Genomic DNA, 47,778 nt, shown 5'->3' with positions numbered 1-47,778 from the left:
GACGGCCGGGCAGCAACAGGCCGCGCGCGCGGCCACGCCGCAGCAAGGCATCGCGGGGTGGCGTGCGAAGGTCGGCGAGGCGCTGCGCGGCATCAGCGATCGCGGCGGCCTGGACGAAGTGCGTACGCTGCTGCTCGTGATGGTGGCGGTGGTCGTGATGCTCGCGCTGCTGGCCAGCGCGAGCGGCGGTTGGGTGGCGTTCTTCGCGGCGCTGCTTGGCGGCCTGGTGTTGATCGTGTTGTGGGTGGTGCGGCGGATTTCGGTACGCCGCCTGAAGATCGTGCGACAACTGCCGTCGTTTCTCGACGGCATGGTGCGTCTCGTCACGCTCGGCAACAGCGTACCGGCCGCGTTTCAGGGTGCGCTCGGCACTACCGAAATGCCGCTGCGGCTCTGTCTCGACCAGGTGTCGCGCATGTTGCGCACGGGCGTCGAGGTCGATCGCGCGATGGTGCATATCGCGAAGCAATACCGGATACGCGAATTCGAACTGGTCGGCTCGGTGCTGCGCCTGTCGGTGAAATACGGCGGCCGTGCCGATGTGATGCTGGAGCGCATGGCGACGTTCATGCGCGACTTCGAGGCGGCCGAGCGCGAGCTGCGCGCGATGTCGGCGGAAACGCGGCTGTCCACCTGGGTGTTGGGCTCGCTGCCGATCGCCGTCGGCAGCTTCGTGATTGCGACCAACCCGAAATACTTCACCTCGATGTGGATGAACGATACGGGGCGCCTTGTGTTGTACGTGGCCTTCGCGCTGCAGGCGTTGGGGGTGTTCCTGCTGTATCGAATGGCGCGGCTCAGGTAGGGGGCGACATGGATGCAAATCGTCTGGGGGCCTTGGCGCTGTTGCTCGGCGCGTTCGGGGTGCTACTGCTCGCCGGGGTGGCGATCGTGCGCATGCTGCTCGCGCAGCGCAGCGACCGCGTATTGGCGAAGGCGCTCGATCAGCGCGTGGCCGCCGGCCGCGCCGCGGCCGAGCGCGCGAGCGGTTCACCCGATCCGAAGCTGGCCGCCGCGCCTTCGCTGACGGGGTTCGTGGCGTGGCGCGCGCATATCGAACGGGTCGGCATTCGCTGGCTCGACACCGGTCTTGGCAAGCAACTGGTGGCCGACGAAGATCGCGCGATGCTCGATCAATGCGGCTATGCCGATGTGCGCTCGCGCGGCCTGTTCCTGATGGCGCGGATCGTCGGCGTGGTGGTGCTGGTGCTGGTGTCGCTGCCGTTCGTTTTTCATAAGTCGGCGTCGACCTGGATGGGCGTGATGTTCTTCGCGGTGGCCGCCGGCTACATGCTGCCGAAGATCTACGTGCGCCGCCGCGCCGGCGCGCGCCGCGAAAGCGTGGGCGAGGAAATGCCGCTGTTCGTCGACATGCTGCGCCTGTTGCAAGGCGTGGGCCTGTCGCTCGACCAGAGCATGCAGGTCATTTCGAACGATTTCCGGACCATGCTGCCGGTGCTGTCGTGGGAGTTGAGCGTGGCCCAGCGCCAATTCGCGGCCGGCCGCACCCGTGAGCAATCGCTGGCGCGCCTGACGCACAGCTTCGACAACGAGGACTTGCGGTCCATCGTGCAGTTGCTGATTCAGGTGGACAAGCATGGCGGCGCGGTGCAGGAGCCGTTGCGGCTGTTCGGCGACCGGCTGCGCGAAGGCCGGCGCGCCACGCTGCGCGAGCGGATCGGCCGGTTGACGGTGAAAATGACGGGCGTGATGGTCGTGACGCTGCTGCCCGCGCTGCTGATCGTGACGGCCGGCCCCGGCATCATGACGGTCGTCAGCGCGTTGGCGAGCATGCGGCATTGAGCGCCATACGGCCAAGGAGCCAAGCACAATGAAACGAACCCAAGGGCGCATCGCGCTGGCGGGCCTGCTGGTGGCGCTGCTGACCAGCGGCTGCTCGCTGTTCAAGGATTCCAACTACGGCGTCGGCGCGCAGGCCGAGCGGGCCGCGATGATGCAGGCCGCCGCCGACAAGACCGATCCGCCGGACACGCCGGGCATGTATCTGGGCCTGATCGACCGGATGCAGCAGCAGGGGCTGTATTACGCGTCGCTGGCGCATATCGACCAGTACGAGAAGCAGTACGGCTCGACGCCCGACACCAAGCTGCTGCGCGCCGATGCGTTGCGCGCGACCTCGCAGTACGAAGCGAGCGAGCAGGTCTATACGCAATTGCTGAACACGCCGGCCGCGTCCCGGGCCTATCGTGGCCTCGGCCTGATCGCCGGCGCGCGCGGTGATTTCCCGCGCGCTGCCGGGCTGCTGACGCAGGCGAGCGAGCTGGCGCCGACCGATGCCTCGATGCTGTCCGATCTTGCCTACGCGCGCATGCGCGCGGGCGATCTGGCCGCGGCGCGCGTGCCGCTGATGAAGGCCGCCGAACTCGACCAGAAGAACCCGAAGACGTTCGGCAACGTCGCGCTGTTCCTCGTCGCCACCGGGCATCTGGACGAGGCGAGCGGGCTGATGGACCAGCAGAAGATGACGCCGCAGGTGCGCGCCGAGATCCGCGACGACGCGGCGCGCGTGACGGCCGCGCAGCGCACGCGCCAACTGACGGTGGTGCCGCCCGGGCCGACGCTCGCGCAGAACGCCGTGCGCCGCGATACCGGCCAGCCGATCGCCAGCAACGACGGCTTCGATCTGGCCGCGCCGCTGCTGCAACGATTCTCACAAAAATGACGACGATAGCTACGGAGCCGACGATGCGACAGATCCTCACCCGCCCCCAGGCGGACGCATGGCGGGCTGCTCCCGTGCTCGCCGCGCTGGCGGTGGCATGCGCCGCCGCGTTCGGCGCGCCGGCCGCGCTGGCGCAACAGCCTGCCGACCCGGCCTTGGCCCAGTTGCAGCAGCAATTGCTGCCGATGCCCGATTCGCAACTGCAAGTGCCGGCGGCCCAGCCTGCCGTGCAACAGGTGCAGGCCGCGCCGCAGGCGCTGCCGGCGGTCGCGCCGCAACAACCGCCGCCGCAAGCCACGTTGCAGCCGCCGCCGCAACCTGTGATCGCGCCGACACCGCCGCCGCCTGCACCGGTTGTGGCAGCCGAGCCGCCCGCCAAGCCACCGCGCACCTCGACCCGCGCCTCGGATATCGGTTCGAGCACGGAGGCCTGGCTCGAACTGCAGCGCAGCAATCGCGCCGCGTCCGATAACCCGCACCCGTTCGAAGGGGCGGCGGCGTCCTACGCGTATCAGCGCTACCTGAATTCGTTCGGTACACCGATTCCGGCCTGGTTCGGTTCGTCGCAGGCTGCTCAGGGAAGCAGTGGCGGCGGTTCGTCGTTCGGCAGCGGGCAGTCGCAATAATCGTCGAGGTCGCCATGAGATCCACTCAATCCCGTCGTCCCGGCCGCCAGGCCGGATCCGGCACGATGGACGGCGCGCTCGCCGGCCGGCGCCGGGAACGTGGCGCGTTCGCGACGATGACGCTCATCTTCATGACGGCGGCCATTGCGATCCTCGGCATGCTCGATATCGGCAACGTGTTCTTCCAGCGCCGCGACATGCAGCGGATCGCCGACATGGCCGCCATGGCGGGCGTGCAGCGGGTGGACAACACCTGCTCGATGTCGCCGGGCGTGGCCACGCTGAGCGCCACCAACAACGGCCTGAATGCCGGCAAGGGCGACACCATCACGGTCAACTGCGGGCGTTGGGACCCGACCTCCTATGCCGGCCCGAGCTATTACTCGGCCGGCGCGAACGCCGGCTCGTCCGGCGACGTCAACGCGCGCCAATGGAATGCCGTGCAGGTGAAGGTGACGCGCACGGTGCCGTACTTCTTTCTCGGGCCGTCCCGTCTCGTGCAGGCCAGCTCCACGGCGCGTGCCACGGCGATCGACGTGTTCTCGGTCGGCGCGACGCTTGCGCAGCTCGGCGGCACCAGTTGCTCGGGCACGCCGGCTTCGTCGAGCGCGAATCCGGGGCTCGTCAACGGCTTGTTGAGCGGGCTGCTCGGATCGGCGTCGGGGCTGAACCTGAGCCTCGTGTCGTATCAGGCGCTGGCCTGTACCAACGTGCGGCTCGCCGACCTGGCCGCCGCGGCCGGCGTCGGCACCATCAGCCAGTTGCTGGCGCTGAAGTTGTCGCTGTCGCAGTTCCTGAGCCTCGTGGCCAATGCGGCCCAGCAGACCAGCGTCGCCAACGCGAACCTGCAGGCCAGCCTCGGCGCGCTCCAGGCGCTGGTCAAGGCGAACGTGAACGGCGGCAATGTCAACCTCGGCGGCGCGAACGGCCTGCTGAACGTCGCGCTGGCCGACACGCAATCGGCTGCCTCTGCCACCGTCAACCTGCTCGACCTGATCATGGTGGGTGCCGAGGTCGCCAATTCGAACAACGCGGTGGCTGTCAACGTGCCGTCGGTGAACCTGGGCGGCTTGACCGGCACGCAGTTGCAGGTGCAGATCATCAGCCCGCCGTCGATCGGCATCGGCGAGGGCGGCATCAATCCGGCTACCGGCACGTGGCGCACGCAGGCCTCGACGGCGGCGGTCGGCCTGTACATGGTGGTCAATCTCGCGTCGATCAATATTCTCGGCATCGGCGTCAACGTGGGCTTGCCGCTCTATCTGCAGGTGGGCACCGGCAAGGCCGTGCTGAACTCGACACAGTGCGGTTCGACGCTCGCCACCAGTACTGCGACGATCACCGCCACGCCGGGCATTGCCAATCTTTGCATCGGCACGCCGCCGCTCAATAGCAAGGGGCTGATCAGCCTGTCGTCCGCGTATAGCTGCAGCGTGCCCGCGTCGCTGATCGACGTCAATATCGCACCGCTCGGCATCGGCGTGGTGCACGTGAACGCGAGTCTGGCGAATGTCTCCGTGCAGGCGAACGGCGCGGCGCAACAGCATGTGTTCCCCGGCAACGTCGGCACGGATGCCGATTACTGGACCTCGAACTCGAATGCGCTCGGCTCCCTCCTGGCCAGCGCGCTGTCGCAGCTGTCAGCGTCCAAGATCAACGTTACCCTCACGCTGCTCGGGCTGCCGCTGGCGATCCCGACCGGCCTCGTTTCGCAGTTGCTGGGCCTTGTCACGTCGTTGCTCGGTCCGATCCTGCAATCGCTCGACGCCATTATTGTTCCGCTGCTGAACCTGCTGGGTGTGCAGGTGGGCGCGGCCACCGTCCACCATATGTCGCTGACCTGCGGCGTGTCGCAAACGGTCTACTGAACGCATTGACTGGTATCCGATGAGAAATTCACCTGCAATCGAGGGGCTCGACCTCTACGTCTGGGAGGGCAAGGCGGACATCGTCGACCGTGTCGCGCGTTGCATGGCCAGCTTCGACGTGGAGGTGATCCGCGCCGACAACGTGGTGCTGTCGTCCGAACGCGCGGCGGCGCGCCCGTCGCTGGCGATCATCAGCGTCAGCATGATCGAGAGCGGCGCGGCCTTTCTCAGCGAATGGCAGGCCAATATCGGCATGCCGGTGGTCTGGGTGGGCGCAGCGCGCGGCGGCGGTACCGACGCGGCCTCGTATCCGCCCGAGTATTCCCACATCCTGCCGCTCGACTTCACCTGCGCCGAGCTGCGCGGGCTGGTGTCGAAGCTGGTCGCGCAGCTACGCGCGCATGCGGCGCAAACCTCTGCACCGGCCATGCTGGTCGCGCATTCCGAGCCGATGCATGCGCTGCTGCAGGAGGTCGACACCTTTGCCGATTGCGACACCAACGTGTTGTTGCACGGCGAAACCGGCGTCGGCAAGGAGCGCATCGCCCAGTTGCTGCACGAAAAGCATTCGCGCTACCGCCACGGCGAATTCGTGCCCGTCAACTGCGGCGCGATTCCGGACGGGCTGTTCGAATCGCTGTTCTTCGGCCATGCAAAAGGGTCGTTCACGGGCGCGGTGGTGGCGCACAAGGGCTATTTCGAGCAGGCGGCGGGCGGCACGCTGTTCCTCGACGAAGTCGGCGACTTGCCGCTCTATCAGCAGGTCAAGCTGCTGCGCGTGCTGGAAGACGGCACGGTGCTGCGGGTCGGCGCGGTGGCGCCGCTGAAGGTCGATTTCCGGCTCGTCGCGGCCAGCAACAAGAAGCTGCCGCAACTCGTGAAAGAGGGCGCGTTCCGCGCCGACTTGTATTACCGGCTCGCCGTGATCGAGATCAGCATTCCGTCGCTGGAGGAGCGCGGCGCGGTCGACAAGATCGCGCTGTTCAAGTCGTTCGTGGCCGAAGTGGTGGGCGAGAGCCGCCTCGCCGCGTTGCCCGATCTGCCTTACTGGCTGGCCGACGCGGTGGCCGATACTTATTTCCCTGGGAATGTGCGCGAGTTGCGCAACCTGGCCGAACGGGTGGGCGTAACCGTGCGCCAGACCGGTGCCTGGGATGCGGCGCGACTGCAGCGCCTGGTGGCCCACGCGCGTGCGGCGCAGCCGGTGCCGGCCGAGAGTGCGGCTGAGGTATACGTCGACCGCAGCAAGTGGGATATGAGCGAGCGCAACAGAGTGATTGCTGCGCTTGACGCGAACGGCTGGCGCCGCCAGGATACCGCCCAACACCTCGGGATCAGCCGAAAAGTGTTGTGGGAAAAGATGCGGAAATACCAGATTTTCGACGAAGAGCCCGAAGCGCGTGAAAGTGAGGGATAATGCGAAAATTGTGGTTAGAAATACAACTAATCTGTGCAGGATTCTCTACATGAGCCATAAACGGGTTTTGGGGCGCGCATTTGTTGCTGGGTTGTGGGTAGTAGGGGGGCTTCAGGTCGTACAGGCGCAGGGCTTGGCGGGCAGTGACGACGCCGCCCCCGTTGCGTCGTCGCGCGGCGGCGTGGTGAACTCGGCGCCGGCCGCGTCGAGCGCATTGCCGCCTACCTCGGCTGGCGCGCAACAAGCTTCGCCCGCCACCGACGGCACCACGCAAAGCACGGTTGACGAGCTGCAACAGCAGATCCAGGCCCATTCGCTGACCGAAATGCGTACGGCGTACAACGGCAGTTACGGCGCCAGCCTGCTGTTCAGCATCAAGGATTCGACGTACTACGTTGCCTTGTTCCAGCAAAAGGCGTTTTGGCGCGTGCTCAAGACGACGAACGAGGCACGTGCCGAAGCCGTGTTTCGCGATTTTTCAAAGCAGGCCGAATCGCTGTCCGCCACGGAATTGCAGGCCGCTCGCCTCGAAGCGCAGAAGTCGCAAACGGACAAGCAGATCGCCGTGGTGCAGGATCGAGCGAACCGCCTGCAGGCCGATTTGACGATCGCTCGCGAGCAGCAGGTAGCGGTCAACAATCGCCAGAAGGCGACGCGCAGCGAAGCGGCATCCTTGCAGTCGCAACGTGATGCATTGCAAGCTCAACTGCGCCAGTTGCAGACGCAGGTGCGTGCCTTGCAGCGTCAGGCCGACGCCGGATTGCCGGGCAACCAGTAAGGTTTTTGCGGGCTGGATGAGAAACGGGCAAGCCGAGAGGCTTGCCCGTTTTGCGTTTACTCGCCGCTGCCGCTACTGCCGCCGCCCGTGGGGCCAAGCGGGCGCCGACGGCGCGTGACGATGACGGTTGGGCTGCTGCTGCGCTCGGTCGGCGTGGACACGCCTTCATGCGATTCGCGCGGGTAATCGCCGCGGGGGGCGCTGTATTCGCGCGGGGCGTTGTAATCGCGAGGCTCGCGCGGTTCGCGGTGTTCGCGCGGCGGGTAGCCTTCGCGGCCTTCGCCACGCGATTCGCGCTGGCCGCCGTGCGAGCCGTAGGGGCTATGACCACCGCCTTCGCGGGGCGGTCGGCCGCCACCGTGACCGCCACCACCGGTGCGGGGGCCGCTGCGACCGCCGCCGCCAGGGCGCGAACCGCCCATGTCGAGCTGGATCGTCGAGATCGCGCGTTTGTAGATGCCTTGCAAACCGACGGGCGTGCGCAGCATCACCAGGTACTGGTCGAACGACTCGATACAGCCCGTCAGCCGAATGCCGTTGACGAGATAAATTTCTACGCGCTTGCGCTCTTTGCGCGCTGCGTTGATGAAGTCGTTTTGCGGATGGGATTCTGCAGGATTGGCCATTGAGAAGCGGCTTGAGCCGGCGTCAGATGAGGGTTTTGCTTGGATGCACCGCGCTATCTGGCGAAGCGCTTGAGCGGGATTCTACCCTGTTCAATTGAGATACGTGCGGGCGCGTTTGTGTCTAACCGTTACCCACTATAGACCTTGCAGCGGTCGAGGGCGATTTGGCTGGATGGCCGAGGCAGGTTGCCTGGACAGGATAACGACGGGGCTTTGCGATCGCGGAACCGGCTTGCGATGAGGTCGCGGCGGCGGCGAGGCAGGATTGGCGCGACGGGCGCGGCCAACGGTCGCGCCTTGCGACCGGGACGCCGGCGCTCAGTATTGGTAATCCGGGTTCTTCGGGTCGAACGTGCTGTCGTCGAAGCTTTTCGGCGCGATCTTCTCGAATACGATTCGTTCGAAGAGGGTACCGTCGTTGTCGTAGGATTCGACGGTCCGAAAGTAGGGATGGCGCAGATCGAGGCCGAGCGTCTCTTTTTTCGCGTAGAACTGAGGCCGGCCGGTCGGCGTTTCGTAAGTCAGCGCGACCACGCGCACGCCATCGATCGTCTTTGCCTCCACGTGGGTCGGGCGACTTACGCCGGCCGCCTCGTATTTCCTGCCCTCGCTCAGATACAGCCCCGTGATGTATTCGGTGCCGAGATCGCGGATCGTGTGGTTCGACTGCGCGCGTGCCAGCACGCCCGTCAGCGACGTCCACAACGGGATCTTGCCGAGCAGCCCGCCCAGATGGCCGTACATCTCGTCCTTGCGCTTGGTCTCGTCGTAGATCGCTTCCTGGCCCGAATGCGGGCCGTCGGGCAGCCACTTCGCATAGACCCGCAGCGGCTCGCGCGTGATCCTGACGAGCATGTGATCGGGGCGGCTGGCCCACGAAGTGCCGATCCGCTCCTGGCGCGTCATCGTGAATTCGTAAGACGGATACCCGTTCGGGCCGGCCGCGATATACGCCGGCACCGTCATCGGGTCGAGCGCCGTGAACAGGGCGGTGAGCGTCGCATCGTCGAGCTTGTCTAGCGCGCCGTCGCGCGCGGCCGTTTTCAGCCACGCCGCCTGCTGCGCCATCGGCTGTTGGACGACCCGCGCCAGTTCGGGCGGCAGCGCCGCCGCAGTGGCGGCCGTGTTCGACGCGTTTTGCGCACTGGCAGGAACGGCGAGTACCACCATGGCGGCGGCAAGGGCAACCGACAGGGCGCAAGGCAGTGCGACGCCACGGATGCGGCGCAGGGGCAGGCTCGACGGCATGCAGATCTCCTTTCGTGGATGCGGGTGCCGGATCAGTGCGGCGCGGCTGGCTTGAGCTTCGCGAGCTCCTCGTCGCGCAATGCGCGGCGCAGGATCTTGCCGACGTTGGTCTGCGGCAGCGCGTCGCGGAACTCGATCGCCTTCGGCATCTTGTAGCCGGTCAGGTTCTTGCGGCAGTGCGCGAGCACCTCGTCCACGGTCAGCGACGCATCGCGCCGCACCACGAACGCCTTGATCCGTTCGCCGTGCGTGGCGTCGGGTATGCCGATCGCGGCGGCCTCGCTGATGCCCGGGTGCATCACCAGCACTTCCTCGATCTCGTTCGGATAGACGTTGAAGCCGGACACCAGAATCATGTCCTTCTTGCGATCGATGAGCCGCACGAAGCCGCGCTCGTCCATCACGCCGATGTCCCCGGTCGCGAGCCAGCCGTCGTCGTCGAGCACCTTGGCCGTTTCGTCGGGGCGCAGCCAGTAGCCGCGCATCACCTGCGGGCCGCGCACGCACAGCTCGCCGGCTTCGCCGATGCCGGCCCAGGTGCCGTCCTCGAGTCGCATGCGCACCAGCGTCGATGGCGCCGGAATGCCGATCGAGCCGCTGAAATCGTGCATGTCGTGGAGGTCGACCGGGTTCATCGTCACGATCGGCGAGCATTCGGTCAGCCCGTAGCCTTCGACGATCGGGCAGCCCGTCACCTCCTTGAAACGATCGGCCACGGCGCGCTGCATCGCCATGCCGCCAGCCATCGCGAGCTTGAGCTGCGAGAAATCGCGCGCGCGGAATTCTGCGTTGTCGAGAAACGCGTTGTAAAGCGTGTTGATGCCGGTGATGCCGGTGAAGGTTTCCTTGCGCAGGATCTTCATCATCATGGTGGTGTCGCGCGGGTTGGCGATCAGGATGTTGCGGCCGCCGAGGCCCATGAAGATCAACGCGTTTACCGTCAGCGAATAGATGTGATACAGCGGCAGCGGCGTCAGCACCGTTTCGATGTCGCCCGACACCTGGTCGGCGATCCAGGCCTTTGCCTGCAGCAGGTTGGCGATCAGGTTGCCGTGCGTGAGCATCGCGCCCTTCGCGACGCCGGTGGTGCCGCCCGTGTATTGCAGGAAGGCGAGATCGTCGCGCGTGAGCGGCACCGGCTTCGCCGGCGCGGCGGCTCCTTTCGCGAGCGCCGCGCGCAGCCGTACCGCCTGAGGCAGGCGATAGGCCGGCACCAGCTTCTTGACGCGCTTCAGCACGAAATTGACGAGCCGGCCCTTGGCGTTGAAGCCCTCGCCGAGCAGGTCGCCGAGCGCCGTGACCACCACGTTGCGCACGCGGGTTTCGGGCAGCGCCTCTTCGAGCGTGTGCGCGAAATTCTCGAATACGACGATGGTTTCCGCGCCGCTGTCCTTGAGCTGATGCGCGAGTTCGCGCGCCGTGTAGAGCGGATTGACGTTGACGACGATCGCGCCAGCCTTCAGTACCCCGAACAATGTGACGGGATACTGGAACGAGTTCGGCAGCATGATCGCGACGCGGTCGCCGGGCTTCACGCCGAGGTCGCGTTGCAGGTACGCGGCGAAGGCATTGGCCTTGCGCGCGAGCGCGGCGTAGGTCAGGCGTGAACCGGCGCTGATGTAGGCGACCCGATCGGCGAAGCGGGTGGTGCACTCGTCGAAGTAGTCGTCGAGCGAGGCGTATTGCGTGAGGTCGATCTCGTGCGGCACACCGCGCGGATACGACGGAAACCAGATGCCGTCGGTGTTCGGCGCCGGCGCGCCGAGTTGGGCCGCAAGGGCGTTCATCGCATGTCTCCAGAGTCGTTGTAATCGGTATCGGCCGGGAAGCCGCCGGCCCACGCGGGTTCGCGCGTGTTGCTGATGAAGCGGGGCAATGCGCCGCGCGGCGCGTCAGCGCGGGTGTCGCGCGTGAAGCTGGGTGCCGGCCGAAGCGCCGAACGGCCCGACGGACAACTCGCCGCCGCCCGGCCCGAGGCTCATGCCGCGTTGTGCGTCGTCGAGCACCGCTGCGAAAATCGACATCTGCGACGCATCGGGCATCGGCGCCTTCAGTGCGGCGACGATCAGCGACGACAGCCGCGCGATCATCTGCACGTCGTTCATCGTGCGGCCCTGTGAGAAGTCGTCGAGCAGGCTGTCGGTTTCGGCGCCGGCGAGCGCGCCGGACAGTGCGCCGATCGCGTAGTGCAGCCGCCAGCCGAGTTCGTTGCGCGGCAGTTGCGGCAGCGCGCGCTGGAACGCATCGAAGAAGCGGCCCGCGACGCTGGCGTAATGCGCGGCCAGAAAGCTGCGCACGAACGTGGAGGGATCGGTGTAGGCACGGCCGATCAGCCGCAGGAACGCGCGGCCGCCGCGCTGCGGGTCGCGCGACGCCTGCAAGGCCGGGATGAACATCGCGCCGAGCACGTGCTCACAGGTGATCGAGTTGCCGAGCTGGGCCTCGAAGCGATCGAGGATGCGCAGCCGTTCGTCGTTGAGCTGATCGAGGCGACGCGACAGCATCGCGTGGATCAGGGCTTCCTTGCTGCCGAAGTGATAGTTGACCGCAGCGAGATTGACCGCGGCGCGCGACGTGATCTGACGCATCGACATCGCTTCGAAACCATGTTCGACGAACAGATCTTCTGCCGCGTCGAGTATGCGCGCCTTCGTGCCGCCGGGTTGCCGGCTGGCCTGACGAACCGCCATGTACGCCTCCGTTGATCGCTGTTTCGCATTACGAACGAACGATTCAAATCTCCAATTGAAACGAGCGTTTTTTCGTAACGATAAAAAGTGCGGAGGGAGGCGGCAAGCGTTGTGTGTGGGCAGATTCCTCTAGAGGCGATGTGCGAATGCAGCATCGCCGGGCGGGAAGCGCGATGCGTCGCGCTTCCCGCCATGATGCACTGCGGGCGAGGCTTAGTGGCTCGCCGCGACTTGCGCGGCGCTTTGCGTCATGTCGATGCCGCGCCGTTCGCGGCTGAACAGGATCAGCACGGCGATCACCACCGCGACGGTGCCGCCGACCAGGGCGAGCGCGTGGCCGTAGTTGTTGCCGTTGTCGATCGCGATCTGCGCCTGCATCGCGGCGTTGCCCGATGCGAGCAGGTTGCCGAGCTGATAGATGAAGCCGGGGAACGTCGCGCGAATTTCGTCGGGCGAGATCTCGTTCAAATGCACGGGGATCACGCCCCACGCACCCTGTACCGAAATCTGCATCAGGAACGCGCCGGCCGCGAGGGCGATCGGGCCGCTCGAGAAGGCCCACAGCGGCAGCACCGGCAGCGCGATCAGCGAGGCGATGAAGATCGCGCGGCGGCGGCCGATCTTTTCGGAGATCGAACCGAAGGCAAGGCCGCCGACGATCGCGCCGATGTTGAGCACGATCGTGATCCACGACACCGTGTGCGGATCGAAGTGATGCTGTTCGCGCAGGAACGTCGGGTAGAGATCCTGCGTGCCGTGCGAAAAGAAGTTGAACGCCGTCATCAGCACCACGGCGTAGACCGACAGCTTCCAGTTCTGCTTGAGCGTGGCGACGAGGCTCGGGCGCGGACGTTTCTCCATCTGCTTCCAGGCCGGCGATTCCGGCACCTGCGCGCGGACGTAGACCACCAGCAGCGCGGGCAGCACGCCGATCATGAACATGCCGCGCCAGCCGATGTACTGGTAGAACAGGCCGAACACGATCGAGGCCAGCAGATAGCCGCTCGGGTAACCGGCCTGCAGCAGCCCGGACACGATGCCGCGTGATTTCGCCGGCACGGTTTCCATCGTCAGCGCAGAGCCGACGCCCCATTCGCCGCCCATCGCCACGCCAAACAGCGCGCGCAGCACGATCAGGGCCATCAGGCTCGGCGCGAAGCCGGAGGCCAGTTCGAGAATCGAATAACAGGCGATATTGATCATCAGCGTCGGACGACGGCCGAAACGATCGGCAATCCGGCCGAAAATCAACGCGCCGAGCGGGCGCATGGCGAGCGTAAGCGTGATGGCGAAAGCGACAGCCGGGATTTTTGTATTGAATTCCGCCGCGATATCTTTCAGTACGAATACCATCAAGAAGAAATCGAACGCATCAAGCGTCCAGCCGAGATAGGCGGCGATCGTTACGTTTCTTTGTTCCCGGGTCCAGCTCATGAGGCAGGCCTCCTTGGTCGTCTGCGCCACGGCTGTCGCGGTCGCCCGGCTGGCGCGGGGCGCGGACGGCAATTCAGTGTACGCCGGGGAATTGCGATCGCGTTCCGTTTTGTTCCGGGCTCCGGATTAATCCCTAGATGAATTAACGTTCGAAATCCGAATATTGCGGAATCAGAATGCTGAATGAAAGGAATGTATTGAAATCGAATGCCTCGGATTTCGATATTTACAATATTGATTCGTGAATCGGCGTCGACCGATTCATGATTGCTCACAATGTCGTGCGCACAGGCGTCGCGCGCGACGGTATCGTGGCGGTGATTCGTTATTGGAGACCGATCATGGCGCTGGGCACCGATGTCCATCTGATTCCCGCCAAACTCGATGCGCTGAAGCCGACCCAGATGACCGTCGGGTTTCGCGAGGTCGAGGCGAAGCGCAAACACTGGCAGTCGCTCGGCAAGAAGGCGCGGCGCGATTCGATTGAACTGCACTGGTTTCCGGCCGTGCTCGGGCCGGGCAATGCGCTGTATATCGTCGATCACCATCATCTGGGCCGGGCGTTGCTGGAAGAGGGCGTGCGCGACGTGAAGGCGATGTTGTTGAAGGATCTGTCCTGGCTCGAAGACACGATCTTCTGGCGGATGATGGAGCACAACCAGTGGGTGCATCCGTTCGGCCCGGACGGGGCGCGTCACGGCTACGACCGCCTGCCGGGCGCGCTGACCGGCCTCAGCGACGATCCGTATCGCAGCCTCGCCGGCGAATTGCGCACGTCGGGCGGCTACGCGAAGGACACCACGCCGTTCAGCGAATTCTTGTGGGCCGACTATCTGCGCACGAAAATCCCGGCGCAGCGGATCCGCAAGCATTTCGCGAAGGCGCTCGACGAGGCGCTCGCGCATGCGCATGCCCCCGACGCGCGCTATCTGCCGGGTTGGTCCGGCGTGTACACGCCGAGGCCGTGAGATGAGCGAGGAGCGTCAAGCGCCGCCGGCCCGGCCCGAGGCCGCCGCTAACCTCGCGGCGAGCACGCCGTCGCCTGCGCAGCCGGTGCCGGAAGCGGCGCCGGGCGGCGCGGCCCACTTCGCTTCGCTGGGCGCGCCGGCCATGCCGCGCGGCGAGCGAAGCTGGCGCGACGCGCTGGCCGGGCTGTCGATCGCCGGCTTGCTGATTCCGGAGGCGGTGGCGTATGCGGGGCTCGCGAATCTGCCGCCGCAGGCCGGGTTGATCGCGTTGCTGGTGGGGCTGGTGGTGTATGCGGCGCTCGGCAGCAGCCGGTTCGCGATCGTGTCGTCCACATCGTCGTCGGCTGCGGTGCTGGCGGCTACCGTGTTGTCCGAAACCGGCGCATCGCCGGCCGCGCAACTGGCGCTGGCCGCCGCGATGGTCGCAACCACCGGCGTGCTGTTCCTGATCGCGGGCGCGGCCCGGCTCGGCGGCATGTCGGATTTCATCGCGCGGCCCGTGCTGCGCGGTTTCACGTTCGGGCTGGCGCTGACGATCGTCATCAAGCAACTGCCGAAGATCCTGGTCGTGCCGGTGCATCACAGCGATACGCCGCATGTCTTCGTCGATCTGCTGCGCGGTTTGCCGCATGCGAATCCCGCCAGCGTGACGCTCGGCGCCGTTGCGCTGGCCTTGCTGTTTGCACTTGGCAGCCGCTCGCGCGCGCCGGCCACGCTGATCGTGATCGTGCTCGGTATTGCGGCCGGCTACGGCATCGATTGGTCGGCCTATGGCATTGCCGTGGTCGGGCGGATCGACTTGGCGCATGTGACGTTCGGCCTGCCCGCGCTTGATCGGGCCGCCTGGAGCCAGACGGTCGAGTTGGGCGTTGCGCTGATGTTGATCCTTTACGCCGAATCGTATGGCTCGATCCGCAGCTTCGCGCTCAAGCATGGCGACGCCGTGTCGCCGAATCGCGATCTGATGGCGCTCGGCTGCGCGAACCTGATCTCGGGGCTGCTGCACGGGATGCCGGTCGGCGCCGGCTATTCGGCCAGTTCGGCCAACGAGGCGGCCGGCGCGCAAAGCCGGCTGGCGGGGGCGTGCGCGGCCGTCGTGATCGGGCTGATCGTCTGGCTGCTGCTGCCGCAACTGGCGCGCACGCCCGAGCCGGTGTTGGCCGCGATCGTGATCTTCGCGGTCAGTCATTCGCTGCATCCGGCCGTGTTCCGGCCGTATTGGCGCTGGCACCGCGACCGGCTGCTGGTGATCGCCGCGATTCTCGCGGTGCTCGTGCTCGGCGTGTTGAACGGGCTGCTCGCGTCGATTGCCGCGAGCCTGCTGCTGACGGTGCGCCGCTTGTCCGAGCCGAAGCTCAGTGAACTGGGGCGTTTGCGCGACAGCCGCGATTTTGTCGATGTGGCGATTCATCGCGATGCCACGCGAGTGGCGGGGATGCTGATCGTGCGGCCGGAAGGGCCGTTGTTTTTCGCGAATGCCGAGCGCGTGCTGGGGCGCGTCCGTCAGCTTGCCGCGGCCGGAAGTGCGAAGGTGGTGGTATTGAGCCTGGAGGAATCGCCGAATCTGGACGGCACGGCCGTCGAGTCGCTGAAGACGTTCGCGGCCGAATGCGAGGCGCGTGGCTGGCGGCTCATGCTGGTGAGATTGAAACCGGACGTGCTGACGGTGTTGCGGCGAGCGTGTGATGACGACTTGCGGGAAGAGGCGCTGTCGGAGTTGAGCGTGGATGATGCGGTGGCCCGGCTCGGATGAGCGGGGCGCGGCCCGGACTGGCCCGGAAATGAAAAAAGCCGGCACGAGGCCGGCTTTTCAAAACTTGTGGTGCCCAGGAGAGGACTCGAACCTCCACGATGTTGCCACCGCTAGGACCTGAACCTAGTGCGTCTACCAATTCCGCCACCTGGGCACAAGTTGCTGCTGCATCAAGCAAGACCGTAATTATAAAGGGCGCGGCCACCCTGTCAACTCTTTTTTCGGGACAGAACTCATTTCTGTCATCGACGCATGGGTCATGCTCGCACCGCGATCGGTGGGAGAGGCCATGCGCTCCCTCCCGACCGGGAATGAAAAAAGCCGGCGCGAGGCCGGCTTTTCAAAACTTGTGGTGCCCAGGAGAGGACTCGAACCTCCACGATGTTGCCACCGCTAGGACCTGAACCTAGTGCGTCTACCAATTCCGCCACCTGGGCACAAGCTGCTTCTGCATCAAGCAAGAACGCGATTATAGCGTGCCAGAGCAGCATGTCAACAATTTTTGCGATTCCAGTGGTGGCGCAGGGCTCGGGACGGCGCCGTGCCGATTCCCGCTGCGGCGGCCCGCGCTACGGTACGATGGCGTGCAACATCGGGCATCCGGGCGTGACGGCGCACCTGTGTCTCACGGCCGGCCATGCCATCAATTGCACCCCGAATGGAGAGCCGAATCATGAGCAACGGTCACGACCAGGACCGAAGAATTCTCGACCTGTTCGGCATCGAACTGCCGATCGTCCAGGCGCCGATGGCGGGTGCGTCCACGCCCGAGATGGTGATCGCCGTCAGCGAGGCAGGCGGACTCGGTTCGCTGCCGTGCGCGATGCTGTCGGTCGAGCAGATGACGGCGGCGCTGGCGCAGATTCGCAGCGCCACGCGCAAGCCGATCAACGTCAATTTCTTCGTACACGTCGATCCCGCGCCGGACCCGGCCGGGCAGGCCGCCTGGCGCGCGGCGCTCGCACGTTACTACGTCGAACTCGGGATCGATCCGGCCGATCCGGTGCCGTCGTCGAACCGCGCGCCGTTCAATGCGGCGTATTGCGAGGTGGTCGAGGCTTATCGCCCCGAAGTCGTCAGCTTCCATTTCGGGTTGCCCGCGCCCGCGCTGCTCGAACGTGTGAAGCGCACCGGCGCACGCGTGATCGCGTCGGCCACCACCGTCAAGGAAGCGCGCTGGCTGGCCGAGCGCGGCGTGGATGCGGTGATCGCGATGGGCTACGAGGCGGGCGGGCATCGCGGCAATTTCCTGTCGAGCGAGATGAGCACGCAAGTGGGTACGCTGGCCTTGGTGCCGCAAGTCGTCGATGCGGTGCCGGTGCCCGTGATCGCGGCCGGCGGTATCGCCGACCCGCGCGGCGTGCGGGCCGCGTTCGCATTGGGCGCCTCGGCCGCGCAGGTCGGCACGGCTTATCTGCTGACGCCCGAAGCGAAGGTCAGCGCGTTTCATCGCGAGGCGCTGCGCACGGCCGGCGAGGACGAAACGGCGCTGACCAACCTGTTCACGGGGCGTCCGGCACGCGGCATCGTCAATCGCCTGATGCGCGAGATCGGGCCGTTGTCGGAGCTCGCGCCGGCGTTCCCGACTGCGGGCGGTGCGCTGATGCCGCTGCGTGCCGTGACGGAAAAAACCGGCTGCGCCGATTTCAGCAATATGTGGTCGGGGCAGGCGGCGCGGCTGGCGCGCGAAATGTCGTCGGCCGCGTTGACGCGTTATCTTGTGGGCTTGGCGAGCGCATGACGTCGCGGCAGGAACGGCCTCGTTACGTCGGGCCGGCCGGGTTGACGGTCGGCATGCGCGTCACGTAAGTTTCGATGACAGTTCATCGAAGCGATGGTGTGCCTCGTGGCGTGCCCCGTCGCCCTCTCCGGGAGCTTTCATGGAACAGGCTGTTGAGCGCCGTCCGTTCAGGTTCGTGAGGCGGGTTGCCGCCGTCGCCGCGACGGTCGCTGCCGTGGTGGTCGCGCTGCAGCTCGCATCCGATTTCTCGGATCGTCACCCACTGGCGGCCGGTTCGTGCCAGCCGGGCTCGGTCGATTCGCAGCGTCAGGTGCTGGTCAATTATTTCAAGGCCGGCGCGGACAAGGACAAGACGTTCGAACTGCTGCCTGGCGCGATCTGGGACGAACACAGCCAGATCTGGACGATCCTGCTGCGGCATACGGACAACGACGGCACGCGCGCAACCTATGTCGCACGCATCACGTGCGACGGGCATGCGGATTTGTCGGTGCTGAACGGGGAGAGCTGACGCGCGACGGGTGTGCCGGCGCGCAGAAATGAAAAAAGCCGGCACGAGGCCGGCTTTTCAAAAACTTGTGGTGCCCAGGAGAGGACTCGAACCTCCACGATGTTGCCACCGCTAGGACCTGAACCTAGTGCGTCTACCAATTCCGCCACCTGGGCACAAGTTGCTTCTGCATCAAGCAAGACCGCAATCATAGCAGGTCGATAAATCATGTCAACAGCTTTTTGCATCGTGGCGCGTGACGGCCCGCTCATGGCCGATGCGCGGCGCTTCGCGGTTATTGGTGCCGTGTCGAGTGATAGAATGACTCGCAACCTGGCGTCCGATCGTTCGAACCGGACAGGTAAGTCCACGCAACGAGAACAACCATCGACAAGCCCTTGAGCAAGTATCCGTATCCCATTCCGAGCCGTGAAGAAATCCTCGGCGTGCTGCGCACGAGCGATGCGCCGCTGGTCGCGAACGACATCGCCGAGGCGCTGTCGATCAAGCGCCAGGAGCGTGAGGGCTTCTTCAGGCGCGTTGCCGCCATGGAACGCGACGGCCAGATCCGGCTCGACAAGAGCGGCCATTACCAACTCACCCATCCGTCGAATTTCGTGGCCGGCCGCGTGCAGGGCCATCGCGATGGCTATGGCTTCCTGATTCGCGACGACGGCCAGGACGACCTGTTCCTGCCGAGCGGCGAGATGCAGAAGGTCATGCACAGCGATCGCGTGCTGGCGCGCATCGTCGGCTACGACCGCCGCGGCCGCCCGGAAGGGCACGTGGTGGAAGTCACCGATCGCGCCAACAAGCGCGTGATCGGCCGCCTGCTCAACGAGAACGGCGCGTTGATCGTCGCGCCCGAAGACAAGCGCATCGGCCACGACATCCTGATCACGCAGAACACCAAGAAGGCCAAGGTCGGCCAGGTGGTGGTGGTCGAGTTGACCGATTTCCCGAGCCGTCACTCGCAGCCGGTCGGCCGCGTGACCGAAGTGCTCGGCGATATCGACGATCCGGGCATGGAAATCGAAATCGCGGTGCGCAAGTACGGCGTGCCGCACGAATTCAGTCCGGCGGCCGTGGCGGCAGCGGCCGCGCTGCCCGACAAGGTGCGCCCGATCGACCTGCGCTATCGCGTGGATCTGCGCGACGTGCCGCTCGTCACGATCGACGGCGAAGACGCGCGCGACTTCGACGATGCCGTGTATTGCGAGCCGATGAAGGTCGGCCGTGGCGACGGCTACCGCCTGATCGTCGCGATCGCCGACGTTTCGCACTACGTGAAGCCGGGCGATGCGCTCGACGTCGATGCGCTCCAGCGCAGCACGTCGGTGTACTTCCCGCGCCGCGTGATCCCGATGCTGCCCGAGAAGCTGTCGAACGGCCTGTGCTCGCTGAACCCGGCGGTCGACCGCTGCACGCTGGTGTGCGACATGGTCGTCACGTCGCGCGGCGAGGTGAAGGGCTATCAGTTCTATCCGGCCGTGATTCATTCGGCGGCGCGCCTGACCTACACCGAGGTCGCGGCCGTGCTCGGCAACACCAAGGGGCCGGAGGCGGCACGCCGCGCCGACATCCTGCCGCATCTGCAGGATCTGTACGGCGTGTTCAAGGCGCTGTTCGCGGCGCGCCAGAAGCGTGGCGCGATCGATTTCGACACCACCGAGACCTACATCGTCTGCAATGCGCAGGGCAAGATCGAGCAGATCCTGCCGCGTCAGCGCAACGATGCGCACAAGCTGATCGAGGAATGCATGCTGGCCGCGAACGTGTGCGCGGCCGATTTCATGAAGCGTCACAAGCAGCCGGGCCTGTACCGCATTCACGCGGGCCCGACCGCCGAGAAGCTCGAGAACCTGCGTTCGTTCCTGCGCGGCATGGGCCTGACGCTCGGCGGCGGTGACACCCCTCACGCCAGCGATTACGCGGCGCTGATGGCGAAGATCCGCGAGCGGCCCGATGCGCAGATGCTGCAGCCGATGCTGCTGCGCTCGATGCAGCAGGCCGTCTACAGCCCGGACAACATCGGTCACTTCGGCCTGGCCTACGATGCCTACGCGCACTTCACGAGCCCGATCCGCCGCTATCCCGATCTGCTTACGCACCGCGCGATCTACGCGATCCTGTCGGGGCAGAAGTACACGCCGAAGGCACCCGACGGCGTCGAGCTGAACACGGCCATCTCGCCGCGCGCCCGCGCGATGCAGAAGGACGACGATGCGATCCGTAACCGCGTGCGCACCAACACCGCGATCTGGGACGAACTCGGCCTGCACTGCTCGGCCAACGAGCGGCGCGCCGACGAAGCCTCGCGCGACGTCGAAGCCTGGCTCAAGTGCTATTTCATGCGGGACAAGCTCGGCGAGGAATACGGCGGCATGGTCAACGGCGTGACGCCGTTCGGCATCTTCGTGCAGCTCGACACGCTGTTCATCGAAGGGCTGGTGCATGTGACCGAGCTCGGCTCCGACTACTTCCAGTACGACGAGATCAAGAACGAGCTGCGCGGCGAGCGTACCGGCATTCGCTATCGCCTGTCGGATCGTGTGCGTGTGCAGGTCAGCCGCGTCGATCTCGATGCGCGCAAGATCGACTTCCGCCTGGTGCGCGACACGCCGGTGAAAACCGTGCGTGGCGCGGGTCCTGGCCCGGCCGGTGAGCGTAACGGTGCGCGCGTGCGTGCGATGCCCGGTATCACGAGCGACGACGATGCACCGCCGCCGCCGCGCCGCCAGAAGTCGGTGGCTACCGCACCGGCACCGGCTGCGAAGGAAGCGCATGGCGCACATCCCGCCGCCAAGAAGAAGGGCGGTGCACCGGCCAAATCGGCCGCCAAGAAGGCGCGCCCGCGCAAGAAATATTGATGCCGCGGCCGGCGTCGCAAGGCGCCGGCCCGTGCATTCGATGCATTGAAGACGCCGCGTTGTCAGGCCGCCAGGCCCGTCACGCGGCGCTTGCGTTTTACCATTCCCGCGACGCACACCATGCGCCTCGCGTTTAGATGAAGGTTGGTCCAGTCATGTCACGTTTGAAGGTTCTCTACGGTTTTCACGCCGTCACCGCGCGCCTGCGCCACGACGCGTCGACGGTTGCCGAGGTGTTGTACGACCAGACCCGGCGCGATCGCCGGATGATCGATTTCCTGGCCACCGCGAAGGAGGCCGGCGTGCGGCTGATCGCGGCCGACGAAACGCGCTTGTGGGGCCTGGCGCACACCGAGCGCCATCAGGGCGTGGTCGCGCGCGTGGAGGATCTGCCGCTCGCGCAGAATCTCGCCGAGCTGCTCGACGGCATCCAGGGCCCGGCGCTGCTGCTGGTGCTCGACGGCGTGACCGATCCGCACAATCTCGGCGCGTGCCTGCGCGTGGCCGATGCGGCCGGCGCGCATGCCATCATCGCGCCGCGCGACCGCGCGGTGGGCTTGAACGCCACGGCGGCCAAGGTCGCCAGCGGCGCGGCCGACACGGTGCCGTACATCACGGTGACGAACCTCGCGCGCGCGTTGCGCGAGCTGAAGGACGCCGGCGTGTGGGTGATCGGCACCTCCGACGACGCCACGGCCAGCCTCTACGAAACCAAGCTGGAAGGCCCGGTCGCGCTCGTGATGGGCGCCGAGGGCGAGGGCATGCGCCGGCTCACGCGCGATACCTGCGACGACGTGATGAATATTCCGATGGCCGGTAGCGTCGAGAGCCTGAACGTGTCGGTGGCGAGCGGCGTGGTGCTGTACGAAGCCGTGCGCCAGCGTCGTGTGGCGGTGGCGAAGTAAGCCGCGTGGTGGCGCGCATCGCGAATCTTTGGGCCGGGCTCGCACCATGGGTGCGGCCGGCGCGTGCGCTCGCGCTGGGTGGCATGGCCGCATTGCTGGCCGCCTGCGCGTCGCCCACGCTCGTCGATCGCGGCACCTACGTGGCCGACACGAGTCATCCGGCGCAGGGCGCCGATTCGCGCGTGCGCTTCCTCGTGATGCACTACACCGAATCGGACGACCGGCGCGCACTGTTCACGCTGACCCATAACGAGGTCAGCGCGCATTACCTGATCCCGAGCCAGCCGGCGCGCCGCAATGGCGAGCCGGTGGTGCTCCAACTCGTACCGGAAAGCCAGCGGGCCTGGCATGCCGGTGTCAGCGACTGGCAGGGCACCACCGAGCTCAATGCCGCGTCGATCGGCATCGAGATCGTCAATGCCGGGCCGCTCGACGCGCCCACCGATCGCACCTGGCAACCGTATGCACCCGATCAGGTCGAGGCGGTCGTGAAGCTCGCGAAGGACATCGTCACGCGCTACGGCATTCCGCCGACGCGCGTGGTGGGTCACAGCGATATCGCGCCGCAGCGCAAGATCGATCCGGGGCCGGCGTTCCCGTGGCTGGCCTTGTACCGTGCCGGCATCGGCGCGTGGCCTGACGATGCGACCGTCGCCGCGCATCTGGCGGGCCGTGCGCCCGGCGATCCCGCCGATGTGCGCGGGCTGCAGTCGAAGCTGGCGCGCTATGGCTACGACGTGGCCACCGACGGCGTGCTCGACGCCCGCACGCGGCGCGTATTCGCGGCGTTCCAGATGCATTTCCGGCCAGCCGATTATTCGGGCAACCCGGATGCGCAAACCGACGCGATCGCGCAGGCGCTGCTCGACAAGTATTTCCCTGGCGCGGCACCCTCGGCCACGCCCGTATCGCAACCCGACGCGCCCTGATTCCGGCGGCCCTGCACCCCGCCGGTGCGCCGCCCGTCGATTGTCGCGCCGATGCCTCGCAGGCGCCCGAAAATCGCCGCCGCGTCGGGCGAGTCCGGTAGACTCGCGGGTTTCGCAATCAGCGCTTCATCCCCACCATGACTCAAGACGAACTCAAACGCCTCGTCGGCCAGGCCGCCGCCGATTACGTGCTCGCCAACGTGCCGGAAGGCTCCGTGATCGGCGTCGGCACCGGCTCCACCGCGAACTGCTTCATCGACGCGCTGGCGGCGATCAAGGGCCGTTATCGCGGTGCCGTATCCAGCTCGATCGCCACCACTCAACGGCTCGAATCGCACGGCATCCGCGTGTTCGACCTGAACGAGGTCGAAGGCCTGCAGGTGTACGTCGACGGCGCGGACGAGATCGATGCGAGCGGCGCGATGATCAAGGGCGGTGGCGGCGCGCTGACGCGCGAGAAGATCGTCGCATCGGTGTCGGGCACCTTCGTGTGCATCGCCGACGCCAGCAAGCGCGTGGCCACGCTCGGCGCGTTCCCGCTGCCGGTCGAAGTGGTGCCGATGGCGCGCACCGCCATCGGCCGCCAACTGACGGCGCTCGGCGGCGTGCCGGTGCTGCGCGTCACGAAGGACGGCTCGCCGTTCCTGACCGACAACGGCAACGAGATACTCGACGTCAAGGGGCTGTCGATTACCGACCCGCGCGGGCTCGAAGCCACCATCAACGGCTGGCCCGGCGTGGTGACGGTTGGCCTGTTCGCGCAACGCGGCGCCGACCTCTGCCTGCTGGGCGGCAAGAGCGGCGTTGAATCGATCGATTACCGCACGCATTAAATAGGGGTTTAAAACATTAAGGCCAATCGCAATTCAAAAAACCAACGAATTGCATCGGCCTTAATCATCGCAAACGTTTTGCGGTCCTGATAAATCGTCCGACGCGCTTTTCCAGGCCTGTCGGGCTTTTTTTTGAGATACGATGCGTTTAGGAAATCGTAAGAGGGATTACCCTCTCAGGTGTTTTCCAGATAGCGTTGCGTCCGCGAACTCAGCAACGTATCGAACATAAGAACAATCGTTTCGCGAGTCGTTTTCAATCGAGAGAGCTGTAAAAGGGGCCAGGCCGGACTGCGGGGGCAGCACGCCAACACAGATATGTAGTAACGGGGAGGTCTCCTATGGAACAAGCAAAAGACAAAGACAGGTCGCTCGTCAGCAAGGTCATGGACGGGTTGGTGACGGGAATCGTGGAAGACAAATACGGCGGCATCCTGCCGCCGCAGGACGTGCTTTCCAAGGATTTCGACGTCAGCCGGACCGTCATGCGCGAAGCGCTCTCGATGCTGCTCGCACGCGACATGCTCGATGTCCGGCCCAAGGTCGGCACGCGGGTGCGGCCGATGCGCGACTGGCGGATGATCGACGAGGACGTCGTGAACTGGCGCTTCCGCGCCAAGCCCGATCCGCAATTCATGCGCGACGTGCTCGAATTCCGCATGCTGATCGAGCCGCGCGCGGCCGGGCAGGCGGCCGAGCGTGCGAATGGCGCGGATATCGCTGGTATCCGCGAAGCCTTCGATGTGTTCCGTTCGCTCGAACCGGGCGAGGCGGGTTACGACGAGGCGGACGAGCGGCTCCACGCGCGGATCGTCCACGCCAGCGGCAATCAATTCTTCCAGCAGATGAGCGCGATCATCAGCGGTGCGCTGCGGCTCGTGCGCGAGCAGACGGCCGGCCGCGAAGGCGCGCCCGAGCGGCTGGTCGAACTGCACCAGCGCGTCGTCGAGGCGATCGAGCAGCGCAACGGGCGGGCTGCCGAAGCCGCCGCGCGCGAGTTGATCGACCTGACCGACGAGGCCTCGAACGCGGTGCCGATGCGGGCGACGGGCTGAGGCCATCGAGGCGCTCCCGGGGCGGGGCCTCGACGGATGACGCTGCGATGGGCTGGCGGCGGACCGTTATCATGACGGCTCCCCGCCGGTTCGTCCGGCGTTGATTTCCTGTCGAGCTCGATCCCGATGAACGTCCCTTCCTCTTCCCCGATCCGTTTCGGCATCGTCGGTGCCGGCGCGATCGCGCGCCGCTTCGCGCAATCGCTGCCGCACGTCGCCGACGCTGCGCTGGCCCACGTCTGGGCGCGCCGTGCCGATGCCGCCGCCGAGTTCTGCGCGGCGCATGGCGGCACGCCGATCGACAGTTTCGAGGCGCTGTGCGCGTCGGACGTCGATGCCATCTACATCGCCACGCTCAACGACAGCCACGCGCGCTACGCCTGCGCCGCGCTCGCCGCCGGCAAGGCCGTGCTGTGCGAGAAGCCGGCCACCGTCAACGCGCGCGAACTGGACACGGTGCTGGCCGCCGCCAAGGCGGCCGGCCGGCTGTTCATGGAGGCGATGAAGCCGCCGTTCTATCCGCTCTACCGGCGGCTGCGCGAACAGCTCGCACAAGATCCGGTCGGCCCGATCCGGCTCGTGCGAGCCGGCGGCGCGTTCTCGACGGTGCCTGCCGATCACACCAGCTTCAGCTTCGAGACGGCCGGCGGCGCGTTGCTCGATATCGGCATCTACGAGATGTTCCTGGCGGTGGACTGGCTCGGCGCGCCGCTCGACGTGCAGACGCTCGGCCGGGTTGGCGCGACCGGCGTGGATACCTTCGCGAGCCTGAACAGCCGCCACGAGCACGGCATCGCGCAATTGTTCTGCGGGCTCGACGTGATGGGCCGCGGCGATGCATTGCTCGGCGCCGAAGGCGGCACCGTGACGATTCACGAGAACTGGTGGAACCCGCAGAAGGCGACGATCCGCTACACCGACGGCCGCGTCGTCGAACTCGACGAGCCGTTTTCGGGCGGTGGCCTCAACTACGAGACGGAACACTTCTGCGCGTTGCTGCGCGATGGGCTGACCGAAAGCCCGGTGCTCACGCATGCGCATTCGCGCGGCATGATCGCGATGAGCGACGCGGCGCGCCTGGCGCTCGGCGTGCGGTTCGCGGCGGACGAGGGCTGAAAGCGCAACGGGCGCGCAAGTCGCGCGCCCGTTGCGGGATTCAGCGGCGGCTCAAAACCGCCCCGGCAGCGCAAGCCGGCGCTCCCACCAGCGCTGCACCCATTCGAGGAGCTGGCACAGCACCCAGTAGAACGCCGCCGCGGCGAGGTAGAGCGGCAGCGGCTGATACGTCGAGGCGATGATCTCCTGCGCGCTGCGCAGCAGTTCGGTCACGGTGATGACCGACACCAGCGAGGTGTCCTTGATCAGGCTGATCAGGCTGTTCGACAGGCTCGGCACGGCGATCCGCAGCGCCTGTGGGCCGATCACGTAGCGCAGCGTCTGGCCCCACGACAGGCCGAGGCTGTACGAGGCCAGCCACTGGCCGTTCTCGATGCCGTTGATCGCGCCGCGCATGCTTTCCGACATGTAGGCGGCCACGTTGGCCGACAGCGCGATCACGCCGGCCGGCGTCGGGTCGAGCGAGATGCCGAGGCTCGGCAGGCCGTAATAGATGACGAAGATCTGCACGAGCAGCGGCGTGCCGCGCATCAGGCTCACGTAGACGCGTGCGATCGCGTTCAGCACGCGGCTGTGGGCGATGCCCATCAGCGCGAGCACGACAGCGGCGGCGAGGCCGAACACCATCGACAGGACGGCGAACTTGACGGTCAGGATCGCGCCCTGTGCAAGCACGGGCAGCGAATCGACGAGCAGGGAAGTGATCGACATGGTGTGAGGCAAATCAGGCAGGCGCGCCCGGAAACTTGACAAGGCGCCATCATAAACCGACGGAAACAAAGCGAAGGGCGGCACCGTTGCCGATGCCGCCCTTCGTCATGCCGTATTCCGACTTACTTGATCGGCTTCGACACGTCGATGCCGAACCACTTGTCCGAGATCTTCGCGAACGTGCCGTCGGCTTCGAGCTGCGTCATCGCATCGTCGATCGCCTTGGCGAACTTCGGATTGCCCTTCTTGAACGGGATGCCCGACGGTTCGGCCGAGCCGACCGTGGCGCCGGTGCGCAGCGGCAGCGGCGAAGCCTTCAGCAGGTAGGCGAGCATCAGGCGGTCGTTCAGCGCCGCGTCGAGACGGCCAGCGGCCAGGTCGCGCAGATACTCGGGCGCGCCCGGGTAGGTCTTGACGTCGATGCCCGGCACCGATTTCGCCATGTCCATATAGTTGGTGCCGAGGCCGACGCCGAGCTTCTTGCCCTTCAGGTCGTCGAGCGACTTGAACTCGCGCGTGTCGTCCTTGCGCTGGATCAGTTGCGCGGCCGAGTACGTATAGGCCGGCGAGAAGTCGAGCGCTTCCTTGCGCTTGTCGGTGATGCCGACCTGGTTGACGATCACGTCGAACTTGCCTGCCTGCAGGCCGGCGATGATGCCGCTCCACTCGGTCGTGACGAATTCCGGCTTCAGGCCCAGCTTGGCGGCCACGGCTTTGGCGATGTCGACGTCATAGCCGACCAGCTCGCCCGACGGCGCCTTCGAGTTGAACGGAGGGAACGTGCCTTCCAGGCCGATGCGCAGCGTACCGCGCTGCTTGGCCTGGTCGAGGATGTCGGCCGCATGGGCGGAGGCGGCAACCAGCGTGGCACCGATCAGGCCGGCGCTCAGGAGCTTCTTCAGCGACACAATCTTCATTCTGTTCCCTGTATTGCCCGCAATGGGCGTTGACGATGGCGGCAATCATAGTGAAAACACAATTGCCCGCCAACTATCGTTTGTTTATTTCTATATAACCGTGCCGTGCGCTCAACCGCGTGCGATGGCGTTCACGCAATCGGCGACGAGCGGCGGGCCGCGATAGATGAAACCCGTGTAGAGCTGCACCAGCGACGCGCCGGCGGCGAGTTTCGCACGCGCGTCCTCGCCCGAAAAGATGCCGCCAACCCCAATGATCGGCACCGCGCTGCCCAGTTCGGCGTGCAGCTTGCGGACGACTTCGGTGGACGCGTCGAACACCGGACGGCCCGACAGGCCGCCGGTTTCGTCGGCGTGCGGCATGCCTTGCACGGCAGCGCGCGACAGCGTGGTGTTGGTCGCGATCACGGCTTCGATGCGGTGACGCAACAGCAACGCGGCGATTTCCTTGACCTGTTCGTCGTCGAGATCGGGGGCGATCTTCAGTGCGAGCGGCACGAGCTTGCCGTGCAGATCGGCCAGGCGCGCCTGCTTGTCCTTCAGCGCGGCGAGCAGCGCGTCGAGTTCGTCGGTGCCCTGGAGCTGGCGCAGATTCTTGGTGTTCGGCGACGAGATGTTGATGGTGACGTAGCTGGCGAACGGGTAGACGCGCTCGAGACAGTAGAGGTAATCGTCGGCGGCGCGCTCGATCGGCGTGTCGGCGTTCTTGCCGATGTTCAGGCCCAGCACGCCGCGATAGCGCGCGGCCTGCACGTTCTTCACGAACTGATCGACGCCGTGGTTGTTGAAGCCCATCCGGTTGATCACGGCGTTCGCTTCCGGCAGGCGGAAGATGCGCGGGCGCGGGTTGCCCTGCTGCGCGCGCGGCGTGACCGTGCCCACCTCGATGAAGCCGAAGCCGAGCGCGGCCAGGCCGTCGATGCAGGCACCGTCCTTGTCCAGCCCGGCCGCCAGCCCGACCGGGTTGCGGAACGTCAGGCCCATCACGGTACGCGGCACGTCCGGCACGTTCGGCGCGAGCAGGCTCGCGAGGCCGGTGCGGCCGGCGGCGCCGAGCATGCGCAGCGTCAGGTGGTGGGCATCTTCGGCATCCATCTTGAAGAGGGACGCGCGGGCGAGCGGATAAAGGGAGCTGAACACGGCGTGAAGGGCGGGGCCGGAAATTGATAACCCGGCATTTTAACCGAACCGGCAGCCTGGCCGGTCAGGAATGCAGGGCGGTGGCAGGGCGCACCGGCAGCTTGTTCGCCGTTGCGCGCCACGGTAGCCGCGGCTTCAGCGCACGCCGCCGTGGCCGCCCGGCAGCGGTGCGCGGGCCAGCGCCGCGTCGACCGGCGGCAGATCCACGGTGGCCGGGTCGAGCGGTTTCCAGCGGCCGTCGATCAGGCCTTCGAGCGGCCGGAAGTTCGCCTTGTAGGCCATCTTCTGGCTCTCGCGAATCCAGTAGCCGAGATAGACATAGGGCAACCTCAGGCTGCGGGCCTGCTCGATCTGCCAGAGGACGTTGTAGGTGCCGTAGCTCTTGTGCGCGTCTTCGGGCTCGAAGAACGTGTAGACCGAGGAAAGGCCGTCGCCGAGGATGTCGATCATGCTGATCATGCGCAGCGTGCCGGGCTCGGGCGTGGCGTTCGGGTCGTCGGGGCTGGCCTGCGGCGCGTCGCGAAATTCGACGAGCCGCGAATTGATCCGGCTTTGCAGCAGGAACTGCTCGTATTGATCGCGGCTGTCGCGATCCATGCCGCCGCCCGCATGCCGTGCCGACTGGTAACGCATGTAGAGCGCGTAATGCTCCTCGTCGTAGTGCAGCGGCGAAACCGATGCCACCAGCCCGTGATGGCGGTTCCACATCTTGCGCTGGGTGCGGTTCGGCGCGAACGCGTCGACCGGCACGCGCACCGGTACGCAGGCGCGGCAGCCGTCGCAATAGGGCCTATACGTAAACACGCCCGAGCGCCGGAAGCCGGCCTTGACGAGTTCGGTATAGATGTCGGAATTGATCAGATGGCTTGGCGTCGCGACTTGCGAGCGCGCCACGCGGCCATCGAGGTAACTGCATGGATACGGCGCCGTTGCATAGAACTGCAGGGCCGAAAGCGGTGAAAGCGGCAACTCGGTGGGATGAGTCATGGGCAGCTCTCGAAGCGGGAGGATCGCGTCAGCGGGCCGGGCGGAAGCCGCCGGGCCGCGTGGCACGCCGAGCCGGGCCCGAACGGATCCCGCATGCCGGGCCGGTGCGGCGGCACACGACGCGCGTGCTGCGCGCGACGGCCGACGCCGGACACGGCGCATGCGGAGAGGAGATCGTCAGGGTGGGCATCGGATGTCTTGTCGGATAGGGCCGGCCTTGGCGAGCGCCGGCCGGTCGGATGTCGACAAAGGTAACATGAAAATTATCGTGTTGAGGAGTGCCACGCGATGCGCCGCGCATCAGCCGGCGTGCGCAGTCTCGGTCAGCCGGGCCAGCGCGTGCTTGTCGAAGCGCCACGGAATCGCGTGCTCGGCCGTGGCGCGCCGCACGTGCGCGACGAACTCGCGGCGGCCGATTTCGCGGCCGCCGAGCGAGGCGAGATGCGCGGTGTTCTGCTGGCAGTCGATCATCGCCACGCCGTGTGCGCGAACGTGTGCAACCAGCGTGGCCAGCGCGATCTTCGAGGCGTCGGTGGCGTTCGCGAACATCGATTCGCCGAAGAACATCGTGCCGAACGCCACGCCGTACAGGCCGCCCACGCGTTCGCCGTCGAACCAGGTTTCGATGCTGTGCGCGTGACCCGCGCGATGCAGCGCCGTGTAGGCGGCCACGATGTCGTCGGTGATCCAGGTGCCGCGCTGGCCGTCGCGCGGCGCCTGCGCGCAGGCGCGCATCACGGCGGGGAAATCGTGGTCGACGCGCACCTCCCAGCGTGCGTCGCGCTGCACGCGGCGCAGCGTCTTGCGAAACGTGGCGGAGACGCGAAACTCATCCGGCACGAGGATCATGCGCGGATCGGGGCTCCACCACAGCACGGGCTGGCCGTCGGAATACCAGGGGAAGATGCCGCGGTGATAGGCGTCGGCAACGCGTTCGGGCAGCAGGTCGGCGCTGGCCGCGAGCAGGCCGGGTGCGCCGCTGGCCGGGCCGAGCGCCTGCTCGACCGGCGGAAACGGCGCCTCGGGCGTGAGCCAGGGGACCATGCGCGCGCGTCAGCCGTTGCGCAGCGAGCGGTAGATGTCGCCGGTATGCACGCCGAACGAACCGGCCTCGCGGTCGGCGAAGAACAACCGCAAGGTCTGGGTGACGGTGGGGAACGCGATGTCGTCCCAGGGGATATCCGCTTCGTCGAACAGGCGGACTTCGAGGCTTTCCTCGCCGGCCTCGAATTCGGGGCCGTTCATGCGCGCCAGATAGAACAGGTGGACCTGATGCACGTGCGGCACGTTGAGCAGCGTGAACAGGTTCTGCACTTCGACGCGCGCGCCGGCTTCTTCCAGCGTTTCGCGCGCGGCGGCCTCGGAGGTCGTTTCGCCCATCTCCATGAAGCCGGCCGGCAAAGTCCAGTAGCCGTGGCGCGGTTCGATCGCGCGGCGGCACAGCAGTACCTGATCGCCCCAGACGGGCACGGTGCCCACCACATTGCGCGGATTCTGATAATGGATCGTGCCGCACTGGTCGCAGACGAAGCGTTCGCGGTTATCGCCGGGAGGGATGCGCGCGATGACTTCGTGGCCGCAGACTGAGCAGAATTTCATAGGGATGGGGAGCGAAAGGGTGATGCGAGTGTATCACCGCGCACGGCGATTCCAGAAAGGCGCAGGCATGCTTTTGCAGCGCTTTGCGTGGGCGGCGGCACGAGGCCGGGCGCTGCGATGGCGCTTGTGAAAACGATAGCGGAAAGCGGTGCGCGCGAAGATTTCCGGCGCCGGAAATGAAAATGGGCCACGAGCTTGAAGCGCTGTGACCCATCATCAATGCGACTTGGTTGCGGGGATAGGATTTGAACCTATGACCTTCGGGTTATGAGCCCGACGAGCTGCCAGACTGCTCCACCCCGCGTCCGTCAGAAGAATTGAATTATAGGGTGTTCTCGAAAGCGGCGCAAGCGTTTTATCTGTCCCTGTCACCGCACCGTGTGTGCGAGGCGCTGGGCTAGAATCTGTCGGCGGTTCCCGCCCTTTCATTCAACGTCTGTTTCGACGATCTATATGGATATCGCTCACGATCTGCAGTCGATCCTCGTCCAGGAGCACACGCTGGTCTTTCCGCGGTTCGACACGGCCCGCGCTTGGGCGCTCGGCACGCGGCTGCGCGAGATGGCGCTTGCGCGCGGCCATGCCGTTGCAATCGAGATCGGCAGCTTCGGCCTGCCCGTTTTCTGTGCCGCGCTCGAAGGCGCGACACCCGACAATATCGCCTGGGTTGCGCGCAAGCGCCGCACGGTCGAGCACTTTCGCCGCAGCTCCTATGCGGTCGGCTTGCGTCTGAAGCAGGCCGGCACCACGCTGGCCGCGAAGCACGGTTTGTCCGATACCGATTACGCCTCGCATGGCGGCGCGTTTCCGCTGACGGTGGCCGGCGCCGGCGTGATCGGCACGATCGTCGTGTCGGGCCTGCCGCAGCGTCGCGATCATGAACTGGTGGTGGAGGCGTTGAGCGCCGAACTCGGCCACGATTACGCCGCGCTCGCGCTGGCCGGGGAGTAAACGACCATGAAATTGCCTGCTTTCGCCTGGCTCGCCATGTCCATCGTGGCCGAAGTGATCGGCACCTCGGCCTTGCGCGCCTCGGATGGATTCACACGGCTGCTGCCGACGTTGATCGTGATCGTCGGCTACGGCTTCGCGTTTTATGGCTTGTCGCTGACCTTGAAGACGATGCCGGTCGGGATCGTGTATGCAATCTGGTCGGGCGCGGGCATCGTGCTGATCACGCTTGTCGCGATCGCGCTGTACGGGCAGGTGCCGGACTTGCCGGCCATCATTGGCCTCGCGCTGATCATCGCGGGCGTGGTGGTGCTGAACCTGTTCTCGAAGATGCAGGCGCACTGAGCGCCGGCCCGAATCCTGAAGGGAAGGGCGCGCGCTCCGGGCGCGCGCCGCGATCAGTCGTCGTAATCGTCATCGGACATGAACGCGCGCATGAACACCAGCGCGCCCCAGCCCCAGATCGCATTGGCCGCGAAGCCGATCGCGAGCGGCGAGAGCATGTTGCCGGCCGGCCAGATGCCGCGCAGCGGATCGATCACGAACACGCGCGCCACGGTCGGCACGATGCCGCCGAACACCAGCGCCTGCACCCACGGTGCCCGCCGCTCGGGCGACACGCGCAGCAGCCAGGCCATCAAAATCGCCCAGACCGCGCTGATCAGCGCATTGACGATGAAGGTCGGCATGCCCGCCGGCGCGAACGGTTCGACCGAGAAGCCGCCGATGCCGATCAGGCCCGCCGCATGCAGCAGCGCCAGCGTCGATTCGCGGAAGAACAGGGCGGCTAGGAAACCGGACAGGAACGGCAGGATGACTTTCTGCATCGGATCAGGCATGAGCGCGCGGGGCGTACGGCCACGTGCGCAAGGTGGGTAGGATTCGGCCCGCCATTATAGGGGGGCGCGTTGTGCTTCGACCGTCCCCGCATCTCGATATTCGCTACAGCAGCGCGTAAATCACGAAAGCGGAAAAACTAAGCTCAAAAAAATCGTTCCGAAACGAAGTGCCCCTCCCTAGACTGAATTCCCAGAGACGGTAGAACCCGTCCTCCCGCGCAATCGCGAGCTCGCCGCTGCGCGGAGCGATCCGGCGAGCCTCATTCCCGGCAGACGATCCTGTTCGACGCCCTGTATGCGTCGAGGGCCTCGCTTTGCCCGAAATTTTCGCAAGAACAGTCAGGCAGGAGCAGCAAATGAATGTGTTCTGGTTTATTCCGACGCACGGCGACAGCCGCTACCTCGGTACCTCCGACGGCGCGCGTGCGGCCGACTACGATTACTTCCGTCAGATCGCCACCTCGGCCGATACGCTCGGCTACGACGGCGTGCTGCTGCCGACCGGTCGTTCCTGCGAGGACGCCTGGGTCGTCGCATCGAGCCTGATTCCGGCCACCAAGCGCCTGAAGTTCCTGGTTGCGGTGCGCCCGGGGCTGTCGTCGCCGGCGCTGTCGGCGCGCATGGCCGCCACGTTCGACCGGATGTCGGAAGGGCGCTTGTTGATCAACGTCGTGACGGGCGGCGACATCGCCGAGCTCGAAGGCGACGGCGTGTTCGTCGACCACGACACGCGCTACGAAATCACCGACGAATTCCTGCATATCTGGCGCGACCTGCTCGCCAAGTCGCACGACAGCCAGTCGATCGATTTCGACGGCAAGCATCTGCAATCGAAGGGCGGCAAGGTGCTGTATCCGCCGGTGCAGACGCCGCATCCGCCGCTGTGGTTCGGCGGCTCGTCGCCGGCCGCGCACACCATCGCGGCCGAGCATATCGACACCTACCTGACCTGGGGCGAACCGCCCGAGGCCGTGGCCAAGAAGATCGCCGACATCCGCGCCCGTGCCGAGGCGCGTGGCCGCCAGATCAAGTTCGGGATTCGCCTGCACGTGATCGTGCGCGAAACCGAGGAAGAAGCCTGGGCCGATGCCGACCGCCTGATCAGCCGCCTCGACGACGCCACGGTCGCCCGTGCGCAGCAGTCGTTCGCGAAGATGGATTCCGAAGGGCAGCGCCGGATGGCCGCGCTGCACGGCGGCAAGCGTGGCTCGCGCAAGGACCTGGAGGTCTATCCGAACCTGTGGGCGGGCGTGGGCCTCGTGCGCGGCGGCGCCGGCACCGCGCTGGTCGGCAGCGCCGAGCAGGTGGCCGAACGCATGCGCGAATACGCGGCGCTCGGGATCGACACCTTCATCCTGTCGGGCTATCCGCATCTGGAAGAGTCGTACCGCTTCGCCGAGCTGGTGTTCCCGCTGATCAAGGGCACCACCAACACGCGCCGCGCCGGCCCGCTGTCCGGCCCGTTCGGCGAGGTGATCGGCAATCACTACACGCCGCAGGCGAGCCAGAGCTGAGCGGAGGAATCGAGATGGCAACCCCGACTCTCCAGCGAGCAGGACGCGGCATCGCACGCAGCGGCTGGCGCGCCATCGCGCCCTGGCTCGTGCCGTTCGGCCTCGTGATCGCGTGGGAACTGGCCGCGCGCGCCGGTGCGCTGTCGACGCGCGTGCTGCCCGAGCCGCTCGCCGTGGTGCGCGCCGCGTGGTCCCTGATCCAATCCGGCGACATGTGGGCGAACGTCAAGGTCAGCACCTGGCGCGCGCTGGTGGGCTTTGCGATCGGCGGCGGCGTGGGCCTCGTGCTTGGCCTCGCCACCGGCATTTCGAAGGCCGCCGAGGTGGCGCTCGATTCGACCATCCAGATGATCCGCAACATCCCCGCGCTGGCGATGATTCCGCTCGTGATCCTCTGGTTCGGCATCGACGAGAAGGCCAAGCTGTTCCTCGTGTCGCTCGGCGTGTTCTTCCCGATCTACATCAACACCTATCACGGCATCCGTTCGGTCGACGCGAACCTGATCGAGATGGCCAAGAGTTACGGCGTGAAGGGTTTCGCGCTGTATCGCGACGTGATCCTGCCCGGCGCGCTGCCGTCGATCCTGGTGGGCGTGCGGTTCGCGCTCGGCCTGATGTGGGTGATGCTGATCGTTGCCGAGACGATTTCCGCGCAGTCGGGTATCGGCTACATGACGATGAACGCTCGCGAATTCCTGCAAACCGACGTGGTGGTGGTCGGCATCCTGCTGTACGCGGTGCTCGGCAAGCTGGCCGACGTGCTCGCGAAGTGGCTCGAACGCGCGACGCTGCGCTGGCACCCCGCGTATCAACCGGGAGCCAAGCCATGAACGCGAGCACGCTCAACAACCATTACGGCCCGATCGCCGGCGCCGATATCGATGCCGAGCTCGCGCAGTCGCGCACCGAGGACGCCGCCCGCCAGGACGCCGCCGTGCTCGATCGCGACGCCGGCGGCCACGTCGTGCCGCTGACGCGGCGGCGCGAGGCCGGTGATGTCCGTGGCAACCCGAACGGCAACGCGCCGCTCGCGCGCAGCGGCGATCACTCGGTCGAGCTGCGCAAGGTCGGCAAGCGCTATGGCGAGCGCGCCGTGCTCAGCGATTTCGATCTGTCGATCGAGCGTGGCAGCTTCGTGGCGATCGTCGGGCGCAGCGGCTGCGGCAAGTCCACGCTGCTGCGGTTGATCGCCGGGTTGGATAAGCCGACCGACGGCGCGCTGGTGAAGCGCAGCGAAACCGGCGAGGCGCTCGACACGCGGATCATGTATCAGGACGCGCGGCTGCTGCCATGGAAGACCGTGCTGCAGAACGTGATGCTCGGCCTCGGTCGCCGCTCGCGCGAAGATGCGCGCGCCGTGCTGAACGAGGTCGGCCTGCTCGAACGCGCCAACGACTGGCCCGCGCAACTGTCGGGCGGGCAGCGTCAGCGTGTGGCGCTGGCACGCGCGCTGGTGCATCGGCCGCAACTGCTGCTGCTCGACGAGCCGCTCGGCGCGCTCGACGCGCTCACCCGCATCGAAATGCACGCGCTGATCGAACGCCTCTGGCGCGAACACCGTTTTACCGCGCTGCTCGTGACGCACGACGTGCAGGAGGCGGTGGCGCTTGGCGACCGCATCCTGCTGATCGAGGCCGGCAAGATCGCGCTCGACCAGACCGTGCCGCTCGACCGGCCGCGGGCGCGTGCGTCGTCGTCGTTCGCCGCGCTCGAAGATCGCGTGCTGCAACGCGTGCTGAAGGGCGGCCCGGTGGTCGATGCGCCCGACGCGTTCGAGCAGCCCGCACCCGCAACCCGTATCCGTTGGGCCGTCTGACGCTGCCCAGCCTCCATCGACTGTTATTTTCGGAGCCATACCAACATGAGCATCATCGCCATCAACGTACGCAATCAGTTCAAGGGCAAGGTCAAGGAAATCATCCGCGGGCCGGTGGTGTCCGAGGTCGACGTCGATACGCCGTTCGGCATCGTCACGTCGGTCATCACGACGCGCTCGGTCGACGAGCTGGAACTGAAGGTCGGCGCGGAAGTGGTCGCGCTGGTGAAATCCACCGAGGTGTCGATCGCGCGTCTCTGATGCCCGTGGGGCGGGGCGCAGCGGCATTCCGGAGGCGGGCAACGCGCAAGTGTTGCCCGCCTCTTACGTTCTGAAGCAATCATTGACATTGATTTTCATTTTTCAGTGCTAGGATCAGATTTCTTTCACCGCGGAGAGAGTCGATGGTCCCCGCACTCAGTCCCGATGCAATAGAAGCGTTGAAGTGGGTCGACCGATTTGGCGCGGGCTATCCGGTGCCGACGCAGTTCGGCGCGCTGGTCGATGCGCTGCAGAATGACGGCTACGTGTATCAGAGCCGCCCGGGGCGCGCCGAACTGACCGAAGATGGCAGAACGGCGTTGCCTGAAGAGTTTGATTGATCGATTTGATCGGATTGCTTAGGGTCGGGAGGATGAAAATGGATACGATTTCGATTGGACACAGCCTCGATGCATACGTCGAGGAGTACAACGCTTATCGGCTCGAAGTGAAGACCGAGCAGGTCGGAGCCGGCGAGAAGGCCCATTACCGCGTGTTGTTCGGTGATGCCGAGGTGATCGGCTGGCGGCTCGTGCATGTCGACGGTGTATGGCTCAGCGAGCGCAGCGTGGTCGATCAGGTGATGTCGATGGCGCGCGGGGCGGTGGATCGCGAGCTGCGGGGGGCCAGGGCCGCCTGATTGACTGCTGGCTGTTGCGGGCCGGTGTGGGAATGAAAGCCGTCGGGGCTGGCTCCGGCGGCTTTTGTGTTGGTGGGGGCAACGATGTTATTTTTTCGTTTGCGATTTATTGCGCCCCAAACAAAACAGGCGCCGAAGCGCCTGTTTTGACTACAAATTCTTGGGGTGGCTGACGGGACTCGAACCCGCGACAACAGGAATCACAATCCTGGACTCTACCAACTGAGCTACAGCCACCGTTGTTACTGCCTACTTCTGCTTCGTTGCCGTTTTGTTTCAGCAGCTAAGAAAGAGATTATATGGACAGGGCATCGCCTTGTCTAGTCCCCTTTTTAAAAATTTTCGACCGGGGCCGTCAGATGGGTGCGCGCCTCGGCAAAGATCGTCGCGACGTCGCCGCGCGCGAGCCGCTTGCTGTCCGACAATACGCGCCGCCAGCCGCGTGCACCGTGCACGCCGCGATACAGCCCGAGCGCATGACGCACGATCGCGCCAAGGTAAGTGCCGCGCGCGATCTCGTCGGCGCAGTAGGCGATCAATCGATCTTCGATTTCCTCGCGCGTCGGCGCGGGGCCGGCCCCGCCATAGAAACGCGCATCGACCTCGGCCAGCACGTAGGGGTTGTGATACGCCTCGCGGCCGAGCATCACGCCATCGACGTGTTGCAGATGCGCTTCGGCTTCGTCGAGCGTGGTGATCCCGCCGTTGATGATGATTTCGAGTTCGGGGAAATCGCGTTTGAGCTGATAGGCGTAGTCGTACTTGAGCGGCGGGATCTCGCGGTTTTCCTTCGGCGAGAGGCCTTTCAGGATGGCGTTGCGCGCGTGCACGATGAACACCTCGCAGCCGGCCTCGGCGATCGTGCCGACGAAATCGCGCACGAATGCGTAGTCTTCCACCGCGTCGACGCCGATCCGATGCTTGACCGTCACCGGCACCGACACCGCATCGCGCATCGCCTTCACGCAGTCGGCCACGAGCGCCGGCTCGTTCATCAGGCAGGCGCCGAACGCGCCGCGCTGCACGCGCTCGGACGGGCAGCCGCAATTCAGGTTGATTTCGTCATAGCCCCAGGTTTCGCCGAGCTTGGCCGACTTCGCGAGATCGTCGCGCTCGCTGCCGCCCAATTGCAGCGCGACGGGCACCTCGTCGGGCGTGAACGCGAGGTGGCGCGCGACGTCGCCGTGGATCAGCGCGCCGGTCGTGACCATTTCCGTGTAGAGCCAGGTATGGCGCGAAATCGACCGGTGTAGCGACCGGCAATGGCGGTCGGTCCAGTCCATCATCGGCGCGACGGTAACGCGCCGGGGCGTTGCTTTCATCGAATCTTCCTGCTGAATCAATATCGTAAGTTCGGGTTACGCCCGGGCCGGCACCGTCGTTCTGATGGTTTTGTGGGCGCGGGCCGGCAGCGCGGTGCAGCCGGAGCGGATGCGGCAGAGGGTCGAAGCATTTCGATCCCGTGCATCGGCCAAGGGCGACATTATAAGACGACGTGCGCGGCCGCCAAGTCATCAAACGTCGAGATATCAACCCGGATGCACTCGGCATCGAATGAACGTCGAGATATCGCCAGCGATTCCATACCCGTGAATACCACTGAAAAATGGCCGGCATGTTCCATGTTCCATGTTCCATGTTCCATGCGCCAGGCCGCCGTAGCTCAATGCGACGACACGAACACCGCATCCTCGAACGCCGCCGGAATCGCGAAACTCTCCCGCATTCGCCGCACCTCGGCCGCTGGCGTCATGCCGAACAGCCGCTTGAATTCCCGGCTGAATTGCGACGGGCTCGTATAACCCACCGCATGGCTGGCCGCTTCGGCAGTCAGATCCTGACGCACCATCAACAGCCGCGCCTGATGTAGGCGCGTCGATTTCAGATATTGCATCGGCGAAGCCTGCGTGATCGTCTTGAAGTGGGTGTGGAAGCTCGGCACGCTCATGCCGGCTTCGCCGGCGAGCTGCGTCACGTCGAGCGGCTGCGCGTAGCCGGCATGGATCAGTCGCAGCGACCGGCCGATACGCCCGAATTGCCCGCGCATCGCCAGCGCCTCGCGCATCGAGCCGCCTTGCGCGCCGGTCAGCACGCGGAAATACAGCTCGCGCAACAGGCCCTGACCTAGCACGGTGGCTTCGAGCGGCCGGCCGAGCGCTTCGAGCAATCGCAGCACGGAGCCGGCCATCGCATCGTCGATCGGCGTCGACATCATGCTTTGCGGCGCTTGCGCGCTGGCCGCCGCGTCCTCACCGTCGATCTGTACGGCCAGCTCGGCGGCCAGCGTGAAATCGAGGTGCAGATACAGCGCGAGCAGCGGATGCGACGCGCTCGCCTCGGTTTCCATCGTGAACGGCACGGGCACCGACACGGCCAGATAGTGATTCGCGTCGTACAGATAGAGCTGATCGCCGAAATAGCCGCGCTTGCTGCCTTGGCACACGATCACGATGCCGGGGTCGTACAGCACGGGCGTGCGCGACAGCGGTCGGTCCGAGCGCAGGATTCGCACGCTCGGCAGGGCGGTGAGGTTGTAGCCCTCAGCGGGCGCCAGGGCATGCAGCAGATCGATCGTGCGCTGACGGACCGGCGAGGCCGCCGCAGCGGCATCCACGCTGGCGCTTCGTTTCGGGTTCATAGTTTTAGGCAAGAAAAATACCGAAACTCGGCTTATTGGATCGATTCGCGGATACTACCATGCAGTCTCCAGTCACGATTCGGGAGTCAAACGATGGCAAGCGGAAAGATCCTGCTCATTACGGGCGTCAGCAGCGGTTTCGGCCGTGCGCTCGCGCAAGAGGCGCTGGCGGCGGGGCACACGGTGGTCGGCACGGTCCGCAGCGCCGAGGCGAAGCGCGATTTCGAGGCGCTGGCCACGCAAGGCGCAGTGGCGCGCGTGCTGGACGTGACCGATTTCGATGCGATCGACGGCGTGGTGGCCGAGATCGAGGCCACCGTCGGTCCGATCAGCGTACTCGTCAACAATGCCGGCTACGGCCACGAAGGCATTCTGGAGGAGTCGCCGCTGTCGGACCTGCGCCGCCAGTTCGACGTCAACGTGTTCGGTGCGGTGGCGATGATGAAGGCGGTGCTGCCGTTCATGCGCGAACGCCGGCGTGGCCACATCCTGAACATTACGTCGATGGGCGGCTACATCACGATGCCGGGCATCACTTATTACTGCGGCAGCAAGTTCGCGCTGGAGGGCATTTCCGAGGCGCTGGGCAAGGAGGTCAGGCCGTTCGGCATCGCCGTGACGGCCGTGGCGCCGGGCTCGTTTCGCACCGATTGGGCCGGGCGCTCGATGGTGCGCACGCCGCGCTCGATCGCCGATTACGACGCGATCTTCGATCCGATCCGCCAGGCGCGCGAGGAGAAAAGCGGCAAGCAACTGGGCGATCCGCGCAAGGCGGCGCGCGCGATGCTCGATGCGATCGCGTCCGACGATCCGCCGGCCCACCTGCTGCTCGGCAGCGATGCGCTCGGTCTCGTGCGCGGCAAGCTGGCGAGCATGGAGCAGGAAATCGGTGCCTGGGAAACCGTAACGGTTTCGACGGACGGCTGAAACCGGCGCGGCGCGCGGTAGCGGGCCTGTTGCGCCAGCGCTGCTGCCGCCCGCGCAACGGTTGCCGGAATCGTGCCGCTTGTCGTACAATCGCGGTCGTTTTCCCGCACGTCGTCAGCAGTTGCCCAGCGCGGTCCCCATATTCAAATCTGCGGCGGCGAGCAATCAGGAAAACAGGTGCAGGGCGGCTTTTCGCGCCTCACCGCAAAGAATTCTGAAGTGGGTCTAGTTGCAGGCGGCGCCAAGCGAAAGCTTGGTGCCGTTTTTGTTTTTACGCCCGTAACCGCCGGTAAACCAAGGTGCCTCAATATTTTTGGGCGAAAGCCAAAAGTATTGGGGTTCGGTGCCGTTAATAATTTTGGGACAGCTGACTTGCCTCGGCTGCCTTGAGTTTTGCCCGCTTCGCTGCCAGCGAAGCGGGCTTTTTTTATTGCCGCGGCGGAACGGCGCGTCAATGCGCGTCGCCTTGCGCCGGAATCGGCCAGCCGGGGCCGGGCAGGGCTTCGGTTTCGCGCGGGTCGAGCGGCTCGCCGCATTCGGAACACACCATGACCGGCCGCATCAGGTGGCCGCAGCGCTTGTGTCGCAGCAGCACCGGCGGCCCGGCGCCGTCGTCCTTCCAGCGGTCGCCCCAGGCGGTCAGGGCCAGCAGGATCGGGTGCAGGTCGCGGCCCTTGTCGGTCAGCCGGTATTCGTGGCGCGGTGGATTCGACTGATAGGGCCGCTTCTCGAAGATGCCTTCGTCGACCAGCCGCGCGAGCCGTTCCGCCAGCACATGCCGCGTCACGCCCAACTGCGCCTGGAACGCGTCGAAGCGCCGGATGCCGAGAAACGCATTGCGCAGGATCAGCATGGTCCAACGGTCGCCGAGCACGGCAGCGGTGCGCGCGACCGAACACGGCATCTCGCCCACGTTGTCCCATTTCATCGGCGGCCTCGCTGTTCAAAAAGTGGGTTCGATTATAGAACGCACACTCGAAATCACAATCCTTGCGTCGACAGCCGTTGACAGCCCCAAAATCGGTACAGAATAATGCGTTCTGTTTTGGAACTAACAAAGTCGTCCCGACGTTGTTTCGATCGCCATCCACGAGGAGCTTCCTGATGAAACCGCTCGATTTTTCCGGAATCGACCTGCTGCGCGCAGCCGCGGCGGGTGACGTACCCGCGCCGTCGATCACCGAAACCATGCCGATGCGCCTCGATGCCGTGGAACTCGGCTATGTGCGGATGACGGCGCGCGCCGACGAACGCCACCTGAACCCGCTCGGCGGCGTGCACGGCGGTTTCGCGGCGACGGTGCTCGATTCGGTGACGGGCTGTGCGGTGCATTCGATGCTCGACCGCGGGGTGGGCTACGGCACCGTGGATCTGCACGTGAAGATGCTGCGTCCGGTGCCGCGCGACGTCGAGCTGATCGCGGAAGGGCGCGTCACGCACCTGTCGCGCACGCTCGGCGTGGCCGAAGGCACGCTGAAGACCCCCGACGACAAGATCATTGCGCAAGGCTCGGCCACCTGTTTCATCCAGCGGCCCGAGTAGGCAGTCCGATTCGGCGCACCGGCGCCATGCCGCGAGTGTGGCGCGGCGTGCCGTCATGGCGCATTCCATTGGCTATACTTCGTGCGTCCCGCGGCGCTTCGTGCCGGCCGCGAACCCGACGAACGGAGCCGCGATGCGCCTCGATGACGAAGCCGAAAGCCGTAATGTCGAAGACCGCCGCGGCGGGTTCGGCGGTGGCGGGCGTGGTGCAACGCTCGGCATCGGCACGATCGTCGTGGCGCTGGCCGCCTCGTATTTCTTCGGCATCGATCCGCGCGTGATCCTGCAGGGCGCGGCCGTGCTGCAAGGCCAGCATGCAGACCAGGGCCAGACGGCGCCCGCGCCGGCCGCGAACACGCCTTCGCAGGCGAACCAGAACGACCCGCGCGCCGTGTTCACACGCAAGGTGCTCGGCAATATCGAGCGCACCTGGTCCCACGTTTTTCCTACGCAGCTCAATCGCGACTATTCGCCGCCGACGCTCGTGATGTTCGAGCATGCGACGCCCACCGCCTGCGGCACCGGGCAAACGGCCATGGGGCCGTTCTACTGTCCGGCTGACCGGAAGGTCTATATCGATCTCGCGTTCTACGACGAACTGCGCCGCAAGTTCGGCGCGGGCGGCGATTTTGCCCAGGCCTACGTGATCGCGCACGAAGTCGGCCACCACGTACAGAAGTTGCTGGGCATTTCCGACAAGGTCGATGCGGCGCGCCAGCGCATGTCGCAGACGCAGGCGAACCGGCTGTCGGTGCGGCTCGAGTTGCAGGCCGATTGCTTCGCGGGCGTGTGGGCCTACAACGCGCAGCAGGCGAACCGGCAATTGATCGAGCCGGGCGAATTCGAGCAGGGTTTGAAGACGGCCTCGGCGATCGGCGACGACACCTTGCAACGGCGCAGTCAGGGCTACGTGGTGCCCGACGCGTTTACGCACGGCACCAGCGAGCAGCGCGTCGCGTGGCTGCAGCGCGGCATGCAGCGCGGCGACGTGCGCGACTGCGATACGTTCGCGTCGCGTTGAGCCGGCATGAACCGTCCGCCCGCTTCTGTATCCGCACCCGCCAGCGCCGCGCATCGGGCGCCGCTGCAGTGGATTGCGACATGCGTTGCACGTCGCCGAGCGCGTGCCGCATGCGATAATCCCGGCTTCGCCGCATGCCGTTTCACCGCATGGCGGACCCAGACAGGGCGAGCCGACCGAGCCCGCCGACGAGGACCGCCAGCCCGCACGCCACACTCGACATGAACACAAGCCGCTCGACCTCGACCACTCCTTCACCCGCGCTCGGCTGGGCAGTATTCGCCTTGATCGCGATCGCCGGGCTGTTCTACGTGAAGTGGTCGCCTTATTACCACCGCGCCTTTGTCGCAGCCGAGCATCATTCGATCGGCCAGTCGATCCTGATGGGTACGGCGGCGCATGCGCCGGTGCCGTCGTGGCAGGCGGCGCTCGATTACGCGTGGGCCTACGGCAAGGCGATCTGGCAGGCGATGGTGCTCGGCCTGCTGCTCGGCTCGGCGCTTCAGGCGCTGCTGCCGGCCCGCGCGATCGCGCGCGTGCTGGGCCGCACCGGCTTCGGCAGCGTCGTGGCCGGCGGCTTGATGTCGCTGCCGGGCATGATGTGCACGTGCTGCGCCGCGCCGGTGGTGGCGGGCTTGCGGGCGCGCCAGGCGTCGCCGGGCGGCGCGGTGGCGTTCTGGCTCGGCAACACGGTGCTGAACCCGGCCACGCTGGTGTTCATGGGCTTCGTGCTCGGCTGGCAATGGACGGCGCTGCGCGTCGTGCTCGGCGTGGCGATGGTGTTCGGGATCGGCTATTGGCTGAACCGGATCGCCTCGGCCGACGCCAAGCCCGTGGACGAAGCCGCGCTGGCGCGGATCGCCGCCGGTCAGACGGCCGAAGGCAATCCGTTCGTGCGCTGGATGAAGCTGTTGGCGCGCATGACGCTGAGGCTGATTCCCGAATACATCGTGCTCGTGCTGCTGCTCGGTGCGGCGCGCGCGTGGCTGTTTCCGCATGTCGGTCCCGATGTCGGCAACGCCGCGCTGTGGATCGTCGCTTTCGCCATCGCCGGGATGCTGTTCGTGATCCCGACCGCGGGCGAGGTGCCGATCGTGCAGGCGATGCTGGCGCTCGGCGTGGGCGTCGGCCCGGCGGCGGCGCTGCTGCTGACACTGCCGCCCGTCAGCGTGCCGTCGTTGGCGATGCTGTGGCGCTCGTTCCCGGCCCGCATGCTGGCGCTGATCGCCGCGTTGGTGGTGGGTTTCGGCATCGTGGCCGGCATCGCGGCGGTGGTGCTCGGTTTCTGAGCCGCCCCAGGATTCACCCGAAGATTCGACCGTCGCCGCGACCTCGCGGCGGCATTCCCAGAAGCAATCAGGATTACGCATGAAGCAACCGAAGATTCATCCGAAACTCGAACAGGCGCTGACGCGCGGCGATCTCGCAATCCGTCAGGCCAATTCCGCGCGTGCCACGGCGGTGCTCAATGCGCTCGGCAAAATGATCATCGAGGCCTCGTCGACGATCGGCGTCGAGGCCAGCATCGACATCCCGCAAGGCGATCGCATTTACGATCCGGCCAACGGCCTGTGGCCGCAGCGCATGCGCGTGTCGTTCGACGGCCCGGTCGAGGATGCCGACGAGGAAGAACTGCGCTCGGTCTATCTGCTGGCCGACGATCCCGGCACGGTGTTTCGCGTGGAATGGCATCGCGCCGACGGCAAGCAGGGGCGCCAGGAAGGCGGCCCGATCGCGACGGTGGCGTTCCTGACCGACGTGGAAATGCCCTGGGGCGACGACGACGCCTGATGGGCGTCGGCGCCTCGCGCGACAGGGTGTAACCGAACCGGCGTCTTGCCGGTTTCACGCCGTACCGGCCCCGGTGCGGCGCATCGGCGCATGCTTGAGTTCCGGCATGCGCCGTGTTGCGTTCAGCGCATCATGCGCCGACGGAACAACCAGGCCGACACCACAAACCCGCCCAGTACATACGCCACCAGCACGCCGACATGCATCGCGACGTCGGTGGCGGGCCGGCCGAGCATCGCCGGCCGGATCAGATCGACGGCGTTGGCCAGCGGCAGCGCATAGGCCGCGTGCTGCGCGATGCCCGGCAACTGCGTGATCGGGAAGAACACGCCCGACAGCAGCAGCATCGGCGTGAGCGCCAGGGTTTGATAGAACATGAAGAAATCGTAAGACGGCGCGATCGCCGTGACCACCATCGCCAGGCTCGCGAACGCCAGGCCAGCCAGCGCGATCACGGGCAGCGCCGCCAGCAGCGACGGAAACGACGCGTAGCCGAGCCCGCTCGTCACCACCATGATCGCCGTGCCCGACAGCATCGCCTTGCTGGCGGCCCAGATGATTTCCCCGAGCACGATGTCGCCGAGCGAGAGCGGCGTGTGCATGATCGCTTCCCAGGTGCGTTGCACCTGCATGCGCGAGAAACCCGAATACATGGCCTCGAAGCTGGCCGACATCATCACGCTCGAGCCCACCGTGCCGGCCGCCAGAAACGCGATATACGACACCCCGTCGACGTGCCCGAGCATCACGCCGAGGCCCATGCCGAGCCCGAACAGGTAGATCATCGGATCGGCCAGGTTGCCGATCATCGAGGCGAGCGCGAGTTTTTTCCAGACGAGATAGTTGCGGCGCCAGACGGCGATCCAGTTGCGCCCGTTGGCGGGCAGGGCGATCGCGAAACGAGCCGAGGCCGAGGGGGCGGCGTGCGCGTCGCGGGCGGGTGTCGAGTGGCCGGTATCCATCGGTGGTCAATCCTGCATATCGCGGCCGGTCAGCCGCAGGAACACATCTTCGAGATTCGCGGGCCGGTGCAGATAGCGCAGTTCGGTGCGGCCCTTCAGTTTGCGCGTCAGTTGAGCGGGGTCGTCGACATAACAGAACACGGTCTCGCCGCTGATTTCGGCGCGCGTCGCATACGGCGCGAGTTCGTCGCGCAGCGCGGCCGGATCGGGGCCGTAGATCTCCACCACGTCGCAGCCGATCTCGCTTTCGATCAGCGCCTGCGGCGCGCCCTCGGCAATCTTGCGGCCCGATTCGACCACGCAGAGCCGGTGACACAGCCGTTCGGCCTCTTCCATGAAATGCGTCGTCAGCAGGATCGTCTTGCCGCGCGCGAGCAGCGAGCGCAGCCGCTCCCACATCAGATGGCGTGCCTGCGGGTCGAGCCCGGTGGTCGGCTCGTCGAGCACCAGCACGTCGGGATCGTTGACGAGCGCGCGCGCCAGCGTGAGCCGCCGCTTCATGCCGCCCGACAACTCGCCGACCTTCGCGTCGGCCTTGCTTTCGAGCTTGGCGAATTCGAGCAGCGACGGCACCAGTTCGCGCGCCGCGCGCGCCGACAGCCCGAAGTAGCGGCTGAACACGAGCAGGTTCTCGCGCACGCTGAAATCGGGATCGAGGTTGTCGAATTGCGGCACGACGCCGACGCGCAGCCGCGCCTGCCGTGCACGGGCCGGCACCGGCTCGTCGCACAGCCGGATCGTGCCGGAATCGGGGTAGGTCATGCCGAGCAGCATCCTCAGCGTGGTGGTCTTGCCCGCGCCGTTCGGCCCGAGCAGGCCGAAGCATTCGCCGCGCCGCACGTGAAACGACAGGCCGTCGACAACGCGTTTGTCGCCGAAGCTTTTTTTGACATCGTGAAATTCGATCGGAGCAGCGGACATGGGCGCGGAGGCGGGAGGTCGACGAAGGGACGGCACGAAGCGGCCATTCTAGTGCATCGCGTCCCGCTTTCGGCTCGCCGTGCGCGACCGGATCGTGCAAGCCTGCACCGCAATCCGGCATCGGCGAACTATTTACGTGTCCGCGTTTTCCATCCCTTGCATCCTGAATTGCGGCGCACCATGATCAAATCGTCGACCGATTCTGCATGGAGGCGATCATGTCGAGCTACCAGACCATCTTGCTGTGTTACGACGGTACGCTGGAAGGCCGCAAGGCCTTGCGATGCGGTGCGGATCTCGCGCTGCAATTGAAGGCGAAGACGCATCTGCTGTCGGTCGTCGACATGCGTTCGAGCATCGCCCAGAGCGCGGGCCTGCTGACCGACGTGGCCTGCGGGCGCTTCGAGGAAACCGCGCGCGAGATTCTTCAGGAAGGCGTGGACTGGCTGACCGAGCGCGGCGTGCAGGCCGAGGGCCATTTCGCGTTCGGTTATCCGATCGACGAAATCGCCAACCTGGCGAAGTCGCTCAACGTCGATCTCGTGGTGGTGGGCCATCGCTGCCGCAGCGG

At 66.0% G+C, this 47,778-nt stretch carries 48 protein-coding genes and 5 tRNA genes; 31 read left to right on the top strand and 22 right to left on the bottom strand.

Going from position 1 to position 47,778, the window contains the following annotated elements:
- The 7 genes from ACYP33_RS19150 to ACYP33_RS19120 all read left to right on the top strand — a co-directional run.
- The coding region (locus ACYP33_RS19150) for a type II secretion system F family protein (protein WP_459623345.1) at positions 1–805 on the top strand (805 nt) is incomplete at its 5' end.
- Positions 806–813: 8 nt separating this feature from the next.
- Positions 814–1,803 (top strand): type II secretion system F family protein, encoded by a 990-nt coding sequence (locus ACYP33_RS19145; RefSeq protein ID WP_414449550.1) that lies wholly within the window; start codon positions 814–816, stop codon positions 1,801–1,803.
- A 28-nt stretch (positions 1,804–1,831) separates the two neighbouring features.
- On the top strand, positions 1,832–2,683 hold the full coding sequence (locus ACYP33_RS19140) for a tetratricopeptide repeat protein (RefSeq protein ID WP_459623343.1): 852 nt from the start codon (positions 1,832–1,834) through the stop codon (positions 2,681–2,683).
- Positions 2,684–2,706: 23 nt separating this feature from the next.
- A complete protein-coding gene (locus ACYP33_RS19135) occupies positions 2,707–3,309 on the top strand; it encodes a DUF3613 domain-containing protein (protein WP_459623341.1) in 603 nt (200 codons plus the stop codon).
- Positions 3,310–3,323: 14 nt separating this feature from the next.
- Positions 3,324–5,177 carry a TadG family pilus assembly protein gene (locus ACYP33_RS19130; RefSeq protein ID WP_459623339.1) on the top strand — a complete coding sequence of 618 codons (1,854 nt, stop codon included), beginning with the start codon at positions 3,324–3,326 and terminating at the stop codon, positions 5,175–5,177.
- A 19-nt stretch (positions 5,178–5,196) separates the two neighbouring features.
- The gene (locus ACYP33_RS19125) at positions 5,197–6,594 is read left to right on the top strand and encodes a sigma 54-interacting transcriptional regulator (protein WP_414444980.1); all 1,398 of its coding nucleotides are present in this window, start codon (positions 5,197–5,199) and stop codon (positions 6,592–6,594) included.
- A 49-nt stretch (positions 6,595–6,643) separates the two neighbouring features.
- On the top strand, positions 6,644–7,372 hold the full coding sequence (locus ACYP33_RS19120; RefSeq protein ID WP_414451961.1) for a DUF2968 domain-containing protein: 729 nt from the start codon (positions 6,644–6,646) through the stop codon (positions 7,370–7,372).
- Positions 7,373–7,428: 56 nt separating this feature from the next.
- Here the strand turns inward: ACYP33_RS19120 and hfq are convergent, their stop codons facing one another.
- The 5 genes from hfq to ACYP33_RS19095 all read right to left on the bottom strand — a co-directional run bounded on the left by hfq (position 7,429) and on the right by ACYP33_RS19095 (position 13,370).
- On the bottom strand, positions 7,429–7,998 hold the full coding sequence (hfq, locus tag ACYP33_RS19115) for an RNA chaperone Hfq (RefSeq protein WP_414449546.1): 570 nt from the start codon (positions 7,996–7,998) through the stop codon (positions 7,429–7,431).
- A 318-nt stretch (positions 7,999–8,316) separates the two neighbouring features.
- Entirely contained in the window at positions 8,317–9,246 is a 930-nt protein-coding gene (locus ACYP33_RS19110) for a DUF1571 domain-containing protein (protein WP_414449545.1), read from the bottom strand.
- Positions 9,247–9,278: 32 nt separating this feature from the next.
- The gene (locus ACYP33_RS19105) at positions 9,279–11,033 is read right to left on the bottom strand and encodes an AMP-binding protein (protein WP_459623336.1); all 1,755 of its coding nucleotides are present in this window, start codon (positions 11,031–11,033) and stop codon (positions 9,279–9,281) included.
- Positions 11,034–11,138: 105 nt separating this feature from the next.
- Positions 11,139–11,936, bottom strand: coding sequence for a TetR/AcrR family transcriptional regulator (locus tag ACYP33_RS19100; protein ID WP_414449543.1), 798 nt, complete (start codon positions 11,934–11,936; stop codon positions 11,139–11,141).
- A 213-nt stretch (positions 11,937–12,149) separates the two neighbouring features.
- Positions 12,150–13,370, bottom strand: a complete 1,221-nt coding sequence (locus ACYP33_RS19095) for an MFS transporter (RefSeq protein ID WP_414444985.1) — start codon at positions 13,368–13,370, stop codon at positions 12,150–12,152.
- A gap of 341 nt (positions 13,371–13,711) precedes the next feature.
- On the opposite strand from ACYP33_RS19095, the gene ACYP33_RS19090 reads away from it, so the two are divergent.
- Positions 13,712–14,338: a ParB-like protein gene (locus tag ACYP33_RS19090; protein ID WP_459623334.1), complete on the top strand. Its 627-nt coding sequence runs from the start codon at positions 13,712–13,714 to the stop codon at positions 14,336–14,338.
- 1 nt (position 14,339) lies between these two features.
- A complete protein-coding gene (locus tag ACYP33_RS19085) occupies positions 14,340–16,091 on the top strand; it encodes a SulP family inorganic anion transporter (RefSeq protein ID WP_459623332.1) in 1,752 nt (583 codons plus the stop codon).
- A 67-nt stretch (positions 16,092–16,158) separates the two neighbouring features.
- On the opposite strand, the gene ACYP33_RS19080 is transcribed toward ACYP33_RS19085, so the two are convergent.
- Positions 16,159–16,245: transfer RNA gene (locus tag ACYP33_RS19080), tRNA-Leu, on the bottom strand.
- 196 nt (positions 16,246–16,441) lie between these two features.
- Positions 16,442–16,528: transfer RNA gene (locus ACYP33_RS19075), tRNA-Leu, on the bottom strand.
- 236 nt (positions 16,529–16,764) lie between these two features.
- Between ACYP33_RS19075 and ACYP33_RS19070 the strand changes: the two genes are divergently transcribed.
- Together ACYP33_RS19070 and ACYP33_RS19065 are read left to right on the top strand one after the other, a co-directional pair.
- Complete coding sequence (locus ACYP33_RS19070) at positions 16,765–17,832, top strand: NAD(P)H-dependent flavin oxidoreductase (protein ID WP_414449541.1); 1,068 nt, start codon at positions 16,765–16,767, stop codon at positions 17,830–17,832.
- A 139-nt stretch (positions 17,833–17,971) separates the two neighbouring features.
- Positions 17,972–18,343, top strand: coding sequence for a hypothetical protein (locus ACYP33_RS19065; RefSeq protein WP_414444989.1), 372 nt, complete (start codon positions 17,972–17,974; stop codon positions 18,341–18,343).
- Between the two features lie 68 nt (positions 18,344–18,411).
- Here ACYP33_RS19065 and ACYP33_RS19060 read toward each other — a convergent pair.
- A tRNA-Leu gene (locus tag ACYP33_RS19060) sits at positions 18,412–18,498 on the bottom strand.
- A gap of 222 nt (positions 18,499–18,720) precedes the next feature.
- Here ACYP33_RS19060 and rnr point away from each other — a divergent pair.
- The 6 genes from rnr (at position 18,721) to ACYP33_RS19030 (ending at position 26,030) form a co-directional block, all read left to right on the top strand.
- Positions 18,721–21,192 (top strand): ribonuclease R, encoded by a 2,472-nt coding sequence (gene rnr, locus ACYP33_RS19055; RefSeq protein WP_459623329.1) that lies wholly within the window; start codon positions 18,721–18,723, stop codon positions 21,190–21,192.
- 155 nt (positions 21,193–21,347) lie between these two features.
- Positions 21,348–22,097 (top strand): 23S rRNA (guanosine(2251)-2'-O)-methyltransferase RlmB, encoded by a 750-nt coding sequence (gene rlmB, locus ACYP33_RS19050; protein ID WP_414445008.1) that lies wholly within the window; start codon positions 21,348–21,350, stop codon positions 22,095–22,097.
- 83 nt (positions 22,098–22,180) lie between these two features.
- Positions 22,181–23,026: an N-acetylmuramoyl-L-alanine amidase gene (locus tag ACYP33_RS19045; protein ID WP_459623327.1), complete on the top strand. Its 846-nt coding sequence runs from the start codon at positions 22,181–22,183 to the stop codon at positions 23,024–23,026.
- Positions 23,027–23,163: 137 nt separating this feature from the next.
- The gene (gene rpiA / locus ACYP33_RS19040; RefSeq protein ID WP_459623325.1) at positions 23,164–23,859 is read left to right on the top strand and encodes a ribose-5-phosphate isomerase RpiA; all 696 of its coding nucleotides are present in this window, start codon (positions 23,164–23,166) and stop codon (positions 23,857–23,859) included.
- A gap of 341 nt (positions 23,860–24,200) precedes the next feature.
- Positions 24,201–24,914 (top strand): FadR/GntR family transcriptional regulator, encoded by a 714-nt coding sequence (locus ACYP33_RS19035; protein WP_414445010.1) that lies wholly within the window; start codon positions 24,201–24,203, stop codon positions 24,912–24,914.
- 126 nt (positions 24,915–25,040) lie between these two features.
- Positions 25,041–26,030, top strand: coding sequence for a Gfo/Idh/MocA family protein (locus ACYP33_RS19030; protein WP_459623323.1), 990 nt, complete (start codon positions 25,041–25,043; stop codon positions 26,028–26,030).
- Between the two features lie 51 nt (positions 26,031–26,081).
- Here the strand turns inward: ACYP33_RS19030 and ACYP33_RS19025 are convergent, their stop codons facing one another.
- The 7 genes from ACYP33_RS19025 to ACYP33_RS18995 all read right to left on the bottom strand — a co-directional run bounded on the left by ACYP33_RS19025 (position 26,082) and on the right by ACYP33_RS18995 (position 31,688).
- Positions 26,082–26,741 (bottom strand): amino acid ABC transporter permease, encoded by a 660-nt coding sequence (locus ACYP33_RS19025; protein WP_414445012.1) that lies wholly within the window; start codon positions 26,739–26,741, stop codon positions 26,082–26,084.
- Positions 26,742–26,863: 122 nt separating this feature from the next.
- On the bottom strand, positions 26,864–27,658 hold the full coding sequence (locus ACYP33_RS19020; RefSeq protein ID WP_414445013.1) for a cystine ABC transporter substrate-binding protein: 795 nt from the start codon (positions 27,656–27,658) through the stop codon (positions 26,864–26,866).
- A 111-nt stretch (positions 27,659–27,769) separates the two neighbouring features.
- Positions 27,770–28,798, bottom strand: a complete 1,029-nt coding sequence (locus ACYP33_RS19015) for a quinone-dependent dihydroorotate dehydrogenase (RefSeq protein WP_414449537.1) — start codon at positions 28,796–28,798, stop codon at positions 27,770–27,772.
- 135 nt (positions 28,799–28,933) lie between these two features.
- The gene (locus ACYP33_RS19010; RefSeq protein ID WP_414449536.1) at positions 28,934–29,785 is read right to left on the bottom strand and encodes an arginyltransferase; all 852 of its coding nucleotides are present in this window, start codon (positions 29,783–29,785) and stop codon (positions 28,934–28,936) included.
- 300 nt (positions 29,786–30,085) lie between these two features.
- Entirely contained in the window at positions 30,086–30,829 is a 744-nt protein-coding gene (aat, locus tag ACYP33_RS19005; protein WP_459623320.1) for a leucyl/phenylalanyl-tRNA--protein transferase, read from the bottom strand.
- Between the two features lie 9 nt (positions 30,830–30,838).
- Positions 30,839–31,384: an NUDIX hydrolase gene (locus tag ACYP33_RS19000; RefSeq protein WP_414445017.1), complete on the bottom strand. Its 546-nt coding sequence runs from the start codon at positions 31,382–31,384 to the stop codon at positions 30,839–30,841.
- A gap of 227 nt (positions 31,385–31,611) precedes the next feature.
- Positions 31,612–31,688: transfer RNA gene (locus ACYP33_RS18995), tRNA-Met, on the bottom strand.
- Positions 31,689–31,837: 149 nt separating this feature from the next.
- On the opposite strand from ACYP33_RS18995, the gene ACYP33_RS18990 reads away from it, so the two are divergent.
- Positions 31,838–32,335 carry a heme-degrading domain-containing protein gene (locus ACYP33_RS18990; protein WP_459623317.1) on the top strand — a complete coding sequence of 166 codons (498 nt, stop codon included), beginning with the start codon at positions 31,838–31,840 and terminating at the stop codon, positions 32,333–32,335.
- Positions 32,336–32,341: 6 nt separating this feature from the next.
- Complete coding sequence (locus ACYP33_RS18985; protein WP_414449533.1) at positions 32,342–32,680, top strand: DMT family transporter; 339 nt, start codon at positions 32,342–32,344, stop codon at positions 32,678–32,680.
- 53 nt (positions 32,681–32,733) lie between these two features.
- Here the strand turns inward: ACYP33_RS18985 and ACYP33_RS18980 are convergent, their stop codons facing one another.
- The gene (locus ACYP33_RS18980; protein ID WP_414451960.1) at positions 32,734–33,162 is read right to left on the bottom strand and encodes a hypothetical protein; all 429 of its coding nucleotides are present in this window, start codon (positions 33,160–33,162) and stop codon (positions 32,734–32,736) included.
- A gap of 368 nt (positions 33,163–33,530) precedes the next feature.
- Here ACYP33_RS18980 and ssuD point away from each other — a divergent pair, with 368 nt between their 5' ends.
- The 6 genes from ssuD to ACYP33_RS18950 all read left to right on the top strand — a co-directional run bounded on the left by ssuD (position 33,531) and on the right by ACYP33_RS18950 (position 37,405).
- The gene (gene ssuD, locus ACYP33_RS18975; RefSeq protein ID WP_414449532.1) at positions 33,531–34,688 is read left to right on the top strand and encodes an FMNH2-dependent alkanesulfonate monooxygenase; all 1,158 of its coding nucleotides are present in this window, start codon (positions 33,531–33,533) and stop codon (positions 34,686–34,688) included.
- A gap of 14 nt (positions 34,689–34,702) precedes the next feature.
- On the top strand, positions 34,703–35,518 hold the full coding sequence (ssuC, locus tag ACYP33_RS18970; RefSeq protein ID WP_414445020.1) for an aliphatic sulfonate ABC transporter permease SsuC: 816 nt from the start codon (positions 34,703–34,705) through the stop codon (positions 35,516–35,518).
- Positions 35,515–36,504, top strand: a complete 990-nt coding sequence (locus ACYP33_RS18965) for an ATP-binding cassette domain-containing protein (RefSeq protein WP_459623314.1) — start codon at positions 35,515–35,517, stop codon at positions 36,502–36,504. The genes ssuC and ACYP33_RS18965 overlap by 4 nt, the downstream gene beginning before the upstream one ends.
- A 45-nt stretch (positions 36,505–36,549) precedes the next feature.
- Entirely contained in the window at positions 36,550–36,765 is a 216-nt protein-coding gene (locus ACYP33_RS18960) for a TOBE domain-containing protein (RefSeq protein ID WP_013697841.1), read from the top strand.
- Between the two features lie 143 nt (positions 36,766–36,908).
- Entirely contained in the window at positions 36,909–37,106 is a 198-nt protein-coding gene (locus ACYP33_RS18955; protein ID WP_414445022.1) for a hypothetical protein, read from the top strand.
- Between the two features lie 38 nt (positions 37,107–37,144).
- Entirely contained in the window at positions 37,145–37,405 is a 261-nt protein-coding gene (locus ACYP33_RS18950) for a hypothetical protein (RefSeq protein ID WP_414445023.1), read from the top strand.
- Positions 37,406–37,566: 161 nt separating this feature from the next.
- Here ACYP33_RS18950 and ACYP33_RS18945 read toward each other — a convergent pair.
- The 3 genes from ACYP33_RS18945 to ACYP33_RS18935 form a co-directional block, all read right to left on the bottom strand.
- Positions 37,567–37,642, bottom strand: a tRNA-His gene (locus ACYP33_RS18945).
- Positions 37,643–37,737: 95 nt separating this feature from the next.
- Positions 37,738–38,727, bottom strand: coding sequence for a tRNA dihydrouridine(20/20a) synthase DusA (dusA, locus tag ACYP33_RS18940; protein ID WP_459623311.1), 990 nt, complete (start codon positions 38,725–38,727; stop codon positions 37,738–37,740).
- A gap of 341 nt (positions 38,728–39,068) precedes the next feature.
- A complete protein-coding gene (locus tag ACYP33_RS18935; RefSeq protein ID WP_414449527.1) occupies positions 39,069–40,043 on the bottom strand; it encodes an AraC family transcriptional regulator in 975 nt (324 codons plus the stop codon).
- A gap of 93 nt (positions 40,044–40,136) precedes the next feature.
- Between ACYP33_RS18935 and ACYP33_RS18930 the strand changes: the two genes are divergently transcribed.
- Positions 40,137–40,970, top strand: a complete 834-nt coding sequence (locus ACYP33_RS18930; RefSeq protein ID WP_459623309.1) for an oxidoreductase — start codon at positions 40,137–40,139, stop codon at positions 40,968–40,970.
- A gap of 451 nt (positions 40,971–41,421) precedes the next feature.
- Here ACYP33_RS18930 and ACYP33_RS18925 read toward each other — a convergent pair whose 3' ends face one another.
- A complete protein-coding gene (locus ACYP33_RS18925; RefSeq protein WP_414449525.1) occupies positions 41,422–41,898 on the bottom strand; it encodes a winged helix-turn-helix transcriptional regulator in 477 nt (158 codons plus the stop codon).
- A gap of 176 nt (positions 41,899–42,074) precedes the next feature.
- On the opposite strand from ACYP33_RS18925, the gene ACYP33_RS18920 reads away from it, so the two are divergent.
- The 4 genes from ACYP33_RS18920 to ACYP33_RS18905 all read left to right on the top strand — a co-directional run bounded on the left by ACYP33_RS18920 (position 42,075) and on the right by ACYP33_RS18905 (position 45,324).
- Complete coding sequence (locus ACYP33_RS18920) at positions 42,075–42,512, top strand: PaaI family thioesterase (RefSeq protein WP_414445031.1); 438 nt, start codon at positions 42,075–42,077, stop codon at positions 42,510–42,512.
- Positions 42,513–42,645: 133 nt separating this feature from the next.
- A complete protein-coding gene (gene ypfJ, locus ACYP33_RS18915) occupies positions 42,646–43,533 on the top strand; it encodes a KPN_02809 family neutral zinc metallopeptidase (RefSeq protein ID WP_459623306.1) in 888 nt (295 codons plus the stop codon).
- Positions 43,534–43,754: 221 nt separating this feature from the next.
- A complete protein-coding gene (locus ACYP33_RS18910; protein ID WP_459623305.1) occupies positions 43,755–44,822 on the top strand; it encodes a permease in 1,068 nt (355 codons plus the stop codon).
- 79 nt (positions 44,823–44,901) lie between these two features.
- The gene (locus tag ACYP33_RS18905) at positions 44,902–45,324 is read left to right on the top strand and encodes a hypothetical protein (protein WP_414445034.1); all 423 of its coding nucleotides are present in this window, start codon (positions 44,902–44,904) and stop codon (positions 45,322–45,324) included.
- A gap of 122 nt (positions 45,325–45,446) precedes the next feature.
- Here the strand turns inward: ACYP33_RS18905 and ACYP33_RS18900 are convergent, their stop codons facing one another.
- Together ACYP33_RS18900 and nodI are read right to left on the bottom strand one after the other, a co-directional pair.
- Positions 45,447–46,286: an ABC transporter permease gene (locus ACYP33_RS18900; protein WP_459623303.1), complete on the bottom strand. Its 840-nt coding sequence runs from the start codon at positions 46,284–46,286 to the stop codon at positions 45,447–45,449.
- Positions 46,287–46,292: 6 nt separating this feature from the next.
- A complete protein-coding gene (gene nodI, locus ACYP33_RS18895; RefSeq protein ID WP_459623301.1) occupies positions 46,293–47,207 on the bottom strand; it encodes a nodulation factor ABC transporter ATP-binding protein NodI in 915 nt (304 codons plus the stop codon).
- A 218-nt stretch (positions 47,208–47,425) separates the two neighbouring features.
- Between nodI and ACYP33_RS18890 the strand changes: the two genes are divergently transcribed.
- Positions 47,426–47,778: universal stress protein (locus ACYP33_RS18890; protein WP_459623299.1), on the top strand; the 353-nt coding region annotated here is incomplete at its 3' end.

The organism is Burkholderia sp. 3C, assembly GCF_054589155.1.
The sequence above is the reverse complement of the archived record's forward strand: the minus strand, read 5'-3'. Positions and strand labels throughout refer to the sequence as shown.

Coding starts and splice junctions, on each gene's coding strand:
- ACYP33_RS19145 (WP_414449550.1), top strand. CDS start 814: ATGGATGCAAATCGTCTGGGGGCCTTGGCGCTGTTGCTCGGCGCGTTC.
- ACYP33_RS19140 (WP_459623343.1), top strand. CDS start 1,832: ATGAAACGAACCCAAGGGCGCATCGCGCTGGCGGGCCTGCTGGTGGCG.
- ACYP33_RS19135 (WP_459623341.1), top strand. CDS start 2,707: ATGCGACAGATCCTCACCCGCCCCCAGGCGGACGCATGGCGGGCTGCT.
- ACYP33_RS19130 (WP_459623339.1), top strand. CDS start 3,324: ATGAGATCCACTCAATCCCGTCGTCCCGGCCGCCAGGCCGGATCCGGC.
- ACYP33_RS19125 (WP_414444980.1), top strand. CDS start 5,197: ATGAGAAATTCACCTGCAATCGAGGGGCTCGACCTCTACGTCTGGGAG.
- ACYP33_RS19120 (WP_414451961.1), top strand. CDS start 6,644: ATGAGCCATAAACGGGTTTTGGGGCGCGCATTTGTTGCTGGGTTGTGG.
- hfq (WP_414449546.1), bottom strand. CDS start 7,998: ATGGCCAATCCTGCAGAATCCCATCCGCAAAACGACTTCATCAACGCA.
- ACYP33_RS19110 (WP_414449545.1), bottom strand. CDS start 9,246: ATGCCGTCGAGCCTGCCCCTGCGCCGCATCCGTGGCGTCGCACTGCCT.
- ACYP33_RS19105 (WP_459623336.1), bottom strand. CDS start 11,033: ATGAACGCCCTTGCGGCCCAACTCGGCGCGCCGGCGCCGAACACCGAC.
- ACYP33_RS19100 (WP_414449543.1), bottom strand. CDS start 11,936: ATGGCGGTTCGTCAGGCCAGCCGGCAACCCGGCGGCACGAAGGCGCGC.
- ACYP33_RS19095 (WP_414444985.1), bottom strand. CDS start 13,370: ATGAGCTGGACCCGGGAACAAAGAAACGTAACGATCGCCGCCTATCTC.
- ACYP33_RS19090 (WP_459623334.1), top strand. CDS start 13,712: ATGGCGCTGGGCACCGATGTCCATCTGATTCCCGCCAAACTCGATGCG.
- ACYP33_RS19085 (WP_459623332.1), top strand. CDS start 14,340: ATGAGCGAGGAGCGTCAAGCGCCGCCGGCCCGGCCCGAGGCCGCCGCT.
- ACYP33_RS19070 (WP_414449541.1), top strand. CDS start 16,765: ATGAGCAACGGTCACGACCAGGACCGAAGAATTCTCGACCTGTTCGGC.
- ACYP33_RS19065 (WP_414444989.1), top strand. CDS start 17,972: ATGGAACAGGCTGTTGAGCGCCGTCCGTTCAGGTTCGTGAGGCGGGTT.
- rlmB (WP_414445008.1), top strand. CDS start 21,348: ATGTCACGTTTGAAGGTTCTCTACGGTTTTCACGCCGTCACCGCGCGC.
- ACYP33_RS19045 (WP_459623327.1), top strand. CDS start 22,181: ATGGCCGCATTGCTGGCCGCCTGCGCGTCGCCCACGCTCGTCGATCGC.
- rpiA (WP_459623325.1), top strand. CDS start 23,164: ATGACTCAAGACGAACTCAAACGCCTCGTCGGCCAGGCCGCCGCCGAT.
- ACYP33_RS19035 (WP_414445010.1), top strand. CDS start 24,201: ATGGAACAAGCAAAAGACAAAGACAGGTCGCTCGTCAGCAAGGTCATG.
- ACYP33_RS19030 (WP_459623323.1), top strand. CDS start 25,041: ATGAACGTCCCTTCCTCTTCCCCGATCCGTTTCGGCATCGTCGGTGCC.
- ACYP33_RS19025 (WP_414445012.1), bottom strand. CDS start 26,741: ATGTCGATCACTTCCCTGCTCGTCGATTCGCTGCCCGTGCTTGCACAG.
- ACYP33_RS19020 (WP_414445013.1), bottom strand. CDS start 27,658: ATGAAGATTGTGTCGCTGAAGAAGCTCCTGAGCGCCGGCCTGATCGGT.
- ACYP33_RS19010 (WP_414449536.1), bottom strand. CDS start 29,785: ATGACTCATCCCACCGAGTTGCCGCTTTCACCGCTTTCGGCCCTGCAG.
- aat (WP_459623320.1), bottom strand. CDS start 30,829: ATGGTCCCCTGGCTCACGCCCGAGGCGCCGTTTCCGCCGGTCGAGCAG.
- ACYP33_RS19000 (WP_414445017.1), bottom strand. CDS start 31,384: ATGAAATTCTGCTCAGTCTGCGGCCACGAAGTCATCGCGCGCATCCCT.
- ACYP33_RS18990 (WP_459623317.1), top strand. CDS start 31,838: ATGGATATCGCTCACGATCTGCAGTCGATCCTCGTCCAGGAGCACACG.
- ACYP33_RS18985 (WP_414449533.1), top strand. CDS start 32,342: ATGAAATTGCCTGCTTTCGCCTGGCTCGCCATGTCCATCGTGGCCGAA.
- ACYP33_RS18980 (WP_414451960.1), bottom strand. CDS start 33,162: ATGCAGAAAGTCATCCTGCCGTTCCTGTCCGGTTTCCTAGCCGCCCTG.
- ssuD (WP_414449532.1), top strand. CDS start 33,531: ATGAATGTGTTCTGGTTTATTCCGACGCACGGCGACAGCCGCTACCTC.
- ssuC (WP_414445020.1), top strand. CDS start 34,703: ATGGCAACCCCGACTCTCCAGCGAGCAGGACGCGGCATCGCACGCAGC.
- ACYP33_RS18965 (WP_459623314.1), top strand. CDS start 35,515: ATGAACGCGAGCACGCTCAACAACCATTACGGCCCGATCGCCGGCGCC.
- ACYP33_RS18960 (WP_013697841.1), top strand. CDS start 36,550: ATGAGCATCATCGCCATCAACGTACGCAATCAGTTCAAGGGCAAGGTC.
- ACYP33_RS18955 (WP_414445022.1), top strand. CDS start 36,909: ATGGTCCCCGCACTCAGTCCCGATGCAATAGAAGCGTTGAAGTGGGTC.
- ACYP33_RS18950 (WP_414445023.1), top strand. CDS start 37,145: ATGGATACGATTTCGATTGGACACAGCCTCGATGCATACGTCGAGGAG.
- dusA (WP_459623311.1), bottom strand. CDS start 38,727: ATGAAAGCAACGCCCCGGCGCGTTACCGTCGCGCCGATGATGGACTGG.
- ACYP33_RS18935 (WP_414449527.1), bottom strand. CDS start 40,043: ATGAACCCGAAACGAAGCGCCAGCGTGGATGCCGCTGCGGCGGCCTCG.
- ACYP33_RS18930 (WP_459623309.1), top strand. CDS start 40,137: ATGGCAAGCGGAAAGATCCTGCTCATTACGGGCGTCAGCAGCGGTTTC.
- ACYP33_RS18925 (WP_414449525.1), bottom strand. CDS start 41,898: ATGAAATGGGACAACGTGGGCGAGATGCCGTGTTCGGTCGCGCGCACC.
- ACYP33_RS18920 (WP_414445031.1), top strand. CDS start 42,075: ATGAAACCGCTCGATTTTTCCGGAATCGACCTGCTGCGCGCAGCCGCG.
- ypfJ (WP_459623306.1), top strand. CDS start 42,646: ATGCGCCTCGATGACGAAGCCGAAAGCCGTAATGTCGAAGACCGCCGC.
- ACYP33_RS18910 (WP_459623305.1), top strand. CDS start 43,755: ATGAACACAAGCCGCTCGACCTCGACCACTCCTTCACCCGCGCTCGGC.
- ACYP33_RS18905 (WP_414445034.1), top strand. CDS start 44,902: ATGAAGCAACCGAAGATTCATCCGAAACTCGAACAGGCGCTGACGCGC.
- ACYP33_RS18900 (WP_459623303.1), bottom strand. CDS start 46,286: ATGGATACCGGCCACTCGACACCCGCCCGCGACGCGCACGCCGCCCCC.
- nodI (WP_459623301.1), bottom strand. CDS start 47,207: ATGTCCGCTGCTCCGATCGAATTTCACGATGTCAAAAAAAGCTTCGGC.